This window comes from Aminobacter sp. BE322 (genome assembly GCF_050433525.1).
GTDB lineage: Bacteria > Pseudomonadota > Alphaproteobacteria > Rhizobiales > Rhizobiaceae > Aminobacter.
On record NZ_JBNPXB010000009.1, the window covers coordinates 1 to 56,528 of the forward strand.

51 protein-coding genes and 2 pseudogenes (1 of these 53 running past the window's edge) are annotated in these 56,528 nt (G+C 65.7%); 27 read left to right on the forward strand and 26 right to left on the reverse strand.

Annotated features, from left to right (window positions below; all coding sequences use genetic code 11):
* Positions 1–140: 140 nt before the first annotated feature.
* The 8 genes from J2X50_RS14190 to J2X50_RS14225 all read right to left on the reverse strand — a co-directional run bounded on the left by J2X50_RS14190 (position 141) and on the right by J2X50_RS14225 (position 11,589).
* Positions 141–2,153 (reverse strand): putative 2-aminoethylphosphonate ABC transporter permease subunit, encoded by a 2,013-nt coding sequence (locus J2X50_RS14190; RefSeq protein ID WP_429095913.1) that lies wholly within the window; start codon positions 2,151–2,153, stop codon positions 141–143.
* 1 nt (position 2,154) lies between these two features.
* On the reverse strand, positions 2,155–3,315 hold the full coding sequence (locus J2X50_RS14195) for a putative 2-aminoethylphosphonate ABC transporter ATP-binding protein (RefSeq protein ID WP_429095915.1): 1,161 nt from the start codon (positions 3,313–3,315) through the stop codon (positions 2,155–2,157).
* Positions 3,316–3,390: 75 nt separating this feature from the next.
* Positions 3,391–4,413, reverse strand: coding sequence for a putative 2-aminoethylphosphonate ABC transporter substrate-binding protein (locus tag J2X50_RS14200; protein ID WP_429095917.1), 1,023 nt, complete (start codon positions 4,411–4,413; stop codon positions 3,391–3,393).
* A 265-nt stretch (positions 4,414–4,678) separates the two neighbouring features.
* A complete protein-coding gene (locus tag J2X50_RS14205; protein ID WP_429095919.1) occupies positions 4,679–5,518 on the reverse strand; it encodes an EamA family transporter in 840 nt (279 codons plus the stop codon).
* Between the two features lie 163 nt (positions 5,519–5,681).
* Positions 5,682–7,139: a phosphonoacetaldehyde dehydrogenase gene (gene phnY, locus J2X50_RS14210; protein ID WP_429095921.1), complete on the reverse strand. Its 1,458-nt coding sequence runs from the start codon at positions 7,137–7,139 to the stop codon at positions 5,682–5,684.
* Positions 7,140–7,297: 158 nt separating this feature from the next.
* Entirely contained in the window at positions 7,298–8,554 is a 1,257-nt protein-coding gene (gene phnA / locus J2X50_RS14215) for a phosphonoacetate hydrolase (protein ID WP_429095923.1), read from the reverse strand.
* Between the two features lie 31 nt (positions 8,555–8,585).
* On the reverse strand, positions 8,586–9,788 hold the full coding sequence (locus tag J2X50_RS14220; RefSeq protein ID WP_429095925.1) for a 2-aminoethylphosphonate--pyruvate transaminase: 1,203 nt from the start codon (positions 9,786–9,788) through the stop codon (positions 8,586–8,588).
* Positions 9,789–9,921: 133 nt separating this feature from the next.
* Complete coding sequence (locus tag J2X50_RS14225; protein ID WP_429095927.1) at positions 9,922–11,589, reverse strand: Na/Pi cotransporter family protein; 1,668 nt, start codon at positions 11,587–11,589, stop codon at positions 9,922–9,924.
* 321 nt (positions 11,590–11,910) lie between these two features.
* Between J2X50_RS14225 and J2X50_RS14230 the strand changes: the two genes are divergently transcribed.
* From J2X50_RS14230 to J2X50_RS14240, 3 genes and pseudogenes are all read left to right on the forward strand, one after another.
* On the forward strand, positions 11,911–12,780 hold the full coding sequence (locus J2X50_RS14230; RefSeq protein WP_429095929.1) for a LysR substrate-binding domain-containing protein: 870 nt from the start codon (positions 11,911–11,913) through the stop codon (positions 12,778–12,780).
* A gap of 31 nt (positions 12,781–12,811) precedes the next feature.
* Complete coding sequence (locus J2X50_RS14235; protein ID WP_429095931.1) at positions 12,812–13,237, forward strand: hypothetical protein; 426 nt, start codon at positions 12,812–12,814, stop codon at positions 13,235–13,237.
* Positions 13,238–13,345: pseudogene (locus J2X50_RS14240) on the forward strand (LysR family transcriptional regulator); the annotation flags it as partial.
* A gap of 102 nt (positions 13,346–13,447) precedes the next feature.
* Here J2X50_RS14240 and J2X50_RS14245 read toward each other — a convergent pair.
* On the reverse strand, positions 13,448–14,263 hold the full coding sequence (locus J2X50_RS14245; protein ID WP_429095933.1) for a helix-turn-helix domain-containing protein: 816 nt from the start codon (positions 14,261–14,263) through the stop codon (positions 13,448–13,450).
* Positions 14,264–14,382: 119 nt separating this feature from the next.
* Here J2X50_RS14245 and J2X50_RS14250 point away from each other — a divergent pair, with 119 nt between their 5' ends.
* The 5 genes from J2X50_RS14250 to J2X50_RS14270 all read left to right on the forward strand — a co-directional run bounded on the left by J2X50_RS14250 (position 14,383) and on the right by J2X50_RS14270 (position 19,192).
* Complete coding sequence (locus J2X50_RS14250) at positions 14,383–15,525, forward strand: ABC transporter ATP-binding protein (RefSeq protein ID WP_429095935.1); 1,143 nt, start codon at positions 14,383–14,385, stop codon at positions 15,523–15,525.
* Positions 15,506–16,669 carry an ABC transporter substrate-binding protein gene (locus J2X50_RS14255; protein WP_429095937.1) on the forward strand — a complete coding sequence of 388 codons (1,164 nt, stop codon included), beginning with the start codon at positions 15,506–15,508 and terminating at the stop codon, positions 16,667–16,669. Before J2X50_RS14250 ends, J2X50_RS14255 begins: the two co-directional genes overlap by 20 nt.
* A gap of 75 nt (positions 16,670–16,744) precedes the next feature.
* Positions 16,745–17,608 (forward strand): ABC transporter permease, encoded by an 864-nt coding sequence (locus tag J2X50_RS14260; protein ID WP_429095939.1) that lies wholly within the window; start codon positions 16,745–16,747, stop codon positions 17,606–17,608.
* A complete protein-coding gene (locus J2X50_RS14265; protein WP_429095940.1) occupies positions 17,608–18,420 on the forward strand; it encodes an ABC transporter permease in 813 nt (270 codons plus the stop codon). Before J2X50_RS14260 ends, J2X50_RS14265 begins: the two co-directional genes overlap by 1 nt.
* 10 nt (positions 18,421–18,430) lie before the next feature.
* Positions 18,431–19,192: an SDR family NAD(P)-dependent oxidoreductase gene (locus J2X50_RS14270; RefSeq protein WP_429095942.1), complete on the forward strand. Its 762-nt coding sequence runs from the start codon at positions 18,431–18,433 to the stop codon at positions 19,190–19,192.
* 20 nt (positions 19,193–19,212) lie between these two features.
* Here the strand turns inward: J2X50_RS14270 and J2X50_RS14275 are convergent, their stop codons facing one another.
* From J2X50_RS14275 to J2X50_RS14285, 3 genes are all read right to left on the reverse strand, one after another.
* On the reverse strand, positions 19,213–22,035 hold the full coding sequence (locus J2X50_RS14275) for an amidase family protein (protein WP_429095944.1): 2,823 nt from the start codon (positions 22,033–22,035) through the stop codon (positions 19,213–19,215).
* Between the two features lie 298 nt (positions 22,036–22,333).
* A complete protein-coding gene (locus J2X50_RS14280) occupies positions 22,334–23,125 on the reverse strand; it encodes a hypothetical protein (RefSeq protein WP_429095946.1) in 792 nt (263 codons plus the stop codon).
* A gap of 101 nt (positions 23,126–23,226) precedes the next feature.
* Positions 23,227–23,610 carry a YciI family protein gene (locus J2X50_RS14285; RefSeq protein ID WP_429095947.1) on the reverse strand — a complete coding sequence of 128 codons (384 nt, stop codon included), beginning with the start codon at positions 23,608–23,610 and terminating at the stop codon, positions 23,227–23,229.
* Between the two features lie 185 nt (positions 23,611–23,795).
* Between J2X50_RS14285 and J2X50_RS14290 the strand changes: the two genes are divergently transcribed.
* Entirely contained in the window at positions 23,796–25,418 is a 1,623-nt protein-coding gene (locus tag J2X50_RS14290) for an ABC-F family ATP-binding cassette domain-containing protein (RefSeq protein WP_429095949.1), read from the forward strand.
* Positions 25,419–25,430: 12 nt separating this feature from the next.
* On the opposite strand, the gene J2X50_RS14295 is transcribed toward J2X50_RS14290, so the two are convergent.
* Entirely contained in the window at positions 25,431–26,339 is a 909-nt protein-coding gene (locus J2X50_RS14295; RefSeq protein WP_429095950.1) for a LysR family transcriptional regulator, read from the reverse strand.
* Positions 26,340–26,480: 141 nt separating this feature from the next.
* On the opposite strand from J2X50_RS14295, the gene gstA reads away from it, so the two are divergent.
* The 7 genes from gstA (at position 26,481) to J2X50_RS14330 (ending at position 31,307) form a co-directional block, all read left to right on the forward strand.
* Positions 26,481–27,107, forward strand: coding sequence for a glutathione transferase GstA (gene gstA, locus J2X50_RS14300; protein ID WP_429095952.1), 627 nt, complete (start codon positions 26,481–26,483; stop codon positions 27,105–27,107).
* Position 27,108: 1 nt separating this feature from the next.
* Positions 27,109–27,438, forward strand: a complete 330-nt coding sequence (locus J2X50_RS14305) for a DMT family transporter (protein ID WP_429095953.1) — start codon at positions 27,109–27,111, stop codon at positions 27,436–27,438.
* A 79-nt stretch (positions 27,439–27,517) separates the two neighbouring features.
* Entirely contained in the window at positions 27,518–28,429 is a 912-nt protein-coding gene (locus J2X50_RS14310; protein ID WP_429095955.1) for a LysR family transcriptional regulator, read from the forward strand.
* Between the two features lie 118 nt (positions 28,430–28,547).
* Positions 28,548–29,180, forward strand: coding sequence for an NADPH-dependent F420 reductase (locus J2X50_RS14315; RefSeq protein ID WP_429095957.1), 633 nt, complete (start codon positions 28,548–28,550; stop codon positions 29,178–29,180).
* A gap of 33 nt (positions 29,181–29,213) precedes the next feature.
* Entirely contained in the window at positions 29,214–29,615 is a 402-nt protein-coding gene (locus J2X50_RS14320) for a DoxX family protein (protein WP_429095958.1), read from the forward strand.
* Between the two features lie 70 nt (positions 29,616–29,685).
* Positions 29,686–30,642: a glutathione S-transferase family protein gene (locus J2X50_RS14325; RefSeq protein ID WP_429095960.1), complete on the forward strand. Its 957-nt coding sequence runs from the start codon at positions 29,686–29,688 to the stop codon at positions 30,640–30,642.
* Between the two features lie 32 nt (positions 30,643–30,674).
* Entirely contained in the window at positions 30,675–31,307 is a 633-nt protein-coding gene (locus J2X50_RS14330; protein ID WP_429095962.1) for an alpha/beta hydrolase, read from the forward strand.
* Positions 31,308–31,430: 123 nt separating this feature from the next.
* Here J2X50_RS14330 and J2X50_RS14335 read toward each other — a convergent pair whose 3' ends face one another.
* Complete coding sequence (locus tag J2X50_RS14335) at positions 31,431–33,908, reverse strand: GcvT family protein (RefSeq protein ID WP_429095964.1); 2,478 nt, start codon at positions 33,906–33,908, stop codon at positions 31,431–31,433.
* A gap of 196 nt (positions 33,909–34,104) precedes the next feature.
* On the opposite strand from J2X50_RS14335, the gene J2X50_RS14340 reads away from it, so the two are divergent.
* Entirely contained in the window at positions 34,105–34,764 is a 660-nt protein-coding gene (locus J2X50_RS14340) for a dihydrofolate reductase family protein (protein ID WP_429095965.1), read from the forward strand.
* Between the two features lie 53 nt (positions 34,765–34,817).
* Here the strand turns inward: J2X50_RS14340 and J2X50_RS14345 are convergent, their stop codons facing one another.
* Together J2X50_RS14345 and J2X50_RS14350 are read right to left on the reverse strand one after the other, a co-directional pair.
* On the reverse strand, positions 34,818–35,600 hold the full coding sequence (locus J2X50_RS14345; protein WP_429095967.1) for a DeoR/GlpR family DNA-binding transcription regulator: 783 nt from the start codon (positions 35,598–35,600) through the stop codon (positions 34,818–34,820).
* Between the two features lie 164 nt (positions 35,601–35,764).
* Entirely contained in the window at positions 35,765–35,941 is a 177-nt protein-coding gene (locus tag J2X50_RS14350) for a hypothetical protein (RefSeq protein WP_429095968.1), read from the reverse strand.
* Between the two features lie 49 nt (positions 35,942–35,990).
* Between J2X50_RS14350 and J2X50_RS14355 the strand changes: the two are divergent.
* The 7 genes and pseudogenes from J2X50_RS14355 to J2X50_RS14385 all read left to right on the forward strand — a co-directional run.
* Positions 35,991–36,074: pseudogene (locus tag J2X50_RS14355) on the forward strand (hypothetical protein); the annotation flags it as partial.
* A 138-nt stretch (positions 36,075–36,212) separates the two neighbouring features.
* Positions 36,213–36,464, forward strand: a complete 252-nt coding sequence (locus J2X50_RS14360) for a heavy-metal-associated domain-containing protein (protein ID WP_429096186.1) — start codon at positions 36,213–36,215, stop codon at positions 36,462–36,464.
* A 130-nt stretch (positions 36,465–36,594) separates the two neighbouring features.
* Positions 36,595–37,776 (forward strand): cystathionine beta-lyase, encoded by a 1,182-nt coding sequence (gene metC / locus J2X50_RS14365; protein WP_429095969.1) that lies wholly within the window; start codon positions 36,595–36,597, stop codon positions 37,774–37,776.
* 67 nt (positions 37,777–37,843) lie between these two features.
* A complete protein-coding gene (locus J2X50_RS14370) occupies positions 37,844–38,869 on the forward strand; it encodes an amino acid ABC transporter substrate-binding protein (protein ID WP_429095971.1) in 1,026 nt (341 codons plus the stop codon).
* Positions 38,870–38,878: 9 nt separating this feature from the next.
* Positions 38,879–40,102, forward strand: coding sequence for an amino acid ABC transporter permease (locus tag J2X50_RS14375; protein WP_429095973.1), 1,224 nt, complete (start codon positions 38,879–38,881; stop codon positions 40,100–40,102).
* 3 nt (positions 40,103–40,105) lie between these two features.
* The gene (locus tag J2X50_RS14380; protein WP_429095975.1) at positions 40,106–41,227 is read left to right on the forward strand and encodes an amino acid ABC transporter permease; all 1,122 of its coding nucleotides are present in this window, start codon (positions 40,106–40,108) and stop codon (positions 41,225–41,227) included.
* Positions 41,224–41,967, forward strand: coding sequence for an amino acid ABC transporter ATP-binding protein (locus J2X50_RS14385; protein ID WP_347968069.1), 744 nt, complete (start codon positions 41,224–41,226; stop codon positions 41,965–41,967). The genes J2X50_RS14380 and J2X50_RS14385 overlap by 4 nt, the downstream gene beginning before the upstream one ends.
* A 128-nt stretch (positions 41,968–42,095) precedes the next feature.
* Here J2X50_RS14385 and J2X50_RS14390 read toward each other — a convergent pair whose 3' ends face one another.
* The gene (locus tag J2X50_RS14390; protein ID WP_429095976.1) at positions 42,096–42,347 is read right to left on the reverse strand and encodes a heavy-metal-associated domain-containing protein; all 252 of its coding nucleotides are present in this window, start codon (positions 42,345–42,347) and stop codon (positions 42,096–42,098) included.
* 100 nt (positions 42,348–42,447) lie between these two features.
* Complete coding sequence (locus tag J2X50_RS14395; RefSeq protein WP_429095978.1) at positions 42,448–43,239, reverse strand: DeoR/GlpR family DNA-binding transcription regulator; 792 nt, start codon at positions 43,237–43,239, stop codon at positions 42,448–42,450.
* A gap of 299 nt (positions 43,240–43,538) precedes the next feature.
* Here J2X50_RS14395 and J2X50_RS14400 point away from each other — a divergent pair, with 299 nt between their 5' ends.
* Together J2X50_RS14400 and J2X50_RS14405 are read left to right on the forward strand one after the other, a co-directional pair.
* The gene (locus J2X50_RS14400; RefSeq protein WP_429095980.1) at positions 43,539–46,760 is read left to right on the forward strand and encodes an autotransporter domain-containing protein; all 3,222 of its coding nucleotides are present in this window, start codon (positions 43,539–43,541) and stop codon (positions 46,758–46,760) included.
* 188 nt (positions 46,761–46,948) lie between these two features.
* Complete coding sequence (locus tag J2X50_RS14405; protein ID WP_429095981.1) at positions 46,949–48,328, forward strand: PLP-dependent aminotransferase family protein; 1,380 nt, start codon at positions 46,949–46,951, stop codon at positions 48,326–48,328.
* Here J2X50_RS14405 and J2X50_RS14410 read toward each other — a convergent pair.
* The 4 genes from J2X50_RS14410 to J2X50_RS14425 are packed head-to-tail and all read right to left on the reverse strand — an operon-like array spanning position 48,295 to position 51,832.
* Entirely contained in the window at positions 48,295–49,236 is a 942-nt protein-coding gene (locus tag J2X50_RS14410) for a hypothetical protein (protein ID WP_429095982.1), read from the reverse strand. The genes J2X50_RS14405 and J2X50_RS14410 overlap by 34 nt on opposite strands.
* Before the next feature lie 16 nt (positions 49,237–49,252).
* Positions 49,253–49,396 (reverse strand): DUF2474 domain-containing protein, encoded by a 144-nt coding sequence (locus tag J2X50_RS14415; RefSeq protein WP_429095983.1) that lies wholly within the window; start codon positions 49,394–49,396, stop codon positions 49,253–49,255.
* Positions 49,396–50,403 carry a cytochrome d ubiquinol oxidase subunit II gene (gene cydB / locus J2X50_RS14420; protein WP_429095984.1) on the reverse strand — a complete coding sequence of 336 codons (1,008 nt, stop codon included), beginning with the start codon at positions 50,401–50,403 and terminating at the stop codon, positions 49,396–49,398. Before cydB ends, J2X50_RS14415 begins: the two co-directional genes overlap by 1 nt.
* A 4-nt stretch (positions 50,404–50,407) precedes the next feature.
* Positions 50,408–51,832, reverse strand: a complete 1,425-nt coding sequence (locus tag J2X50_RS14425) for a cytochrome ubiquinol oxidase subunit I (RefSeq protein WP_429095985.1) — start codon at positions 51,830–51,832, stop codon at positions 50,408–50,410.
* A 334-nt stretch (positions 51,833–52,166) separates the two neighbouring features.
* Here J2X50_RS14425 and J2X50_RS14430 point away from each other — a divergent pair, with 334 nt between their 5' ends.
* Positions 52,167–52,619: a DUF983 domain-containing protein gene (locus J2X50_RS14430; RefSeq protein WP_429095987.1), complete on the forward strand. Its 453-nt coding sequence runs from the start codon at positions 52,167–52,169 to the stop codon at positions 52,617–52,619.
* 32 nt (positions 52,620–52,651) lie between these two features.
* On the opposite strand, the gene J2X50_RS14435 is transcribed toward J2X50_RS14430, so the two are convergent.
* The 4 genes in view from J2X50_RS14435 to J2X50_RS14450 are tightly spaced (at most 10 nt apart) and all read right to left on the reverse strand, a layout consistent with a single transcriptional unit that may run on beyond the window.
* On the reverse strand, positions 52,652–54,619 hold the full coding sequence (locus J2X50_RS14435; protein ID WP_429095988.1) for a 3-hydroxyacyl-CoA dehydrogenase NAD-binding domain-containing protein: 1,968 nt from the start codon (positions 54,617–54,619) through the stop codon (positions 52,652–52,654).
* A 3-nt stretch (positions 54,620–54,622) separates the two neighbouring features.
* Entirely contained in the window at positions 54,623–55,018 is a 396-nt protein-coding gene (locus J2X50_RS14440; protein ID WP_340037220.1) for a RidA family protein, read from the reverse strand.
* Positions 55,011–55,427: an acyl-CoA thioesterase gene (locus J2X50_RS14445; protein WP_429095990.1), complete on the reverse strand. Its 417-nt coding sequence runs from the start codon at positions 55,425–55,427 to the stop codon at positions 55,011–55,013. The genes J2X50_RS14440 and J2X50_RS14445 overlap by 8 nt, the downstream gene beginning before the upstream one ends.
* 10 nt (positions 55,428–55,437) lie before the next feature.
* Positions 55,438–56,528, reverse strand: partial view of an acyl-CoA dehydrogenase family protein gene (locus J2X50_RS14450; RefSeq protein WP_429095991.1) — the 3' portion only. 103 nt of this gene lie beyond the right edge of the window; only the last 1,091 of its 1,194 coding nucleotides appear in the window; the start codon falls outside the window, past its right edge — the gene reads right to left on this strand; it ends in the stop codon at positions 55,438–55,440.

Genomic DNA, 56,528 nt, shown 5'->3' on the forward strand with positions numbered 1-56,528 from the left:
CCCACAAGGGGGAGGGGGATCTTTTGGCACCGCCGTTGCGCTCCATTTTGCGACGAGCTGGTTGGCAGCATTGGCGAGGTCGTCCCCCTCCCCCTTGTGGGGAGGGGTTAGGGGTGGGGGTAACCTCACACAATCCCGTCCTACCTCGCCCGCCAGGCCTGGGTGCGCTTGATCAGCACCCGCGACAGGAACAGGTGGATCAGGCGGGCGGCGGCGTTGGTGTAGAAGATCATCATCGCCATGGCCGCGGCCGGGGCCACGTCGCCGGCGTCGTCCATGTTGAGCACCGCGACCGACGCCAGGGTCGTGTCCTTGGAATAGAGGAACACCACCGCCGACACCGTCGTCATGGCGTTGACGAACATGTAGATCGAGATGTCGAGGATTGCCGGCAGGCAGACCGGCACGGTAACGCGCGCGAACAGCTTGTAGAAGGGCTGCTTGAGCGAGGCGGCCACCGGCTCGAACTCCTGGTCGATCTGCTTCAGCGCCGTCAGCGCCGTCAGGTGCCCCACCGTGTAGAAGTGAGTGATAGTGCAGACCACCAGGATGGTCATGGTGCCGTAAATGGCGTGCAGCGGATTGGCAGGGTCGTTGAAGAAGAAGATGTAGGCGAGGCCCAGCACCATGCCGGGCACCGCCATGGGCAGCATGGCCAGGAACTGGAACGCCGTGCGGCCGCTGCGGAAGCCCTCGGTCTTCTCGACCATATAGGCGCCGACGAAGATGATGGCCGTGCCGATGACCGCCGTCAGCGCCGCCAGCCTGATCGAGTTGTAGTAGGAACCCCAGCCGCCGCCGTCCATGCGGTCGAAGGCGTAGTGCTTGAGGCTTAGGCTGAGGTCGTAGGGCCAGAGCTTGACCAGCGCGGCGAACTGGCTGGTGACCATGATGCCGAGGATGAACACGGCGATCAGCGAGCACCAGGCCAGGCACAGCGTGTCGAAGCCGCGGTTGGGCTTGGGCTGGTAGGGCACCGAGCGCGCCGACAACAGCGCCACCTGCTTCTTGGTCACCATGCGGTCGACGAAGAAGGCGGCGATGGCCGGGACGAGCAGGATGACCGAGACGACCGCGCCCATCTCGAAATTCTGCTGGCCGATGACCTGCTTGTAGATGTCGACGGCAAGCACGTCGTACTGGCCGCCGATCACCTTGGGCAGGCCGAAATCGGTGATGACCAGGGTGAAGACGACGAAGGCCGCCGAGATCAGGCCATAGCGCGCGCCCGGAATGGTGACCGTCCAGAAGGTGCGCCAGCGGTTGGCGCGCAGCGAGGCGGCTGCCTCGTAGTGGCGCTGGTCGGAGATGGCAAGGGCGGTCGAGATGATGATCATCGCATGCGGGAAGGCAAAGAAGATCGAGCCGACGACGATGCCGAGCGGGCCGTAGATCGACGCCCCCATCAGAAGGTCCCTGAGCATGCCCTGGTTGCCGAACAGGTAGATCAGCGCGATTCCAGGCAAAAGCGACGGCACCAGGATCGGCACCATGGCGACGAGCTTGAAAGCGTCCTTGAAACGCATGCAGCTGCGGTTCAGCGCATAGGCGAAGCCGAAGGCGAGACCCACCGTGACGACTGTGCTGATCAGGGCGATGAAGACGGAATTCTCGATCGACCGGAACAGCGTCGGCGTCGAGAAATAGGCGGCGTAATTTTCAAGGCCGAGCGCGCGCGACGGCCGCAGCATTACCCGGCGGAAGTCGTTCGAGGTCAGCTCCTGCCATTCGGTGCCGGACTGCGGCTTGAGGCCGATCAGGTAGGTGGCGTCGGACGTGGTGCCGCGGATCCTGTATTTCACCGGGCTGCGGAAGCTGAAGTCCGGGAAGAGCGCTGTCGCCTGCAGGCGCCCGTCCGCATTGGTGGCGAGCTTGGCCGGCAGCAGCGCGCCGAGCCTCTCGTTCAGCGCGGCGGCCGTAACCGGCTCGCCCCAGTTGCCGTCCTTGTCGCTGACCTGGAACTCGAAATTGGCGAGGTTGAAGCTGTAGGTCGAAAACGACTTGGACAGCATGATCGCCAGCGGTGCCGCCAGCGCCACCACGAGGTAGAGCGCGATGACGACCATCAGGCCGCGCTTGATCAGTTCGTCACGGTCGAGCTTGAGCCGCAGCGTACGGCCGACGGGCAGGGCGGTGTCGAGGGCCATCGCCATGTCACGCGCCGCTGGGATAGATCAGCAGCCGTTCGGCCGGCAGCTCGACGGTCAGTGCCCCGCCCCGCACCAGCGACAGGCGACGCGCGGCGTTGATGGAGAAGTCGGCGATCAGCGTCTCGTTGCCGAGCGCGTGGCCGTTGAGCCGCGTGCGCCAGAAGGAGCCGAGGAACTCCATCTCGCCGATGGTGACGTCGATGGCGTTGGCGGTGGCACCGTTGGCGAAGGAACCCGCGGCATGTGGAATGACGTCCTCCGGCCGGATCGCCGCGATGACCGGCGCACCGTCGTCAAAGCCGTGGGGTGCAGAGTGGAAGGTCGCGGCGCCGAAGCCGACGGCGCCCTTGGCGGCCTTCGCCTCAAACTTGTTGGCCTCGCCGATGAAGTCGGCAACAAACAGCGTTGCCGGGTGGCGGTAGATCTCGGTCGGCGTGCCGATCTGCTCGATGACGCCGTGGTTCATCACCACGATGCGGTCGGCCATCGACAGCGCCTCTTCCTGGTCGTGGGTGACCATGATGGTGGTGACGCCGAGCTTGCGCTGCAGCTCCTTGATCTCGTGGCGCAGATGGGTTCGCACCTTGGCGTCGAGCGCCGACAGCGGCTCGTCCAGCAGCAGCAGGCCCGGCGAAATGGCGATGGCGCGGGCAAGCGCGATGCGCTGCTGCTGTCCGCCGGACAGCTGGGCCGGATACTTGTTGCCCTGGTCGGGCAGGCCGACGAGCTTGAGCAGCTCGGCGACGCGGGCCTCGATCTCGGCGCGCGGGCGCCTGGTGTTTTCGAGGCCGAAGGCGATGTTCCTTTTGATCGTCAGGTTGGGGAACAGCGCATAGGACTGGAAGACGATGCCATAGTCGCGCTGCGACGGCGGCAGGGTCGAGACGTCGCGGCCGCCCTGGTGGATCGAACCGCGCGTCTGCAAGTCGAGGCCGGCAACGGCGCGCAACAGCGTGGTCTTGCCGCAACCCGACGGGCCGAGGAAGCAGATGAATTCGCCCTCGCTGATGTCGCGCGATATGTCCTTCAGCGCGTGGAAATCGCCGAAGGCTTTCCAGACGTTTGCGATTCTGAGATAGGCTGGCTTCACGTTCAGGCTGGCGGCGGTCATGGCGCTCACTTCAGTCGGAATTCGCGGCTGCCCGGCAAGGGTTTCGTGTCTCATCGTAACCATCCGGCTTGGGGGCAAGGGTGCGGGCGCAGCACGAGGCGGCGCCCGCTCGTCGGGGGTGGCTGAAGGTCAGCTCTTCGGCTCGGACTTCGAGTCGTAGCGCTTGGTCCATTCCTCGAGGATGGCGTTGCGGTGGTTGGCCGCCCATTCAAAGTCGTTCTTGATCATCTTGGATTCGATGTCGGCGGGCAGGTGCTCAACCGGCTTGGCGACGCCGGGCATGGCGACGACCGCATAGCCGACATTGTACATCTCGTTGGCCTTCTTCGAGACCGACCAGTCGAGCAGCGTCTTGGCGGCTTCCTCCTTCGACGTGCCGGCGACGATTGCCGACGCTTCCATGTCCCAGCCGATACCTTCCTCAGGAATGATGATGTCGATGGGCGCGCCGTCTGCCTTCGACTTGGCGGCGCGGAACTCGAAGGAGATGCCGATCGCGGTCTCGCCAGCGGCCGCCATCTTGCACGGCTTGGAGCCGGAATGCGTGTAGGCGGCGACGTTCTGGTGAAGGCCGTCCATGTAGGACCAGCCGTCCTTCTCGCCGAACAGCTGGAGCCAGCTCGACACGTCGAGATAGCCGGTGCCCGACGAGGCCGGGTTCGGCATCACGACATGGCCCTTGTATTCAGGCTTGGTCAGGTCCTTCCAGCTCTTCGGCGCGGTCAGGCCGAGCTTCTGGCCCTCGACGGTGTTGAAGCAGATCGAGGCGGCCCAGGCATCCATGCCGACCCAGCTGGGCGGGCTGTCGCTGTCGACGAAATTGGGCTTCAGCTGGTCGGCGCCCTTGGGCGCATAGGCTTCCAGCATGCCCTCGGCCTTGAGAACCAGAAGCGAGGTTGCGGCGAGGCCCCAGACCACGTCGGCCTGCGGATTGTCCTTCTCGGCGAGCAGCTTGGCGGTGATGACGCCGGTGGAGTCGCGGATGAAGTTGAGCTTGATGTCGGGATGGTCCTGGTTGAACGTCTCGGCATAACGCTTGAGGTCTTCGGCCTCGATCGCCGTGTAGACGGTCAGCTCGGTCTCCGCCCAGGCCGCCGATGACATCAGCACCGTCGCAAAGGCGGCAAGTGCGAAGGTCTTCTTCTGGTTCATTGAAATGGCTCCCATTTGAATCGCTTAGGCACGTTCTGATTGGGAGAGGTCCTGCCGGGTCGCGTTGTCAGCTTGTGCCCGTTTGCGCCTCGTCCATGGTCGATAGTGGGAACGAGGGGTCAATAAGTAAAATCTATTCTTTTTATGATCTGGTAGGCTGAGCTTATGTGATGCACATGCTTGCGACAGGCATGTGACAAGCCTGCCGAAAGCATGTGCATCGGCAGCGAAATCGACCCGGAAAAGCCAGAAATTGTCGCCGGTTTCAGCCCGAGAAGGCGAGCGCAATGACACCGCAGGCGACTATGACCGCGGAGACGATCCGCGCCGGCCAGGGCCTTTCGCCGAATATGAACAGGCCGATGAGGGCGGCGATGATCACGCTCGATTCACGCACCGCCGACACCGCGCCCAGCGGCGCGATGGTCTTGGCGTAGATGACGAGCCCATAGGCCGAGACGGCGCCAAGACCCCCGACGAGGCCGAGCACGACGGTCTTGCGGTCGATGGTGTGGATCGCTCTGCGGCGCCGGATAAGCACGAACAGCGTCACCGGGAATTCGAGCAGGAACAGCCAGCCCATATAGCCAAACGGGCTGTCGGACAGGCGCACGCCGATGCCGTCGATGACCGAATAGGAGGCGATCAGCACGCCGTTGATCGCCGCCGCACCCACGGCGCGCGGGTCGGCATGCGCCGCGCCGCGCTGGAAGGCGAGGAAGGCAATGCCGAAGGTGATGGCGCCGAGGCCGACCCAGCCCAGCGGCGGCAGGGTCTCGCCGATCATCACATAGGCGCCGAAGGCGACCAGCGCCGGGGCCAGGCCTCGAGCGATCGGATAGACCTGGCTCAGGTCGCCGAGCCGGTAGGACTGGAACAGGAAGACGTAGTAGCCGTAGTGGATGACCGTCGACAGGAAGATGTAGGTCCAGCTCGCATGCGACGGCGGAGTGGCGAAGAACACCAACACGAAACCGAGCGTTGCATGGGTTGCCGACACTGCAGCCAGAACGACGGCGCGGTCCGTCGCTGCCTTGACGACCGCGTTCCAGCTCGCATGCAGGAAGGCCGCCACCAAAACGATGGTGAGTGCGAAACTGGACATGCGTTCAGGCTTTTGAAGCTGGCATGCGATCGAGGGGAGTCGGGAATGTTCCGGTCGAGCACGCGCCTGATATCGGCAACAGCATTTCCCCTCCAAGCAAATGAGGGAGCACTGGGGCTCCCTCATCGACACTCATCTGATTTGCCGGCTCAAGACAAGTGGCTCAGGCCCAGGGCAAAGAGAAGGTCTTGACGTTGGTGAAGCTCTTCATCGCTTCGATGACGCCTTCCTTGTAGCCGTTGCCCGAGTCCTTGATCCCGCCAAATGGCGACATCTCGATGCGATATCCGGGGACTTCCCAGATATTCACCGTGCCGACCTGCAGGCCGGCGATATACTTCTGCATGCGGCGGAAGTCGTTGGTGCAGACGCCCGAAGACAGGCCGAAGGCGGTGGAGTTGGACAGCGCGATCAGCTCGTCGTCATTGTCGGGCGCGCGCACGATCGGGATGATCGGGCCGAAGGTCTCTTCCATGACCAGTTCCGAGGTGTGCGGCACGCGGTCGACGACGATCGGCGGCAACAGCGCGCCCTTGCGGCCGGGGTCGTAGAGCACTTCGGCACCCTGCTCGGCCGCCATGTAGACGCGGCTTTCGAAGAGGGTGGCGGCCTTTTCGTGCACCACGGTGCCGAGGTCGGTCGACCGGTCCATCGGGTCGCCGAACCTGAGCTTCTTCGCCCGCTCCAGCACCATCGGCACGAAGCGGTCGGCGACGCTTTCCTGGCACAGGATGCGCTTCACCGCCGTGCAGCGCTGACCGGAGTTCTTGGTGGCGCCGGCCACCGCGAGATCTGCCGCCCTGGCGAGATCGTCGTCGGAAAGGTCGTTGAGGATGATCAGCGGGTCGTTGCCGCCGAGCTCCAGCACCTGGCGCTTGTAGCCGGCGGTGCGGGCGATCAGCTTGCCGACAGGCACGCCGCCGGTAAACGTGATCAGCTCGATGTTTTCGTTGGTGATCATCTCGGCGCCGATGTCGGCGGGCATGCCGGTCACGACTGACAACATCTCTGGCGGCAGGCCGGCCTCGTAGAGGATGTCGGCGAGGATCAACGCCGTCATCGGCGTCAGTTCCGTCGGCTTCACCACCACGCAATTGTTGGTGGCGATCGCGGGTGCCACCTTATGCGCCACCATGTTGAGCGGGTGGTTGAAGGGCGTGATCGCCGAGATTGCCCTGAGCGGCTCGCGCGTGGTGAAGATCTTCCGCGCTTTTCCGTGCGGAGTGAGGTCGCAGGAGAAGATCTGGCCGTCGTCCTGGATGCACATCTGCGCCGACAGCGTGAACACGTCATAGGCGCGGCCGACCTCATAGAGCGAGTCCGCCTTGGAGATGCCGAGCTCCAGCGTGATGATGTCGGAGATCTCTTCCTTGCGCGCGGCTAGCGCCTCGGCGGTGCGGAACAGGATCTGCTGGCGCTCGTAGCGGGTCAGCTTGGGCTTGTAGTTGGCCGCGATCTCGAAGGCCTGGCGGGCGTGCTCGGCACGCCCTGCCGGCACCGTGCCGATAACGGCATCGGTGTAGGGGTAGTGGACGTTGACGACGCCGTCGGCATCGACCTTGCGTCCGGCGATGCGCATCGGCTCGTGGCGCACCTTTATCGAAGTTTCGATCTTGGTCATGTCGGCTCCTTCACCCTCCCCCTTGTGGGGAGGGTCGGCGCGAAGCGCCGGGGCGGGGGTCCATTCATGTCGAGCCAGGGACCCCCACCCCGTCTCGCGAACTTCACTTCGTTCCGTTCACTCGTCGACCCTCCCCACAAGGGGGAGGGTGAAGATGGTCAGGCCAGCGCTGCCGCCATGGCGGCGTAGAAGAACGCATCGAAATTGCGCAGCACCGGCTCGTTGGGCAGCGTCGGCAGCTTGCGGTTGACGATGAACGGCACCGCCTGCTCGGTCAGCCCGCCATGCGAGCGCAGCGGCTCGTTCAGCGCCGCGAGGTCGTGGCGATGCTCGCTGGTGCCGATTGTCTTGTTCTCCGAAGAGACCAGGACGATGTCGCCGATGCGGTCGGACGGCAGCTCGAAGCGCTCGCAGGCGGTGGCGTTGTCGATGACGACGTCGATGCCTTCGATGGCGGCGAGGCGCTTCATGATATCGGCCTGGTCGGCACCTTCGGGCAGGTAGGCGGTGGCGAACGAGCCGAGCGCGCCGTGATGGACGACATAGGGGTCGGTGATCGGCAGGATGACGCGGGCGGCATCCTTGCCGAGCCACTGGTCGAGCACATCCTGGACATAGACCACGTCGGGCGAGCCATCGGCCTTGTGCTTGGGCTTCATGCCATGGTCGGCGGTGATGACGATTGCCGCACCGAGCGCGTCGAGTTCGCCGAGATACTTGTCGAACATCTCGTAGAAGGCGTTGGCCTGGGGCACGCCGGGCGCATATTTGTGCTGCACGTAGTCGGTGGTGGTCAGGTACATCACGTCGGGACGGAATTCCTTGAGCAGCTTGACGCCGGCGGCAAAGACGAACTCCGACAGTTCGGCCGAGTAGACTTCCGGCACCGGCTTGCCGAGCCAGGCGGAGGCGTTGTCGATGCCGTGCTCGGCCTTGGTCGAGACATCGGACTTCTCCGACGAGAAGCAGATGGCGCGGCCTTCATCAAATTTTAGGCCGCTGCCGAGAAGCGCCCGCAGCTTGTCCTTGGCGGTGACGACGGCAACGCGGGCGCCGGCATCGTAGAAGGCCTGGAAGACGGTCGGCGCGCGTAGGAAGCGCGGGTCGTTCATCATCACTTCCTTGCCGGCCTCGCGCTCGTAGAGATAGTTGCCGCAGATGCCGTGGACAGCAGGCGGACGGCCGGTGGCGATCGACAGGTTGTTGGGGTTGGTGAAGCTCGGGATGACCGAATGCGCGGTGCGCTCGGTGCCCTTGGCGCGAACCTTCACGAGGTTCGGCATCAGGCCTGCCTTGATCGCCTCGTCGAGATAGGCCGGCTCGCAGCCGTCGAGGCAGATGGCAATCGCCGGCACGCGCGGCCATTCGTAGGTGCGGCCGTTGGCGCTGACATTGATCGTGGTCATCTTGTTCATGGGAGGAAGGTCCTTTGTAATCTTCTTGTTGTCAGGCGGCGAGCTTGGCGCGCTCGGCGATTGCAGCAGCGGGGGGAGCAGCCGTATCGACGCCCATTTCGCGCAGCGACTGGCCGGCGGCCTCGACCACCTTGCGCATGACGTGCTCGTCCATCCGACCGATGCAGCCGATGCGGAAGCTGTCCACCACCGTCAGCTTGCCCGGATAGATGATGAAGCCCTTTTCCTTCATCAGATCGTAGAAGCGGTCGAAGGCGAAGTCGGGATGGGCCGGGCAGAAGAAGGTGACGATGATCGGCGACAGCCAGCGGTCCTTGAGCAGCGTCTCGAAGCCGAGCTCGCGCATGCCTGCCACCATCACGTCGCGGTTGCGGGTGTAGCGGGCGCCGCGGCCGGCGACGCCGCCTTCGGCCTCATGCTGGCGCAGCGCCTCGAGGAAGGCGGCGACCACATGCGTTGGCGGGGTGTAGCGCCACTGGCCGGTCTTGTTCATGTGCGCCCACTGGGCGTGAACGTCGAGGCTGAGCGAATGGCTGCGACCCTTGGCGGCTTCCAACGCGCTCTTGCGCGCAATGATGAAGCCGAAGCCGGGCACGCCCTCGATGCACTTGTTGGCCGAGGATACCATCGCCTCGTAGCGGATCTCGCCGACAATCAGCGGGATGGCGCCGAAGGCGCTCATCGAGTCGACCAGGAACTTGCGACCCTTGGCGTAGACGACCTCGGAAATCTCGGCGACCGGGTTGAGGATGCCGGAGCTGGTCTCGCAGTGGACCAGGATGACGTGGGTGATGGCCGGGTCGGCATCGAGGGCCTTGGCAACCTCGTCGCCGCGCGGCGGCATGTAGTCGCCCTTGTCGATGGCGACGTGGTCGCGGCCGAGATAGCCGAGCGTCTGGACGATGCGCTGACCGTAGGCGCCGTTGACCAGCACCAGCGCCTTGCCGTCACGCGGCACGAAAGAGCCGAGCATGGCTTCCACGGCGAAGCTGCCCGAACCCTGCATCGGCACGCAGTCGAACTCGTTGTTCCCGTCGCCGAGCATGGCGAGCAGCCGCTGGCGCATCTCTGCCGTCATCGCCCGGAAGTCACCGTCCCACGAGCCCCAGTCGCGCAGCATCGCCTGCTTGACGGCATAAGACGTGGTCAGCGGCCCGGGAGTGAGCAGGTAGGGCTCGCCCAGTGCCGGAGCAGGGAAGGGGGCCTGAGCCGCAAGCTTATGTTCGGACAGCATTTTCGTCTCCTCGCCGTCATCCGGAATTTGCCTATGGCCCACCTTGGAATCCCCCGATCCATATGTACAATCGTTATTTCGTATACAATGATAAGTTCAACTGATGATAATCAAGTGACAACGGCGAAGCCGCTCAGGCCGTCTTCGCCAGCCGGCTTTCGAGCAGGTCGCCGCTCTGGGTCAGGATTGGATAGGCGACCGAGACCAGCAGCGAGTTGAACTCCTTCAGCGCCCGCACCGCTTCCAAGTGGATGTCGCTGGTCTCGATGCTCAGCACGGTGCCCGATTGCAGGCGCTTGAGGTGGCGTTCGTGGCTGTCGCGCTCCAACTTGCGCATGCGCTCCTTCTCCACCACCAGCTGGCGCGCCGCCTCGAGGCCGCCCGACACCAGCACGTTCATGGCGATCTGCATGTTGGCCAGCACGCGGTCGTGCAGGGCGGTCAGCTCCGACCAGCCCTCGCGCGAGAAGCTCAGCCGCTTGTCGCTCTTCTCCTCGGCCAGCACCAAGAGGTTCTTGGCGATGATGTCGCCGGCATGTTCGAGATTGATGGCGAGGTCGGTGAGTTCGATCCCGCGCCGCGCCTCGTCCTGGCTCATGGTGCCGCGGTTGACCTCGGCAATGTAGAGCTTGATGTCGGTGTGGGCGCGGTTGACCTCCTCGTCGAGCCGGCGCAGCTGCGCCACGCGCTGCTTGTCGCCGCTCTCGAAGAGCTCCATGACCGGCCGCAGCATGATCTCCACCGTCTCGGCCATGCGCAGCACCTCGCGGGTGGCGCTCGCCAGCGCTACGCCCGGCCTCTTGATGACGGTGCGGTCCAGCGCGCTCTTGCGACGCGACATCAGGTCGAAGGTTTCTTCGCCAACCGGGACGTCGGGCAGGATCCGCCGCGCCAGCCTCTCCATCGCCACAGTGAAGGGCAGGCAGGCGACCAGCAGGGCGAGGTTGAAGGCGAGGTGCAAGTTGACCACCTGCCGGGCGGCATTCTCGCCGAACCAGGACATCGGCAGGGTAGCCGCCTGCAGGCCGAGCAGGATGATGACGCCCGCCGTTGCCCGGAAGATCAGGTTGCCGAGCGGGATGCAGCGCGCCTCGATGGCCTGGCCGCGGGTCAGCCCGACGGCAACCAGTCCGGCGCCGAGATTGACGCCGAGGATCATCGGCAACGCCACCTCGGCCGGCAGCACGCCCTGTGCCGCCATCGACATGAACAACAGCACCGAGGCGACGCTGGAGTGGATCAGCCAGGTGAACAGGGCGGCAGCACCAAAGGCCGTCACCGGGTCGCCGCGCAAATAGTCGATCGCCATCGGCAAGAGCGCGCTGTGGCGCATCGGTGCCGTGGCCTCGCCCACCATGCGCAGCGAGATCAGGATGAAGGCGATGCCGAGAAGCGTGCGCCCGGTCTGCTTGACGATGCGCGCCTCGACCTTGAGGAACATCGTGGCACCCGCAAAAAGCAGCAGCGGCACCAGCCAGGAAAGGTCGAAGGACAGCGCCTGCACAACCAGCGCCGAGCCGACATCGGCGCCAAGCATGACGGCGAGCCCGCCTGAGACCGTCATCACGCCTGTCGCAGCGAAACCGGCGGCGAGCACGGCAACGGCGGTGGCGCTCTGGAGCATGACGGCGAGCACCGTGCCGGCCGCGGCTGCCCGCACCCGGCCCCTGGCTGCGCCGCGCAGCGCCTCGCGCAGCAATGCGCCATGCGCCCGCTCGACCCCGGTGCGCACCATGCGCACGGCCCAAAGCAGCAGCATGATGGCGCCGGCCAACTGCAGCAGGATGTAAAGAAGATGCATTGTGCCGTGCCTCCCGACGCGCGGCGCGCAAGGGTGGCGCCTGCTCTATCCTTGGCACGGAAAATCATAAATCAAATCGTTAGTTTCGATATTTCTATCGGTCCTGTTTATTGTTATCCTGACGCTGCGTCGTGGGTCGTACCCCCACCCCTAACCCCTCCCCACAAGGGGGAGGGGGACTTCCTTCCACCCGCATCGCCAATGTCCTCGACTTCAGGCGCTGGGCGGCAGCGAGATTCCCCTCCCCCTTGTGGGGAGGGGTTAGGGGTGGGGGTGCCCACAGTCGGGATAGGCGCCATCTGTCCACGTCAAGGAGCAGGCATGCGCTACGTACAGCTCAGGGCTTTTCACTATGTCGCGGTGTGCGGCGGCTTTTCGCGCGCCGCCGAAATGCTTTTCCTCACCCAGCCGGCGATTTCCGACCAGGTGCGCAAGCTGGAGGAAGAGTATGACGTGCTCTTGTTCAACCGCCACAAGAAGCAGGTGACGCCGACAGAGGCCGGCAACAAGCTGCTCGAGATCACCCGCCGCATGTTCGACACCGAGCAGCAGGCGCTGGAACTGCTGTCCGAATCGCGCGCCCTGCGCTCGGGCACGCTGCGCATCGTGGCGGATGCCGCCCACCACCTGCTGCATATCCTCGGCCAGTTCCGGCAGAAATATCCGGGCATCCAGGTCTCGGTGCGCGCCGGCAACACCGAGACGGTCATTTCCAGTCTCTACAGCTACGAGGCCGACATCGGCGTGCTCGGCGAGATCCCCACCGGCCGCGACTTCGAGGTGGTGAAGCTGAATTCGACGCCGGTCGTCGCCTTCGTCTCGACCGACCATCCGATGGCCAGAGCCAAGTCGCTGTCGCTGCACGAACTGTCGCTGCTGCCGCTGGTGATGCGCGAGCGTGGCTCGAAGACACGCGCCAAGCTGGAGGATCTTGCGTCCAAGGAAGGCTTCCAGTTCAAGCCGGCGATCGAGGCCGAGGGCCGCGAAGCCGTGCGCGAGATCGTGGCGTCGGGCGCCGGCGTCGGCTTCGTCTCGGCCGCCGAATTCGGCCAGGACGCCCGGCTGGTGCAGATCCCGATCGCCGCGCCCGAGATGCTGATGGACGAGGCGCTGATCTGCCTGCGCGAGCGCAGCGGCGGCAAGCTGGTGCGGGTGTTCCTCGACATCGCCAGGGCGATGGCGGCGGGGTAGGCGCAGAACGTAATTGAATGGGATTGCTGAAATGACCGTCGTCGCTGTTGTCTTGATCTGGCTAGGTGCGTCGAACGCTTTTTTGGCGATGACCGTTGAAACCTGCACTGGCGGGTCTGCCGATAGCTTGATGGGCGGCATCTACACACTGGTTCTCTATGCCGTCGGGCTGATCTTATTGTTCTACCGGCGCCCAGGGCGGCTGGTTTATCTTAGCTTGGTCCCACCCCTCTTGGTCGCGGCCTGGCATACCAAATATGCTGTACTTTTTGGCGTGGGGTATTGGCTATTTGACATGTCCGCCTGCTCGGTCATGCCAGTAGGGTTCCCCAATCCGGGAATGGATGGTCGTGAGCCTTTCATGACGGTGTTGTGGGGCGGACTAAGCTTGCTGATTTGGATCGGCGTGGCTGCATGTCTTTACCGTGCAAGAGGTACTGGAAACGCCAGAGCATAGCTGGTGCAGATCCCGATAGCTGCGCCCGAGATGCTGATGGACGAGGCGCTGATCTGCCTGCGCGAGCGCAGCGGCGGCAAGCTGGTGCGGGTGTTCCTCGACATCGCAGGGCGATGGCGGCGGGTTGAGGATGCAAGGGCCGGCGGGCAGGCATCGCTTTCCGCCCGTGTCGACCGGCATCGCGAACAACCTATTTTCGGCTGCCGCCGCTCAACGACGCTTCTCGATGATCTGGATGAAACGCGCGAAAAGCTCGGCCTGCGAATTGATGCCGAGCTTGCGATGGATGTTGCGGCGGTGGACCTTGACGGTGCCCGGGGCAACGCCGAGCGAGCGGGCGATGGATTCGGTCGAATGGCCCTGCAGCACCATGTCGACGACATGCATCTCGCGCACGGTGAGCGAAAGGCTCTCCCAGATACGGGTGCGGTCGAACTCGTTGACCGGCGCCGATGCGTTCTTTTCCGTCGATGCAGGCTGCTCCGTTCCCGGCAGTTCCGGCCAGCGCTGACGGCAGAGTTCGATGACCAGGGGAGCCATGTCACGCAGCTTGCGCGCGTCGGCCGTGCCGAACGGCCCCGATGCCTTCAGCCGCATCAGCGACAGCACCACGGCATCCTTGCCGGGCAGCGGCACGAAGAATCCCACCTCCTCCGAGAGTTTCGTCTGGCTGTAGTATGAGCGGAAATATTCGCTCGCATAGAACCGGTCGGGCGCCAGCTCCCGCATCCGCCAGAAGCCTTCCTTGCGCTCGATCGCCGCGTGATGGAACGGGTCGAGCAGGTAGGGACCCTCCTGGTAGAGCGCCACGAAGACATGACTTTCGCTGGGCGAAAATGTCTCGAACAGCATCGGCGGGCGCGCCGCCCCGCGATAGCCGAAAACCACGCAATGGTCGAAGGACACATGCCGGCTGAGCCACGCGACCAGCGCATCGCCGAAGCGATAGCCGCTGGTCTCCCGGGCCGCGGCAACAACCGCCGCCAGGTCGCCGAAATCGTCGCCGCGGGAAGTTTGCCCTTTCAAAATGATACCACTCCAATCCAACAAATAGAATCGATATACCACCTGTGAGGTATATCCTAGGCAGGATTTTCTGCTAGCGTTCGGGGCAGTGACGCCGTTTGCGCCCTGGAGGCAGCCGATTGACCGCAGCGCCCGTTCCCGACATCGAGTTTCGCGGAGTCGCCAAGCGCTATGGTGCCGTCACCGCCGTCAGCGGTGTCGACCTATCGATCCCGCCGGCAGCCTTCGTGGCCTTGCTCGGCCCCTCCGGCTGCGGCAAGACGACCTGCCTGCGCATGATCGGCGGTTTCGAGCAGCCGAGCGAGGGTCAGGTTCTCATCCGCGGCCAGGACATGGCAGGCACGCCTCCCTACCGGCGTCCGGTCAACATGGTCTTCCAGCAATATGCGCTGTTTCCGCATCTCGACGTGGAGGACAACGTCTCCTACGGCCTGCGCCAGCAGCGCCCGCGCCTGTCGGCGCGCGAGATAAGCCAGCGGGCCGGCGACGCGCTGGCGATGGTCCAGCTCGCCGGCTACGGCCGCCGCAAGATCCACGAGCTCTCCGGCGGACAGCAGCAGCGCGTGGCGCTGGCGCGCGCACTGGTCAACAAGCCGGCCGTGCTGCTGCTCGACGAGCCCCTGGCCGCTCTCGACAAGAAGCTGCGCACCAACATGCAGATCGAGCTGCAGAACCTGCAGCGCGAGCTGGGCATCACCTTCGTGCTGGTCACCCACGACCAGGAGGAAGCGCTTTCGATGAGCGATTTCGTCTGCGTGATGAACCGTGGCGGCATCGTCCAGGTCGGTACGCCGAGCGAGATCTACCATGAGCCGGCGGACCTCTTCGTCGCCGATTTCGTGGGCAAGACCAATCTCCTGCGTGGCCACGCCGCGGGGCGCTCCGGCGACCTCTACGAGATCAGACTTGCCGACGGGTCTGTAATCTCGGCGCGCAGCCCCCATGGCCTCGCGCGCGGCGAAGCCGCCTCGATCAGCCTGCGGCCCGAGGCGGTGCGCCTCAGCACGCCGGGACAGGGCGGCATCACGGGTATCGTACGCAACCGTATCTTCCTCGGTTCCGTCGCCGAATACGCCATCGAGGTTCCGGCGATCGGCACGCTGCTCGCCACCGCCGATCAGCAGTTCGGACAAGTCGACCTATTCGAGCCGGGCGAGCCCGTCGCCATCGGCTTTGCACAGGGAGCGCCACTGGCGTTCGCGGGCGCAAGAGACAACGGGCCAAAACAGAGGGAAACGAAAAATGTCGAAATCGTATCGTGACGGCCAGCCCGTCACCTCGGAGGAATTTGTCCATCAGCTGATGCGCCTGAAGCGTGGCTCGATCGGCCGGCGCGATTTCCTGGGCCTGACCGGGCTCGGTATCGCCACCGCCGTTATAGGTCGCGAACTCGGGCTGTCGCCGACGCCGGCGCGCGCCGCCGAAAACCTCGGCGACCGCATGTCCATCGCCACCTGGCCCAATTACCACGACCCGGCAACCTTCGAGAACTTCACCAAGGAGACGGGTGTCGCCGTCGAGGTCAACGTGTTCGGCTCGAACGAGGAGATGCTTGCCAAGCTGCAGGCCGGCGGCTCGGGCTGGAGCCTGTTCGTCCCGACCAACTACACCATCTCGACCTACAAGAAGCTCGACCTCATCGATCAGCTCGACATGTCCAAGCTCGCCAATTTCGACGCCAAGTCGGAGGACGCGCGCTTCACCGCCGAAGGCGCGATCGACGGCGTCGTCTATGCCGTGCCGAAGAACTGGGGCACGACCGGTTTCGCCGTCAACACCAAGAAGCTGACGAAGCCGATGACCACCTGGAAGGAATTCTGGGACACGGCCATGGCCGAAGGCGAAGGCCGCACCATGGTGCACGACTACCAGCTCACCACTATCGGCAATGCACTCAAATACTTCGGCTTCTCGTTCAACTCGCTGAAGCCGGACGAACTCGCCAAGGCAGAAGAGCTGCTCATCAAGGTCAAGCCGCACCTGTTCGCGGTCTCCAGCGACTACCAGCCGCCGATGCGCGCGAACGACGCATGGATGACCATGTGCTGGACCAATGACGGCGCCCAGCTCAACCGCGACATCCCCGAAATCGCCTATGTGCTCGGCAAGGAAGGCGGCGAGATCTGGACCGACTTCTACGCAATCCCCAAGGATGCTCCGAACAAGCCCGCCGGCTACGCGCTGCTCAACCACCTGATGAACCCGCAGGTCGCGGTCAAGGAGCATCTCGCCAATGGCGCGCCGTTCACCGACGCCCGCGTCAACGCGCTGCTGCCCAAGGAAGTGCTGGACAATCCGATCCTCTACCCGGCCGCCGATCTGCTGACGCCGCTCGAGTTCGGCGCCGCGGCGACGCTGACCGACCCGGCGCGCGCCGAACTGATGGCCCGCTTCAAGTCGGCCTGAGCCGGCGAGATCGAAAAACCAACTCCGCCGACGGCCGCGCCCGAGTGCGTGCCGTCGGACCCTGGAGCCGTCCGGATGCAGCCGAGCGCCTTTCGCCATAAATTTCTGACCGCCCTGCTGCTCGCGCCGGCGACGGCGTGGCTGGTCGTGTTCCTGGTGCTGCCCTTCGTCGCTATCGTCGTCTTCAGCGTCGGCGAGAGGGCGCCGGAAGGCGGCTACCAGGCGGCCCTGACCTTGGCGCAATACGCAAACCTGCCGGCTCGTGCCACCGCCTTCTGGAATACGCTGATCCTCGCCCCGGTGGGAGCCTTCGCCTGCCTGCTCGTCGCCTATCCGGTGGCCTACTACATTGCCTTGCGAGTGCCGGAACGCTGGCGCCTCGTCCTGCTTGCGCTGATCGTCATCCCGTTCTGGACGAGCCTTCTGATCCGCACCTATGCCTGGATGTACATACTGGGCGGCCGCGGCATTCCGGCGCTTCTCTCCTATGTCGGCATCGAGGATCTGCGGCTCATCAACACGCCGGGCGCCGTGCTGCTCGGCATCGTCTACGGCTACCTGCCGCTGATGATCCTGCCGATCTATGTCAGCCTTGAACGGCTCGACCGAAGGTTGCTGGAGGCTTCGGCCGACCTCGGTGCCACCCCTTTGTCGACCTTCTTCGGGGTCACGCTCCGGCTGTCGCTGCCGGGCGTGATGACCGGCTTCTCGCTCGTCATGATCCTGCTCCTCGGCGAATATCTCATCCCGACGCTGCTGGGCGGCGGCAAGGTCTTCTTCATCGGCAATGCGCTGGTGGACCTGTTCCTGCAGTCGCGCAACTGGCCGTTCGGCTCGGCCATCGCGGTAACGCTGGTGCTCGTCTCGGTGGTCGTGCTGGTCATTGCAAACCGCGTTTCGGCCCGCTACTCGGGCGCCCGCCAGGTGGACCTGATCTGATGCGCGCCTTCATCGTTGCGGTCTTCGCATTCCTCTATCTGCCGATCGCGCTGGTCGTGCTGTTTTCCTTCAACGCAGGCCGCCACGCGAGCGAACTCACCGGGCTTTCGACGCAATGGTATGGCAAGGCGCTTGCCAATCCGTTCCTGATGGAAGCGCTCAAGAACAGCCTGTTCATTGCCACCACCAGTGCCTCGCTCGCGGCCGTGTTCGGCACCGCCGCCGCGCTCGGCCTTGCCCGTGTCGGCATCAGGACGCGCACCGTGTTCGACGTGCTCTTGGGCGCCGCCATCGTCGTGCCGGGCGTGGTCATCGGCATTTCCACGCTCGTCGCGCTGGTGCAATTGTTCGCGGTGGTCAATCCGTTTCTCACCTCGGTCTGGCCCGGTAACGAGCCACCGCGGCTCGCGCTCGGCTACGGCTCGATCATCGCCGCGCACGGCCTGTTCTCTATGGCGCTGGTGACGATGATCGTGCGCACGCGGCTGGGCGGCCTCGACCGCAATCTGGTGGAAGCCTCGAGCGACCTCTACGCCACGCCGCTGACCACCTTCCGGTCGATCGTCCTGCCGCAGACCATGCCGGCGATCCTGGCCGGCTTTCTGCTCGCCTTCACCTTCTCCTTCGACGATTTCATCATCGCCTTCTTCGTCGCGGGCGCCCAGACGACGCTGCCCATCTATGTCTTCGCCTCCATCCGCCGCGGCGTGACCCCCGAAATCAATGCCATCGCCACCATCGTGCTCTGCGCCTCGGTGCTGATCGTGGCGCTTGCGCAGCTCCTGCTGCGCAAGCGCAAACCCTCCCACTGAAAGGCCCATCATGCTGCTCAAGGATCGTATTGCCGTCGTCACGGGCGCAGGCTCCGGCATCGGCCGGGCCGGCGCGCTGATGATGGGGAGGGAGGGCGCGGTGGTGGTGGTCGCCGACCGCGATGCGACATCCGGCGATGCAGCTGCGGAAGCAATCCGCGCAGCGGGAGGACGCGCCGAGGCGATCTGCACCGACGTGTCCGACGACGGCCAGATCGAGCGCATGATCGGCACCACGCTCGAACGCCACGGCCGCATCGACATCCTGCACAACCACGCCGGCATCCAGGTCGGCGGGCCGCTGACGGAAGTCGCCAGCGAAGGCATGGACGCCTCCTGGCGCATCAACGTGCGGGCGCATTTCCTAGCCTCGAAGCTCGCCATGCCGGCGATGATCGCGCAGGGCAACGGCGTGATCGTCAACACGGCGTCGAATTCCGGCGTGTTCTACGACCACGAGATGATCGCCTATGCCACTTCCAAGCATGCGGTGGTGGCGATGACGCGGCAGATGTCGATCGACTACGCCAAGTACAACGTGCGGGTGAATGCCCTTTGCCCGGGCTGGGTCGACACCCCCTTCAACGATCCCTTCATCGCCCAGATGGGCGGACGCCAGGCGATCGAAGACTACGTGAGGACCAAGATTCCCATGCAGCGCTGGGCAATGGCGGATGAGATCGCCGAGGCGATCCTGTTCCTGGTCTCCGACCGCTCGTCGTTCATGACCGGCCAGGCGCTGGTGATCGACGGTGGCGAGAGCATCGCCTAGGACGAAGCATCCCGCCTCGGTCAGTACCCCGGCGGTCTGACAAAGCCATCGGTCAGGCGCGCCAGGGCCTTTGCGACGGCCAGCAGCCGCAAGTCGGAATGCCTGCGCCCGACGAGCTGGGCTCCGATGGGCAAGCCTTCCCGGTCGAAACCGACCGGGATCACGACAGCCGGATGCCCGGTCATGTTGAACCTGCAGGCGTGGCCCAGCGCCGACCAGTACGGCTCCTCCCTGCCATCGACAAGGATAGGCACCCCCGGTTCGCAATGCTTGAAGGCGGTGCACATCATGGCTGGGCAGATGAGCACGTCCCAGTCCTCGAAGAACCGCTCCCAGGACAGGATGAATTCGTCTCGCCTGTTGAGGGCTGCGAGATAGGTGGCAAGACCGACCTGCTCGCGCGCGGCCGGCTGGAATACCTGCGAATACCAGGTGATGAAATCGGAAAACAAAGCCCGTTCGGCGCCGAAGTCGTGCCGCGGAAGGGTTTCCGACACCGTTGCCCCGGATTCTCCGATGTCGTCAGCAAGGCGGCCGAGCGCATCCTTGATGTCGCGGGACGTCGGCACCCCGGGGAACTCAGCCGCCCACGCGACCCTCAATTGACTGGCGGCAGGCTCCGCCTCGTGGCTGAACGCGACCGGCGGGACTTCGGTGTCGTAACCATCGGCTCCCGCGACGATGCGATAGGAGAGCGCGAGATCATCGACATCCCGCGCCATCGGCCCCGCGGCGAGAAGCAGGCGGAAGCTGCGCGGCAGATCGGGCGGATCGGCGAAGCTGCCGGTCACCGGGACCGTCGCTTCCGTGGGCTTGAAGCCGTAGACCCCGCAAAGATGCGCCGGCAGGCGTACCGAGCCTCCCGCGTCGCTTCCCAGCTCAAGGGGCACCAGGCCGGCGGCCAGTGCCGCCGCGGCGCCGCCGCTGGAGCCGCCCGGAGTACGGTCGAGGTTCCACGGATTGTTCGTTCGCCCGAACATGGGGTTCGACGTCTGGATGTCGCGAAGCCGCGGCGGAACGTTGGTCTTGCCGATGATGATGGCACCGGCCTTGCGCAGCCGCGCCGCGACCGTGCTGTCGACCGGGGGAACGTAGTCCGCCCAGTCCTTGAGGCCCACCGTGGTGCGCATGCCCGCAGTCGCATGGCCGTCCTTCAACGTCATCGGCACGCCATGCAGCGGGCCGCAGGCAGCGCCCCGTACCCGCGCCAGGTCGGCGGCCTTCGCCTGGGCGCGCGCGCCTTCCTCGTCCAGCGTGATGATCGCGTTGAGGCGCGGATTGAACTCGGCGATCCGCGCGAACTGAACCTCCAAAGCCTCGAGGGCGCTCAGGCGCTTGGCCGCGATCGCCGACGCCATCTCGATCGCGGACATGAATGCGGTACCGATCACATCAATCCCCTCCCTACACGCAATCTTCCGAACCGGGCCCGGCCTGGAGACGGTTTCTCCGCCGCATGCGTCGCGGTGGGCCGACGGCACCGCGCAATGCCGGCGGCGGCTAGCCGGCCGGATATTGTGGTTCGAGCGGAAGACATTGTCGGGATCATATCGCGTCTTGACCGCGACCAGCCTCGCGTAGTTCTCGCGCCCGAACCCTGCCAGCACCCTGTCCTCGCCCTCGTCGCCGATGAAATTGAGGTAGACGGCGCCCATCGCCCAGGGCTGCAAGTCGGCCCTGATGTCACGGGTCCAGCGCTTCGCCCGATCATCGTCTTCGGGGGCCGACCAAAGCCCGAAAGGATGCACGGTCCAGGCCGCGCGCCGCCACGGAACAGGGTAGTGATCGCCGCTGCGTCCGGCGGCTCCGCCTTGCGGGAACAGCACATGCTGCGAAGGCGAGGGCACGACCATGTCGCCCGCGCGGGCGCAGAACAGGTCGATGGCTTCGTCGGGCAGCCGTCCGAGATGCTCGGCGGACCAATAGTTGCGATAGCCGGGCGGGTCGTCGATCAGGCACTGGAGATCGGCATAGGGCATTTCGGCGACCATCGCGCCCGCGGGCTCGAGCGCGAGCACGGGCGCAAGTACCCTGCGGGCCTCGTTCTCCGGCCCGGCATAGATGAGCACCACGAGGCAGCTGAGCTTGCCCACGAGATGCTGCGGTACGAACTCCTCATTTGGGGCCGTCACATAAAGGAAGCCGCCGCTGACTTCGTCGGGCGCGGCATCCATGAAGTCGCGATAGTGGCGCAGGATGTCCGGTCCGGCCGCTGGCGGCCAGAACAGCAAGGCCGCAGTCACCACCGAAAGCGGATGCAGCCGGAAGGTGAAGGAGGTGGCGACGCCGAAATTGCCGCCGCCATGCAGTGCCCAGAACAGGTCTGAGTTCTCGGTCTCGCTCGCGCGCACCACGCTGCCGTCCGCGCAGACGACCTCGGCGGAAACGAGGTTGTCGCAGGCAAGGCCGAACTTGCGGTCGAGCCAGCCCGAGCCGCCTCCGAGCGTGAAGCCGCCCACGCCGGTCGTCGAGACGCGCCCGCCGGTCGTCGCGAGCCCATGCGGCTGTGTGGCCCGGTCGAGATGGCTCATCGTCGCTCCGCCCGCAACGGTCGCCAGGCGCCTTTCAGCGTCGACGGCCACCTGGTTCATGTGGCGGAGGTCTATCACCTGCCCGCCGTCGTTCAGCGCCTTGCCGGCCACCCCATGCCCGCCGCCTCGGACTGAAATCTCAAGGCCGGCGTCTCGTCCAAAGCGGACGGCACGCGTCACGTCCTCGACATCGAGGCATTGCGCGATCGCCGCCGGGCGGCGGTCGATCATGGCGTTGAAGATGGTTCTTGCCTCGTCGTAGCTCGCGTCGCCGGCCTGGATGATCTGTCCCTTGAAGCCGCTGCGCCGCATTTGCTGCACGAGATTGTCGGTCCGAGCTTCCATGTCGCCCTCCTTCAGGAAAAGCCAATGTGCTCTGCTTGCGCCCAAGCCAGTGCGGAGACCAGCGTGCCGGCTGATGGCCGTCGGTATCTCATGGCGAACACCCCCAGTTTCGGGCCTGGCCCCGCTCGCACAATCTGCCCACCCTGCCGTCTGGCGGTCTATGCATGATACTCCCTGAGGGGACGGCTGGCGAATGACCGCAACGCGGGGCTCGCGCCGGTTCCTTGATCGCACGATGGACGGCTGCTGAGGCTGGAGGTCCTGCCTACCTTGTCATGTCGGCCAATGCCCCGCGCATCGCCGAACTCGTGATCCCGAACATTCCACCATAGGGGATGTGGAGGTCGATGATGACGAACATGACGCTGGTGACGGCGATGACGCCGATGGACAAGACGACCGCGCCCAGCACGCGGCGCGGGATCTGAAGCCCGAAGCTCAGGAACACGAGCGCCAGCCAGAAACTGACGATGCCGACGAACGAGCCTCGGGCAACGCCGGTCGCGTCTTCGATGACCGCCCAGCGGCTTTCCTGAACCATGGTGTAGTCGCTACGGCATCTGGCGGCCATGTTGGCGCGAACCGCATCGGCAGGCGCCAGCGCGTCGACGATCAATCCGACCTCGTTCATGAGGGCATTCAGGCCCGGATCTTCGCCGCTTGCCGCCATGTTGCGGACATCCGGCATGCCTTCGACGACGGGCGCTTTCTCCTTCGTCCAAGTGCTGGCAACGACGGCTGCGGTGTATTGGCGAAGGATGCGCCTCGCCGGCTCCGTCTCGCTGCCGAGATTGCGCAGGCACTGGTCGAGGCGGGCCAGCCGCGCCGCATAGAGGGAACGGTCCTTGTTGGCCGCGTCGAAGGCCTGCTTCGCCGTGGACAGCTGCAGGCTCAGGACCAGCGCCGCAAAGGTGACGAGCAGCCCCGTCACCAGCCGCAAGGCATCCATGTTGGCCTGCGACAGGTGGTCCTCATGAAGGCGGGCTCGCAGCGCCACCCCACCGATGGCGGACGCGCTGAAAAGGAGCAGGAACCCGAACCCGAAGAGAAATTCCATGGCGCTGGACGGCGTGGGATCGTTGGTCGGCCGAGGCTAGCGCAGGCAGTCGGGCGGCACAATGCCTCGCCGGCTGCCCAACGCCTCCGGCAGATATGCCCCTATCGCTCCTCCTGGCCCGCCACCGGGGCGCCGGGGACATACAGCAGGATCGGCCGGATCTCGTACACGGCTGTTGGGTTGGCGGAGCGTAGTTCGCGCGCCGCGGCGACTGCCGCGTCCATCGTCGGGTAGTCGACGACGTAGAAGCCAAGCAGCTGCTCCTTGGTCTCGGCAAAGGGTCCGTCGGTGACGAGGCCGAGCCCTTTTCCCCTGAGGGTGACCGCGCTGTCAGTTGGCCCGAGGCGGGCCGCCGGGCCCAGGTGCTTCTCGCGGACGAGGCGGTCATTGACCTCGAGCAGGTCCTTCATCAGGGCCGCATCCTCTTCCTCGGTCCAGGATTCGACCACGCCCTCGGCATGATAAGCCAGGATTGCGTATAACATGACTGCCTCTCCCTTGTTCGTCCCAGGTTCCGCCGCAGGGGAGACTATTGGTTTCGACCGTGAACGTGCAAGCCACCCCACATTCCGGCGTCGTGCGCCGCCATGCCCGCCCGAGACCACTCGCCATGGGCGCCCGCGCATGCCATAAGCCGCCGCAACTCCTCCCCTCCCTAGTCTTGGTTTCCATGATCCGTATCGAGAATATCAGCAAGCAGAACAGCCATCGGCTGCTCTTCGTCGAGGCTTCGGCCACCCTGCAGAAGCAAGAGAAGATCGGCCTCGTCGGCCCCAACGGCGCCGGCAAGACGACGCTTTTCCGCATGATCACCGGCTCGGAACTGCCCGACGAAGGCCAGGTGTCGAGCGAGCGCGGCATCACCATCGGCTATTTCAACCAGGACGTCGGCGAGATGTCCGGCCGCAGCGCGGTCGCCGAGGTGATGGAAGGGGCAGGCCCCGTAAGCGAGGTCGCGGCCGAACTGCGCGAACTGGAAGCGGCGATGGTCGACCCCGACCGCGCCGACGAAATGGACGCCATCATCGAGCGCTACGGCGAAGTGCAGGCCCGCTACGAGGAGCTGGACGGCTATTCGCTCGACGGCCGCGCCCGCGAGGTGCTCGACGGCCTGAGCTTCACCCAGGAAATGATGGACGGCGACGTCGGCAAGCTGTCCGGCGGCTGGAAGATGCGCGTGGCGCTCGCCCGCATCCTGCTTATGCGGCCCGACGTCATGCTGCTTGACGAACCGTCGAACCATCTCGACATCGAAAGCCTGATCTGGCTCGAGGACTTCCTCAAGGGCTACGACGGCGCCCTGTTGATGACCTCGCACGACCGCGCCTTCATGAACCGCATCGTCAACAAGATCATCGAGATCGACGGCGGCTCGCTGACGACCTATTCCGGCGACTACGAGTTCTACGAACAGCAGCGCCAGCTGGCCGACAAGCAGCAGCAGGCGCAGTTCGAGCGCCAGCAGGCGATGCTGGCCAAGGAGATCAAGTTCATCGAGCGCTTCAAGGCGCGCGCCTCGCATGCCGCCCAGGTGCAGAGCCGGGTCAAGAAGCTCGACAAGATCGACCGCGTCGAGCCGCCCAAGCGCCGCCAGACGGTGGCCTTCGAGTTCCAGCAGGCGCCGCGCTCGGGCGAGGACGTGGTCACGATCAAGAACGTGCACAAGAGCTATGGCAGCAAGACCATCTACGAGGGCCTCGACTTCCAGGTCCGCCGCCGCGAGCGCTGGTGCATCATGGGCGTCAACGGCGCCGGCAAGTCGACGCTGCTCAAGCTGGTCGCCGGCGCTTCCGAGCCCGACCAGGGCACGGTGGCGCGCGGGCCGAGCGTCAAGATGGGCTATTTCGCCCAGCACGCCATGGACCTGCTCGACGGCGACCTCACCGTGTTCGAGCAGCTGGAGCATTCCTTCCCGCAGGCAGGACAGGCGCCGCTGCGCGCGCTGGCCGGCTGCTTCGGCTTCTCCGGCGACGAGATCGAGAAGAAGTGCCGCGTGCTCTCGGGCGGCGAGAAGGCACGCCTGGTAATGGCGATCATGCTGTTCGATCCGCCGAACCTGCTCGTGCTCGACGAGCCGACCAACCACCTGGATATCGCCACCAAGGAAATGCTGATCGCAGCGCTTGCCCAGTATGAGGGCACGATGCTGTTCGTCTCGCACGACCGCCATTTCCTCGCGGCCCTTTCCAACCGCGTGCTGGAACTGACGCCCGACGGCATCCACACCTATGGCGGCGGCTATGTCGAATACGTCGAGCGCACCGGCCAGGAAGCGCCGGGCCTGAGGCACTGAGCTCAGGCTGAGCTAGCGGGCACGGCCTTCGAACAGGTCGCGCTCGTGCGCCAGCCCTTCGCCGACGACGTCGAAGAAGGCCCGGACCCGGGCTGTGCCTTTCAGGTCCTGGTGGGTGACGATCCACAGCTCGCCGGCGAGTTCTTCGATGGGCTCGGCCAGCGCACGCACCAGGCCCGGCTCGTTGTCGCCGAGATAGCAGGGCAGGAGCGCCAGCCCGATGCCGGCGCGCGCGGCCACCGATTGGTTGACCAGGCTGTTGGTGCGGTAGACGAAGCCGTCGGGCGGGACGTTCCGGTCCAGCCAGTCGGCGGCCATGATGCCGCCGGCGGTCTCCTCCCAGCCGACCAGAGAATGGGCGCCCAGCGCATTGGCTCCCGGAATCGGACCGCCATGGGCGTCGAGATAAGCTCGCGCTGCGAAGAACGTCCACGCGACGCCGGCCAGCTTGCGCCCCCAGAGATCGCCCTCCTTCGGCCGGATCGGCCGGAGCGCCACGTCCGCCTCGCGGCGCGACAGCGACAGCACCCGGTTTTCGATGGCGAGTTCCACGACGATGCCGGGATGGACGCCGCGGAACTCGGCCAGATGCCTCGTCAGCCTGCTATAGGCGAGCGTTTCCGACGAGGTGACGCGCAGCCGCCCCGAGAGCCGGCCATCGGCGCCGGCGATGTCGCGCGCCAGCGCCAGCGCCTCGTCTTCCATGCGCTCGGCCGCCGCCGCCATGCGCTCGCCCGCCAGTGTCAGTTGGTAGACGCCGCCGGGCAGGCGCTCGAACAGGCGGACCGCCAGCCGCTGCTCGAACGCATTGAGCCGGCGAAACACCGTCGAATGGTCGATGCCAAGCAATCCCGCCGCCGCCGTGAGACTGCCGGCGCGGCCGACTGCAAGCACGAGCCTGAGTTCGTTCCAGTCTTCCATGCGTGGCTTCTTAGCATGATTGGTACTTGCAGTCATGCAAGCGTGACTGGCAAACTCCCAATAAGCATTGCAGCAACGCAACGACTAGCTTTGTCCCTGGACGCAACGACCACACGGGTCGACAACCCAAGAGGACAGATCATGAAACTCTACTACGCCACCGGCACCTGCTCGCTTTCGCCGCATATCGTGGCGCTCGAAGCCGGCATTGCGCCCGATATCGAACGCGTCGACATCTTCAAGCAGCCGCATGTCACCGGCGCCGGCCGCGATTTCACCAAGGTCAACCCGAACGGCTACGTGCCGGCGCTCGAACTCGACGACGGCTCGCTGCTGTTCGAGGGAGCGGCGATCGTCCAGTATCTCGCCGACCTCCGGCCGGCCTCGAAGCTGGCGCCGGCGGCCGGCACGCGTGAACGCTACCAGTTGCAGTCCTGGCTCAACTTCATCGCCACAGAACTGCACAAGATGTACAGCCCGTGGCTGTTCCATCCCGAATACGGCGCCCAGGCGCAGGAGGTGGCGCGCGGCAAGATCGCCGAGCGCCTCGCTTATGTCGAACGGCACCTGGAGCGCAGCGGCCCCTGGCTGATGGGCGCGACCTTCACCGTCGCCGACGCCTATCTCTTCACCATCGTCGGCTGGTCCGGCTACGCCAAGGTCGATCTCTCCGCCTTCCCGCACCTGCGCACCTATATGGACCGGGTCGGCGCGCGGCCGAAGGTGCGCGAGGCGATGTCGGCCGAAGGCATGAAGCTCGCGGCTTGACATGAGCCAGGGCCTTGCCTGGAGCCTGCTCGTGATCGCCGGGTTTCTCGACATCGCCTGGGCGGTGTCGATGAAATATGCCGAGGGCTACACTCGGCCCGGCTGGTCGGTCGTCTCGGTGTTGCTGCTCGCAGCCTTCGTCTACCTGCTCGGCAAGGTGCTGGAGGCGTTGCCCGTCGGCACAGCCTATGCCGTGTGGACCGGGATCGGTGCTGCAGGCACCGTCATCATGGGCGCAGTCCTGTTCGGCGAACAGCTTACGCCGCTCCGGCTCGGCGGCATCGCCGCCGTGCTTGCCGGCATAACCATGCTCAAGCTCACGCCGGGCTAGAAAACAGTCCCCTCCCGAAAGGGAGGGGCAGGCTGTCTGCCAGCTTGGATAGCGAGCCGTCTGCCGCTAGAAGTTGCGCATGGACAGGCTCGAATGCGACAGGATGTTTGTGGCGGTTATGGAGACGGGCAGCTTTGCCAGGGCCGCCTCACGGCTGCGCACCAGCGCCGGACAGGCCTCCAAGCTGGTGTCGCGGCTCGAAGCCGATCTCGGCGTCCGCCTGCTCAACCGCACCACCAGGGCGCTCGCGGCGACCGAGGCCGGGCAGGCCTATTTCGAGCGCGTGAGGGTTCTGCTCGCCGAGTTCGATACCCTGGACGATGCGGTCCGCAATGTTTCCGGCACGCCTAGGGGTCGCCTCAGGGTCACCGCGCCGGTGTCCTTCGGCGCGCGCCAGCTCGCGCCGGTCTTCGTCGCATTCGCCCGGCAGTTTCCGCAGATCGAACTTGACGTCAGTTTCTCCGACCGGGTGGTCAACGTGGTGGACGAGGGATTCGACGTCGCCATACGCATCGGCAACCCTGCCGATACCAGCCTGGTCGCCCGCCGGCTCTGCGAAGCGCGCATCGTGTTGTGCGCATCGCAAGACTATCTCGCGCAGCACGGAGCGCCGGCCGACCCCGCCGGACTGGCATCGCACGAGTGCATCATCGACACCAATTTCCGCGAACCGGGCAGTTGGGCCTTTCGCAATCCTGACGGCAGCGACGCCTCTGTAGGGGTGTCGGGCCGGTTGCGTTTCTCCAATGCCGATGTTGCGCTCTCCGCAGCCGAGGCCGGTCTCGGCATAGCACGCGCTCCCAGCTTCATGGCCGGACCGCGCCTGCGCGACCGGCTGCTGGTGCCGCTGCTTGCCAGCTTCGAGCCGGCGCCGCTCACCATCTACGCGCTCTACCCGCCGGGTCGCCACCTCGCCATCAAGGTCAGGATATTCGTCGACTTCCTGGTGGAGCAGTTCCGCGGCGTCCCCGAGTGGGACCAGGGCTGGTAGCCTTTATTTCCATTTTGGAAACAATAAAATGCTCCCTGCGCGGATAATATCCGCGAGAGAAATCCTCTATCTCCTTGCCATCGGCGCTGACCAGCGCGTTGCACCAGGAGACAGGATCATGACCATTGCGATCATCGGAACCGGCAACATGGCCAAGGGCCTCGCCGGCGTATTTTCCAAGGCGGGCTACTCGGTCGCGCTTGGTTCGCGCGACGCTTCCAAGGCTGAAGAAACCGCCCGTTCGGCGGGCGTCAATGTGACGGGCACCGACATCCCGTCCGCGGTCGGCAGCGCCGACATCGTCGTCCTCGCCATTCCGTTCGACGCGGCCGGCGAAACGATCGCCGCCGCCGGCGGCCTCGACGGCAAGATCGTCATCGACATCACCAATCCCCTGACCGCCGACTATGCCGGCCTGACCATCGGCCACTCCACCAGCGCCGGCGAGGAGATCCAGAAGCTCGCTCCCAAGGCCAGGGTGGTGAAGGCATTCAACACGATCTTCGCCTCGGTGCTCCAGTCCGGCGGCAATATCGGCGGCAAGCCTGCCACAGTGTTCATCGCCGGTGACGACAAGGACGCGACCGATGCGGTCGAGGCGCTGGTCGCCAAGTCTGGCTTCGTGCCCCTCCAGGTCGGCGGCCTCGGCGTTGCCCGCTACATCGAGCCGGTCGCTGGCCTCAACATCGTGCTCGGCTACATGCGCGGCCTCGGCACCGATATCGCGCCTGCCTGGCAGACCGCCGCCTGACATCTCAATCAACCAAAATAGAGGACCCGAACCATGACCGAGACCAACAACGCCAATCTCGCCGCCCTCCTGCTGCGCGTCAGCATGGGCATCCTGTTCCTGGCCCATGCCGGCCTGAAGATCTTCGTCTTCACCCCGGCGGGCACCGCCGGCTTCTTCGAGAGCATCGGCTTTCCCGGCCCGCTTGCCTATCTGGTCATTGCAGCCGAGCTGCTCGGCGGCCTTGCCCTCATTGCCGGCGTCTGGACCCGCTGGGTCTCGGTCGCGCTGATCCCGATCCTGCTCGGATCGATCTATGCCCCGCACGGCGCGGCCGGCTTCTTCTTCAGCAATCCGAATGGCGGCTGGGAATTCCCGGCGTTCTGGGCCGTCGCCCTCGCTTCGCTGGCGCTGCTCGGCAACGGCGCCTACGCCCTGCAGAAGGCGCGGGTCTGACCTAACCCGGCGGCGGCCCCTGCCGGGCAGGAGTGCCGCCGCCCGACCAATTCGCGAACGGAGCCCCATCATGCTTGTGAACGGCAAGTGGACCGAAGACTGGCAACCGGTCCAGGCGAAGGACGCCGAGGGCGGTTTCGTCCGCCAGATTTCCAGTTTCCGCAACTGGATCACGCCCGACGGCAGCGCCGGCCCGACCGGCGCGGCTGGCTTTGCCGCCGAGCCGGGACGCTACCACCTCTACGTCGCATTGATCTGCCCATGGGCATCGCGCACGCTGATCGCCCGCAAGCTCAAGAAACTCGAAGACATCATTTCGGTGTCGGTTGTGGAGCCGGCATTGACCGACCAGGGCTGGCGCTTCGGCGAGCATCCCGGCGCCGACCGCGATGAACTCAACGGCGCCACCTACCTGCACGAACTCTACAGCCTGGCCGACGACGACTTCACCGGTCGTGCGACGGTGCCCGTCCTCTGGGACAAGAAGCTGGGGACGATCGTCAACAACGAGTCCGCCGATATCGTCCGCATGTTCAATGCCGGGTTCGGAGCGCTGGCCGACGAGAGTTTCGACCTCTACCCCGCCCCCTTGCGCGACGACATCGACGCGCTGAACGAGCGCATCTATCCGGCCCTCAACAACGGCGTCTACCGGGCCGGCTTCGCCACCACGCAACTGGCCTATCAGGAGGCTTATCGCGGCGTGTTCGCCATGCTGGACGAACTGGAGGCGCGGCTGGCCAATGGTCCTTTCCTGTTCGGTGCACCATTCACGGAGGCCGATATCCGCCTCTTCGTCACGTTGGTGCGCTTTGACGCGGCCTATCACGGCCTGTTCAAGTGCAACCTGCGCCGCCTCTCCGAATATCGAAACCTGACGGCCTACATGAAGCGCGTGCTCGCCATTCCCGGCGTCCGCTCCACTGTCAACATCGGCCACATCAAGACAGGCTACTATTCCATCAAGTCGCTCAACCCGAACGGCATCGTTCCGGACGGGCCCGACCTGGCCGATCTGAGCCTTTGACCTACGAAGCCGAAAGCAGCAGGAAACCTCCCATGACCTCGTCGCCCGCCAACAGTCTCGTCATCTTCCTGCACGGCGTCGGCAGCCGCGGCGCCGACCTCATGCCCCTTGCCCAGAGCTGGCAGCACGTCCTGCTCGCGGACTTCGCGGCGCCGGACGGCCCGTCCGCCTTCGACGGCGGCGGCCAGGGCCGGCAATGGTTCAGCGTCGCCGGCGTTACGGAGGCCAACCGACCGCAGCGCATCGCTGCCGCAAGGCCGGCCTTCGACGATGTCCTCGCCAACATCATCGACCGGCACGGGCTGTCGAAACGGCTCGACCGCGTCGCCCTCGTAGGCTTTTCGCAAGGCTCCATCATGGCGCTCGACGCGGTGGCTTCGGGGCGTTGGCCGGTTGCCGCGGTCGTGGCCTATTCAGGCAGGCTCGCGTCGCCGCGTCCGTTGGCACCAACCGGCTCGACGCGCGCGCTCCTGGTGCATGGCGCGGCCGATGCGGTGATCCCCGCGGCAAGCTCGACCGAAGCTGCGGCAACGTTGCGCGAACATGGGCTCGAAGCGCAAAGCGTCATTCTGCCGGGCGTCGGGCACACCATCACGGCGCAAGGCGCGGAGCTCGGCGCCGACTTCATAGCCAAGGTACTGGCCGCGCCTTCGTCACCGGCCTGACCTGCAACGCAGCCGGTGCCATGCCTGGCCCTATCCGCGGCACGGTCGCCGACTCCCGCATCTAAGAGAGCCCCCCCTCCTGCGAGGGAGGGGCAACTCGGGGGAGGGTTCCAATTCGCCGTTTCAGGCCGCTTCGCGCAACTCGGTGCCGTCGGCCTTCACCCGCTCCGACTTGGGGGCGTAGGGCGCCTTGAGATGGGCGGTCGCCGTGTGCCGCTCGCCCGCCAGATCGATCTCGAAGCGGCCGCGTTCGATGAAGTCCTTGTCGACGCCGGCCTCGTTGTGGATGAGGCCGAGCGCCACCGAAAGGCCGAGCGTGTGGCCGTACGCCGCCGAGCGAACCTCACCAACCGGCTTGCCGTCGCGCAGGATCAGTTCGCCGCCCCAGAGCATCGGGGCTGCGTCGTCGAGCGTGAACTGCACGATGCGGCGGGTGAGCTTGCCCGCGGCCTTGGCGGCGGCCAGCGCTTCCTTGCCGATGAAGCCGCCAGGCTTGTCCATCGACACGGCGAAGGCGAGGCCGGCCTCGTAGGGATTGATGTCGGGCGTCAGCTCCCGGCTCCAGGCGCGGAAGCCCTTTTCGATGCGCAGCGCCTCGAGCGCGTAGTAGCCGCAGTCGGTGAGGCCATGCTCGCGACCAGCCTCGTGCAGCGCCTCATAGACGCCAGCGGCAAATTCGGTCGGCACGATCAGCTCCCAGCCAAGCTCGCCGACATAGGTCATGCGGTTGGCATAGGCGGTGGCGTAGCCGATGTCGATCTCGCGGATGGTGGCGAACGGGAAGCCGGCGTTGGAGAGATCGGCCGAGGTCAGCTTGGCGAGGATGTCGCGCGAGCGCGGCCCCATCAGTGCCAGCACGGCATAGGACGAGGTGACGTCGGTCAGCGTCACATGCGCATCCTCGGGGATGTTCTTCGATATCCAGTCGGCGTCGTGCACGGCCTGGGCCGAACCGGTGACGATGAGGAACTTGTCGCGGCCGAGGCGCATGACTGTCAGGTCGCTCTCGTAGCCGCCGCGCTCGTTGAGCAGGCCGGTGTAGATCGAGCGGCCGACCTCGACGTCGATGTCGGCAGCGCAGACGTGGTTGAGCACGGACGCCGCGTCACGGCCCTGCACCATGATCTTGGCGAACGAGGTCTGGTCGAAGATGCCGGCGGCCTCACGGGTGGCCTTCATCTCGCGCTGCACGGCACCATGCCAGTTCTGGCGGCCGAAGGAATATTCGGTCTCGGGCTCCTCGCCCGGCGCGGCAAACCAGTTGGCGCGCTCCCAGCCCATCTTGGAGCCGAAGCAGGCGCCCCTGGCGGCCAGCCGGTCATAGAGCGCCGAGCGGCGGAAGGGACGCGCCGTGTCGAGTTCGCGGTTCGGCCATGGCATCGCGTAATGCAGGCCGAGCGTTTCCTTGACGCGGTCGTGCAGCCAGCGCGGGTTGTTGTTGAAGCCGGCAAAGCGCCTGATGTCGACCGGCCACAGGTCCATGGTCGCGGCACCATTGACGATCCACTCGGCCAAGGCCCGGCCGGCCCCGCCGGCACTGGCGATGCCCATCGAGTTGAAGCCGGCGCCGACGTAGAAGTTCTTGAGTTCCGGCGCCTCGCCGAGGATGAAGTTGTTGTCGGCGGTGAAGCTCTCGGGGCCGTTGTAGAATTTCTTGACCTCGGAGGTCTCCAGCTGCGGCACGCGCACCAGCGCGTTCTGCATCAGAATCTCGAACTGGTCCCAGTCGTCGGGCAGGAGCGCGAACTCGAAGTCGTCGGGGATGCCTTTCATGCCCCACGGCTTGGCCTCGGGCTCGAAGCCGCCCATGACCAGGCCGCCGACTTCTTCCTTGAAATAGATGTAGCCGTCGGGATCGCGCAGCACCGGCAGGTCCGGGTGCACGCCCTCGATCTTGCCGGTAACGATATACATGTGCTCGGCCGAATGCAGCGGCACCGTCACCCCACACATCGCGCCGACCTTGCGTGCCCACTGGCCGGCGCAGTTGACCACGATCTCGGCGGCGATGTCGCCCTTGTCGGTGGAAACGCCCGTTGCCCGGCCGTCCTTGGTCTTGATGCCGGTGACGCGGACGCGCTCGATGACCCGCGCCCCGCGGTTGCGCGCGCCCTTGGCCAGCGACTGGGTGAGGTCGGTCGGGTTGGCCTTGCCGTCGCCGGGCAGCCAGACCGCGCCGACGAGGTCGTCGATCGCCATGACCGGCCACTTCTCCTGTGCTTCTTTCGCCGAGATCACCTCGATGTCGACACCCTGCGCGCGGGCGGACGCGGCGGTGCGCTTCAGCACCGTCATGCGGTCGGCGCTGCGGGCCACCGACAGCGAGCCGCAGTTCTTCCAGCCGGTGGCAAGGCCGGTTTCGGCCTCCAGCTCGCTGTAGAGCTGGGTCGAGTATTTGATCAGGCTCGTCATGTTGGCGTGGCTGCGCAGCTGGCCGACGAGGCCGGCGGCATGCCAGGTGGTGCCGCCGCTGAGCTGGCCCTGCTCGAGCAGAACGACGTCGGTCCAGCCGAGCTTTGTCAGGTGATAGGCGGCCGAGCAGCCGATGATGCCGCCGCCGACGATGACGACGCGAGCCTGCGTCGGGAATTCCTGCGCCATGATGATGAAACCTCCTACAGGTGATGGTCACTACCATATCGCTGTTGCCACAAAATGCAACATTATATGCAACAAATAATCACATTCGACACATCGCCTGTGCCAGAACCCAGAAATTTTCACTAGTCTGTCGGAACGGCCCGCGGTCGAACGTCTTCAAGACGTAGAGCCGGCTGGGCCGACGAAGGAGAATGGCATGAGAAAGATCGTGGTGGGTGCATTCATGAGCCTCGACGGTGTCATGCAGGCGCCGGGCGGACCGGACGAGGACCCGATCGGCGGCTTCAGATATGGCGGCTGGGTCGCCCCCTATTTCGACAAGACGCTGGAAGAGGCAGTGGGCGAGATGTTCGCCAGACCCTTCGACCTGTTGCTCGGTCGCAAGACCTGGGACATCTTCGCCGCGCACTGGCCTTATGTCGACGCCGACGACCCCATCGGCCCGCTGTTCGACCGTATCAACAAATATGTCGCGACCCGCAATCCCGACCTGAAGCTCGGGTGGCAAAACAGCCATTCGCTCGGCCCGGACGCCGTTGCCGCCCTGCGCAAGCTGAAGGACGAGGACGGTCCCGACCTGTTAACCCAGGGCTCGACCGACTTCCTCAAGACCCTGCTCGCCAGCGACCTGGTCGACGAGCTCAGCATCTCGATCTTCCCGCTGGTGCTGGGCAAGGGCAAGCGCCTGTTCGGCGAAGCTGCCCTGCCGTCGGCGCTGAAGCTGGTGTCGTCCAAGGTTTCCGGCACGGGCGTGACGGTCAACAAATACGTCCGCGACGGCGAGATCGTCACCGGTTCGTTCGAGTTCGAAACGCCGACGGAAGCGGAGCTGGAACGGCGGCGGAAGCTGACCTGACCCTGGGCAAACAGGCGTGGGCGGCAGCGTTGCCGCCTCGCCGATCCCTCCAGTTACTCCCCGACGATCACCTTTGGCCCCTTGCGCTCCAGGGCCTCGACCATGGTTGCGGGGGGAGGGGCGTCGACGATAACGCCGGCGGCGAGTTCGAAACGCTGGATGCGCAGCGGCGTCAGCCGGCCGAACTTGGAGCTGTCGAGCACGAAATAGGCGCGGGCGGCGGTGGCGGCCATGCGTGAGCGCTGCTCGGAGCCGTTGCGGGTGAAGTCGGTGACCTCGCCGTCGGGCGACAGCGCGCCGCCGCCGAGAAAGGCGACGTCGATGCGGAAACGGCCGATGGCGTCGAGCGCGTCGATGCCGACCGCGGCCTCATCCGACGGATCGATCTCGCCGCCCAGCATGTGCACGCGCACATGCGGCTGGCGGCACATGTGCAGCGCGATCGTCAGGCTGGTGGTGCAGATGGTCAGGTTCTGCTTGCCTGTGAGCGCATGGGCCACGGCAAGCGTGGTGGTGCCGGAATCGAGGAACACCACCATGCCGTCCTCGACGAGCGCTGCCGCGGCGCGGCCGATCGCCGCCTTGCCGCCGGCATTTTCCTGGCTGCGCAGGGTCAGCGCCGGCTCGGTCGCCTCGAACAGCGTCGCCCCGCCATGGACGAGGTCGAGCTGGCCGCGCTCGGCCAGGAATTTCATGTCGCGGCGGATGGTCTCCCGCGACACGTCGAAGAAGGCGGCAAGCTCGGTGATCCCGACCGAGCCGTCGGCGGCCAGGCGCCTCAGAATTTCATCGTGGCGGCGCGGCGCGAGCGCCTTGTGGTTCTGCGAGTCGGACATGGGGCCAATGTGGCGGCATTGCCGTCACATTGGCAAGCAGATGTTGCAATATGTGGCATGCGCAGACTGCCGCCACATCGGGACGCCGCGCCTCCTGTCGGACGCGCGGCATGCTGGTTGCTTGAATCAGAGCCGCCTTGAACAGCCCGGATTGACGTTCGATGCTAGAGCCGGACGCGTTCGCCCGATGAGTCGTAGGCGCAACGCTCCCCCACTCGCACGGGAGCGTCTGCCGAAGGCCTCGTCAGGTCGACGACGCGGCCGTCCACCGACATCGCCTCGCCGCCATAGACCGCCAGCGGGCTCATCGAGCCGGAAGCAGGCGCGCTTGCGGCTGACACCGCGCTCCTTCTGGGCGGCGAGCGCGTCGCTGCCGTAGCCATGCCGATCATGGACGTCGCCGTCGCCTGCGGCTTCGTCTCGTCCTCGCATTTTTCGAAGAGTTTCCGAGATCATTTCCGAGTGCTGCCGAGCAAACTCCGCGCCGCCGCCCGGCAGCCAGCAACCGACGCCGGAGAGGCCTTTAATTTTCCCCCGAAATGGCGCTTGACCTTCCAGTGCTGGAAGGGTGCAAGGTCCAGATCACGGAAGAGTTACTCGGGGGAGGATCGAATGTGCTCTAGCCACCAGCATCACGACGGCGTCGTCGCAGACGCCGCGGTCAAGGGCGTGACCTTCAAAGTCGAGGACATGACCTGCGGCCATTGCGCCGGCACGATCAGCAAGGCGATCGAGCACACGCTGCCCGGCGCTGCCTTCTCGATCGACCTGGAAAGCAGGCAGGTGACCGTCGCCGGCGACGCGGCAATTGCCGAAAAGGCGATCCTGACGGCCGGCTATCAGCCGGAGCGTCTCGCCCGCTGACCCAAACCGCCGGGGAACCGGCAGCAAGATTGCTCGAAAGGGGCACGTCCGCGCACAGCCGCGCGGCGAGTGCCTTCGGCTGCGAGACAGCAGCGGCAAGCCACGGACTGAATTCCACCAAGAGGCTCGAATGCACGACGAAACCCGTCTTCTTCACACCGCCGTCGACGCCCTGCCCTTCAATGCGTTGACGCCGGCGGTCCATCGCGCTTCGACGATCGTGTTTCCGACGGTGGAGAGCTTCCTTTCGCGCCACACTCAGTTCTACGACGGCTATTCCTACGGCCTCTACGGTCATCCGGCGTCGCGAAACCTGGCCACCCAGATCGCCGCACTCGAAGGCGGCGCCCGCAGCCTGATCGTGCCGTCCGGCATGGCGGCGATCATGGTCACCAACCTTGCCTTGCTGCGCGCCGGCGACCATGTCCTGCTGCCGGATCCCGTCTACGGGCCATCGCGCTCGTCGGCCGAGAAATTCATGTCGGGCCTCGGTATCGAAGCGACGTTCTACGATGCGCTCGCCGGTGCCGGCATCGCCGCTCTCATGCGCCCGAACACCCGCCTGGTCTGGGTGGAATCGCCCGCCTCGTTCACCATGGAAGTCCAGGACCTTCCGGCGATCGCAAAAGCCGCCCATGCTCACGGCGCGCTCGTCGCGGTCGACGGCACCTGGGCCTCGCCGCTTGGCTTCAAGGCACTGAGCCACGGCGCCGATATCGCCGTGCAGGCGCTGTCGAAACATGTCGGCGGCCATTCGGACCTTCTGCTCGGCAGCGTCACCGTGGCCACGGAGGAGCTTTTCCGGCGCATCAAGGACGCCGCCCGTTTCCTCGGCCTCGGTGTCTCGCCGGAGGATTGCTACCTGGCACTACGCGGTCTCGGCACGCTCGCCGCTCGCCTGGAGCGCCAGAGCGCCTCGGCGCTGAAGATCGCCACCCGCCTGGCCGAGCATCCCAGCGTCGACCGCGTCCTCTATCCGCCGCTGCCCGGCGACGCCGGCCATGCCATCTGGCGGCGCGATTTCCAGGGCGCCTGCGGCGTCTTCTCGGTGATACTGCAACCACGGGACATGCGCAGGCTGTCGAGCTTCATCGAGGAACTCAGGCTGTTCCGCATCGGCGCAAGCTGGGGCGGCCTGCACAGTCTCGTGGCACCGGTGCAACTCGAGGGAGCCCGCACCGTTGCCCCGTGGCGCGAGAAGGGGGCCCTGCTGCGCTTCAGCATCGGCCTCGAACATGCCGACGACCTTCTGGAGGACATCGAGATCGGGCTCGACCGCTACGGTTTCGATCGGGAAGCAGCGGCAGAATAACCGGTTGCCGGGAAGCCCCGGCGACAGGACACAATCCAAAAGACCAAACGGCAGGAGGAGATTTGCCATGAAGAAAACCATGCTTTGGGGGATCGTCGGATTGAGCGTGATGGCCACCTCGGCGCTCGCCGGCGAAGGCGACAGGGTCAAGGCCATCAAGGACCGCGGCGAGCTCATCTGCGGCACGAGCACCGGCACGACCATCGGGCTGAGCACGCTCGACGCCTCGGGCAAGTGGGCCGGCCTGGAGGTCGACTATTGCCGCGCGGTGGCCGCCGCCATGTTCGGCGATCCCGAAAAGGTCAAATTCGCGCCGCTGGAATTCAAGAATGCATTCGCCGCCCTGCAGTCGGGCAGCGTCGACATGCTGGCCCGCGCCGCCGCCTGGACCTACACCCGCGACACCGAGATGAAGTTCGACTATGCCGGCGTCTACATGTATGACGGCCAGGGCTTCCTGGTGAAGAAGAGCCTCGGCGTCACCAAGCTCGCCGACCTTAACGGCGCATCGATCTGCGTTTCCGCCGGCACCACGACCGAACTCAACCTCTCCGACTATTTCCGCACCAACAAGCTCGAATACACGCCCATCGTCACCAACAGCCGCGAGCAGAACCTCGCCAATCTCGAGGCCGGGCGCTGCGACGCCTACACCAACGAGCGCGGCGGGCTGGCGGCAAGCCGCCTCGGACTGTCGGCGCCCGATGATTACGTGATCCTGGACGAGATCATCGCCAAGGAGCCGCTCGGCCCGATCGTGCAGCAGGACGACCCGGCCTTCCGCGACGTCGCGGCCTGGACCCTGTTCACGCTGATCAACTCCGAGGAGAAGGGCATTACCTCCAAGAACGTGGCGGAGCTGGCCTCCAGTTCCGAGAACCCGGAAATCCAGCGCATGCTGGGCAAGACCGGCGATTTCGGCGCCAAGCTCGGCCTCGCCAACGACTGGGTGGTGAAGGTGATCTCGTCGGTCGGCAATTACGGCGAGATCTTCGACCGCAACCTCGGCGCCGGCAGCCCGGTCAAGCTGGCGCGCGGCCAGAACGAGCTGTGGTCGAAGGGCGGCCTGCTCTACGCTCCCCCGGTACGCTGAGGTCGACCCATGGCTGTCTCGGACCAGAACATGGCCACCGGCATCTGGAGCGGCGCGGAAAGCGACGAGGCTGACGCCCAGCCGCATCTCGGTCCGAGGCAAAGGTGGGCACGACGCAAGGCGATCCTGCAGCAGGCGGCAGTCCTGCTGCTCGTCGCGGCATTGGCGGTGTTCGTCGTACGCAACACCGTCGTCAACCTGCAGGCGCGTGGGCTCGCCTCCGGCTTCGACTTCCTTTGGCAGGAAGCCGGCTTCCAGATGGCCTTCAGCCTGATCTCCATAGACCCGACCTCTACCTATGGCCGGGTCTTCCTCGCAGGCCTTTTGAACTCCCTGCTCGTGGCGGCCCTGGCAATTACCGCCGCCACGATCCTGGGATTCGCGGTCGGGCTTGCGCGGGTGTCGCCCAGCGCCCCGGTCAGGTACGTGGCCCGCGGCTACGTCGAAATCGTCCGCAACCTGCCGCTTCTGCTGCATCTTCTGCTTTGGCAGGCGGTAGTGCTGCGTTCGCTGCCCACGGTGCGCGAGGCGATCGGCCTCGGCAGTTTCGGCTTCCTTAGCAACCGCGGCCTCTATCTGCCGGCGCCGGTCGCCGGCGACGCCATGGCGATCGCCGTCGCCATGGTCGTCGCGGCCGGCATCGCCGCAATCGTTGCGGGATGGGTGACCCGCGGCCGTGCCCAGGCGCGCGGCGAATCTGCCCCGCGCTTCGGCCTTGTGCTCATCGCCGGCGGGCTTGTCGCAAATGCCGTCGCAATCGCCACGCTCGACTGGCAAATCCCCGTGCTCGCGGGCTTCGACTACAAGGGCGGCCTCAAGCTGATGCCCGAGTTCGTCTCGCTGGTCGCTGCGCTCACCATCTACAACTCCGCCTTCGTCGCAGAGATCGTCCGCGCCGGCGTGCAGTCGGTGGGACGCGGGCAGCGGGAGGCGGCGCTCGCCCTCGGGCTGCCGCCGAAGCTGATCCTGCGGCTGGTCATCGTTCCCCAGGCGATGCGGGTGATCATTCCGCCGCTGGCGAACCAGTACACGCATCTCATCAAGGCCTCCGCGCTCGCGACCGTGGTCGGCTTCCCCGATCTCGTGAACGTCTTCCTCGGAACCTCGCTCAACCAGACGGGCAGGGCGGTCGAGATCGTGGTCATCACCGCATGCGTCTATCTGGCCCTCAGCACGACGGTGGCGCTGGCGACCAGCGCCTATGGGCGTCGCGTCAAACTGGTGGAGCGTTGAGCCATGGCCCATTCTTCCGTTTCCGGAACTTCGAGCCCGCTCGTGCCCACTACCGCCGTGCGCAGGTTGCTGGCCACCGTGGTCGCCAATCCCTTCGGCACGGCGGTCAGCCTCGGCCTGGCCTATCTCGCCTGGACGCTCGGCCTTCGGATCATCGACTGGGCATTCGTCAACGCCACCTGGGTGGCTACGGACCGCGCCGGCTGCAATCCCGACGGGGCCTGCTGGGCCTTCATCGTCAACCGCCTGCCGCAATTCGCCTTCGGCTTCTACCCCGAGGCCGAACGTTGGCGCGCATGGATGGTGCTGGTCACCCCGCCGCTGCTGCTGCTCCTGGCGATGGCACCGGACTTTCCGGGCCGGAGCAAGGTCCTGGTCGGCGGCTTCTGCGCCTACCCGGTCTTGGCCTTCGCGCTGCTCGCGGGCGGCGTGCTCGGTCTTGCGGCCGTCCCATCGGAGAAGTGGGGCGGCCTGCTGCTGACGATGGTGGTCGGCATCGGCGCCTTCGTGTTCTCCTTCCCCATCGCCATTTTGCTGGCGCTCGGCCGCGCCTCGAAGCTGCCGGCCATCCGGCTGATCGCCACCGGCTTCATCGAGTTCTGGCGCGGCATGCCGCTCATCGCCATCCTGTTCATGTCGGTGATCATGCTGCCGCTATTCCTGCCGCCGGGCGTTGAGTTCCCGCGCCTGACGCTCGCCATGACCGGCATCACGCTCTATTCGGCGGCCTATCTCGCCGAGGTTGCCCGCGGCGGCCTGCAAAGCGTCGGCCGAGGCCAGAGCGAGGCGGCCAATGCGCTCGGCTTCGGCTTCTGGGCGATGCAGGGCTACATCATCATGCCGCAGGCGCTGCGCGCGGTTCTGCCGGGCATTGTCAACTCGGCGATCTCGCTGCTCAAGGACACCACATATGTGATGGTGGTGGGCCTGTTCGACCTGCTCAACATCGTCACCGCTGCCCTGTCGGACCCCGCCTGGCTGGGGCTCGCAACCGAAGGCTACGTCTTCGTCGGACTGGTGTTCTGGAGCCTCTGTTTCGGCCTGTCCCAGGTAAGCGCCCGAATGGAGCGCGATTCCGAGCGGGCCCAATCGCGTGCGCCGAATGGCGGAAGGAAAGCACAATGACAGCCAACGCATCCATCGCCGTCCGCTCGCTGTCCAAATGGTACGGTTCCTGGCGGGCGCTTCGCGACGTGTCGCTGGACATCGACGGCGGCACCTGCACGGTGCTTTGCGGCCCGTCTGGTTCGGGCAAGTCGACCCTGCTCAGGTGCCTGAACGGTCTCGAGGAGTGGCAGGAGGGCGACGTCGCGATCGGCGGGGTCGCGGTCGGCTACAAGGCGCGGGAATTGCGCAGGTTGCGCCGCGACGTGGGCATGGTGTTCCAGAGCTTCAACCTGTTCCCGCACCTGTCGGTGCTGGACAACGTCACGCTCGCGCCGCGCATCGTTCGCCGCCGTAGCCGGCGGGAGACCGAAGAGCACGCGATGCAGTTGCTGGAGCGCGTCGGCGTTGCCCAGCACGCCGCCAAGCTACCGTCGGCGCTGTCCGGCGGCCAGCAGCAGCGCGTCGCGATCGCGCGTGCGCTGGCGATGCGACCGAACGTGTTGCTATTCGACGAGCCTACATCGGCGCTGGATCCGGAGTCGGTTAAGGAGGTGCTCGACGTCATGATCGACCTCGCGCGCTCCGGCACAACCATGGTGGTCGTGACCCACGAAATGGGCTTCGCCCGACGCGTCGCCGGCCGCGTCGTGTTCATGGACAAGGGAAGCATCATCGAGACGGGCGAGCCGGGCGAATTCTTCGATTGCCCCTGCACCGACCGGGCCAAGGCGTTCCTGGGCAACATCACCAGAAACTGACGGGCAGGGGAACAAGCGACGCAACCCATCGCGTCGGCCTGCTGCATGCGGGTCCAACGGATGGCAAAGGTGGATACCGTAGCCAGGAAAAAGGCTGCGCCGGCCCCAAAAAGACCGGCGCAGTTTAGTTAGTGAGCGAGGCGCTCGGGCTGGTAGCCGGCCGTCTGGATCGCCTTCTCGGCGAGCGCCGCATCGCCGGCCACCGTCACCTGCCTGCTCGCCAGGTCGATCGAGAACGCAGCACCGGGCAGCGTGTGCTCGATCGCCTTCTTGATCGTGCCGGCGCAGTGGCCGCAGGTCATGTCGTCGACCTTGAAGGTAACGCCCTTGACCGAAGCGTCGGCAGCGACGTCATCGTGATGCTGGTGACTAGAGCACATAGTGGACCTCCTGGTTGCCCTTAAACACGAGGCGGACCATGCGGCCTTCCCGCACGGGAAGGTCAAGGGCCTTTCTCTACCAGAACCCGGCTAAACGGGACTATGTGCGGACCTGCACGCTGCTCTCGTGCAGGCGCCCGAGCAGCGGCTCGGGTGGCAGCGTTTCGGTGACGAGCGTATGGATGTCGCGAAGCGACGCGAGCCGCACCAGCGCACGCCGGCCGAACTTGGAACTGTCGACGGCCAGGATCACCCGGCCCGCCTGCGCCATGGCCGCCGAAACGGCAGCGACCTCGGCGTGGTCGTCGTCGCCAATGTCGCCTTCGTGGTCGATGCCGCTGACCGAGATGATGGCGACGTCGAACTTGAAGCGCCGGATGTAATCGGCGGTCTCCTCGCGGAAGACGCCGCCGTCGACCTGGCGCACGAAGCCGCCGGGCACCGCAATGGCGAAGTCGGTGCTTTCGCTGAGCGTGGTCGCGACCCTGAGGCTGTAGGTGACGACGCGCAGGTCGCGCCGCTTGACCAGTGCGCGCGCCACCGCCTCGCAGGTGGTGCCGGTGTCGATGAAGACGGCCGAGCCGTCGGGAATGAGTTCGGCTGTAAGCAGCCCGATGCGTTCCTTGGCGGTGGCGTTGTCGACGCGCCTCTGGCGCAGCACCGACGGCTCGACGGGCGTCGAGATCGTCGCACCGCCGTGCAGGCGGCGTACCTTGCCCTGCTCCTCGAGGGCCATGATGTCACGCCGCGCCGTCTGCGTCGTCACCCCGTAAAGCGTAGTGATCTCCTCGATCGAAACGTAGTGGTTCTGCTCCAGATGGCTGAGCAGGTGCGCCTGCCGGCCCGACTTCCTGCTGTCCCTCGCCATGTCGAGCCTGCCCGCAGTCGCCATTGATTTCCTGTCCCTCTGACCCTGCTAGCAAATTCACGCGCCGGTTTCATCCCGTCCATGCGCGAGCGGCAAACCGCCCTGGGGAAAATGTTGTAAAAGTGACATCTAACGTCACTAATGTCCGATTCCGTACTTTTCGACGACAACAACATGTCATTCGCACGTCTGCCTTGGCAGTTTCGTGACAGTTGCTGTCGCATCGCACACAAAGGAGTTACGCGATGACGACCCCCAAAGGCTGCGCGGCAGGAGCCCCGCCCTCGATTAGCCGCCAACCGCGCAGTCGCTTGTGCAACGCCATGGCCGGCCTTCTGTGCGGCACCGCGCTTGCCATCTCGGCGACAGCAGCGCACGCGGCCGAAGATTCGCTGAGGATTCTCACGCTCAACACCTGGGTGGACAGGTTCAAGGCCAATCCGAGCGTGATGTCGGACTTCTTCATCAAGGGCAATTACGACATCCTGACCTTTCAGGAGCTTGGGGCCAACAGCACCTATGTCCGTGACATTCCCGGCATCCTGAGCGGAGCCGGGCTCGGCACCTATGGGACCCGACAGGACGGCGACGTCGGCCTGTTCTCGCGCCTGCCCGGTACAAATGGCGCCAACAGGCTGGGCGACGCCGCGAGCTATGTGCTGCTGGACGCCACGAAAAGCCGGCCGCAGAGCTATGTCGCCACGACCCACCTCAACTACTACGATCCGTCCACCAATCGCATCAACGAGGCCAAGGGTTTGAACCAGTGGGCGGCGTCCGCCTCGGCGCCGATCATCCTGACCGGCGACTTCAATGCCGGTGACGTGTCCGAGCGCGGCCTGCATTCGATCAGCCAGCAGCAGCTGCTGCTGAGGACCTACGTCAGGACCGCGAGCAACAGTTTCTATCTCAGCCTGCTGCGCCAGTACGCCAAGGACCAGGCTGCACTCGATGCCTATATCGCCCAGTGGAAGGGCAAGACTGCTGCCGAGATCGCCGCGGCGCCAATTCCGCCGGATCTGTTCGCCGACGAGACGTATCCCGTGGCTGGCAATCTGCCGCAGACCATGAACATCCTGAAGAAGCAGTACCAGTTGCTGCAGCTGCCGAGCGAACGCGAGCAGTTCTCGCCGCACGCGCTGAACGACGGCAGCGTGACCTGGCCCTCGCATGGCGAGGATGCCACCAACACCTGGGCCTCCTGGCACCGCGTCAAGATCGACCATTTCCTGGCCTCGCGGCCCTTCGGCAAGTGGTGGCAGATCAACGACGACGAGAACGATCCCTATCTCGGCGTCATCACCGACGTGAGCTACGTCACCTTGCCCGACGGGACCAGGAAGCCGCTCTCCGACCACGAACCGGTGGCGCACACAGTGCGCTGGGTCGGGCCGCAGCTCGAAACCTATGACGACAACGGGACGCAGAAGACGCGCGTCGTCTGGGGCAAGGATGCCTCGACCTTTGCCGAAAAAGGCAAGGAGTTCTTCCTCACCCGCAACAACATGCGCGACGACATCTATCTCGGCCAGATCTCCGACGAAAATGGCCTGCCGATCCTGGCCGGCCTCACCGACGCCGAGAAGAAGACCCTGCTCGACTGCAAGGGCACGGACCCGCGATTCCAGCAGGCGATCCGCGACTATTGCGTCGACGACCACAGCTTCATCGGCGAGCTCAAGGTGGCCGATGGCGGCACCGTCGTCGTCGAGGAGGATGCGGCCCTCGGCGGCGAACAGGCGAAGCTCCGGCTCGATGGCGCCAGCCTGCGCATCGTCGGCAAGGACATGACGAGCCTCAACCGCAACGTCATGCTCGAAGCGGGCGGCGGCTCGCTCGACATTGCCGATGCGGGCAATGTCGTCGGCATCGGCAAGGAGATCTCCGGCACCGGCAGTCTCACCAAGATCGGCCTCGGCGGCCTCGTGCTCGACGGCACCCACAGCTACACCGGCGAGACGACCGTCAATGCCGGCACTCTGGCCGTGAACGGCTCGATCGCCTCGTCGAAGCTGACGACGATCGGCTCGGGCGCAGTACTCGGCGGGTCCGGCACGCTCGGCAACACGGTCGTCGCCTCCGGTGGCATACTGAAGCCGGGCAACTCGATCGGCACCATCAACGTCGCCGGCGACATCACCTTCGAGGCGGGCTCACGCTTCGAGGTGGAAGCCAACGACAAGGGCGAGAGCGACAAGGTCGCGGCAACCGGCAAGGCCATGCTCGCAGGCGGTTCGGTGCTGACGCTGGCGAGCGGCAACAACTATGTGCCGCAGACCAGCTACAGGATCGTCACCGCAGACGGCGGCGTGAACGGCACCTTCGCGGATGTGAGCTCCAGCCTCGCCTTCCTCGACCCGACGCTCGCCTATGGCACCAACGACGTGACGCTGACGCTCAGCCGCAACGACATCAGCTTCGCCGACGTCGGAGCGACGCCGAACCAGGCGGCCACGGCTGCGGCGCTCGAAGGCCTGGGCTTCGGCAATGCGGCCTACGCAGCGGTGGTCAATCTCGACGAGGCCGGTGCGCAGCAAGCCTTCGAGCAAATGTCGGGCGAGGTGCATTCCTCGGCCAAGGGCATGATGATCCAGGACGGCAACATCATGCTGGATGTTGCGGCAAGCCGCATCGGCCAAGCCTTCGGCGAGGCGAGTGCGGCAAGCATGCCGGTCATGGCCTATGGCGACGACGGCCTCGAGCTTGCGCCGGCCGACACCGACCGCTTCGCACTGTGGACCCGCGCCTTCGGCTCATGGAGCGACAGCAATGCGGATGCCAGCAATCTCGGCTTCGACCGCAGCACCGGCGGCCTCCTGGTCGGCGGCGATGCGCTGGTGGGCAATGCCTGGCGCATCGGCGTGATCGGCGGCTACAGCCGTTCGTCCTTCGAGACGTCCAATGGCGGCTCCAGCGGCGACAGCGACAACTATCATGTCGGCATCCATGCCGGCACGAGAGCCGGACCTTTCGGCCTGACGGTCGGGGCGGGCTATGTCTGGCACCGTTTCGACACGTCTCGTGCGGTCGACTTTGCCGGCTTCAGCGACGCGCTGTCGGCCAAATATGACGGCGGCACCGCCCAGGTCTTCGGCGAAGCCAGCTATAAGCTGGATGCCGGACGCTTCACCGTCGAGGGCTTCTCGAACCTAACTTATGTGAACCTGCGCACCGACGCCTTCACTGAAGCGGGAGGCGCTGCCGCGCTGTCCAGCGAGGCGACGAGCAGCGACTTAACCTTCACCACGCTCGGCGTGCGCGGCTCGACCGATCTTGCACTGGGCTCTGCCAGCGCCACTATCCACGGAACGCTTGGGTGGCGGCACGCCTTCGGCGACGTCGCGCCGACCTCGTCCTTCGCCTTCGACGGCAGTGGCGGGTTCGACATCACCGGCGCGCCGATCGCAAGGGATGCTGCGGTCCTGGGCGCCGGCATCGACTTCGACATCGCCTCGAAGACTACGCTCGGCATCAGCTATACCGGGCAGCTCGCCTCGGGCGTGTCCGACCACGGTATCGACGCCAAGCTCGCCGTGAGCTTCTAGGTGTCAAAAAGCATCCGCGGCCAGGGGCCACGGCCGCGGATGCTCCCTTCTCGATCCAAATTGCTGGCATTCCGGGATTTGGTCTCGCAAAGCCGTATGGCGCTGCCCAACCGGCCATTGTGGGCTTGAATTTGCCGCAATGAGCATACATTATCCATATATATGGAAAACTGTATCGCGATAGGCTCATGACCTGGTCACCCTCGATCTCCAAGGCATCGGGACCGCTCTACCTCACCATTGCCGATGCGCTGGCGGTCGACATCGCGTCCGGGCGCCTGCCGGCCGGGACGCGCCTGCCACCGCAAAGAACCCTGGCCGAACAGCTCGGCATCGACTTCACCACCGTGAGCCGTGCCTACACCGAAGCGCGCCGGCGTGGCCTGATCGAAGGCCGGGTCGGGCAGGGGACCTATGTCCGTTCCCGGCGGCCTGCCGGTACGGTGTCGACCCCGAGCGGCCTGGTCGACATGAGCATGAACCTGCCGCCCCGGTTCGACGAGTTCGACCTGGCTACCCGAATGTGGGACGAGATCAGCGACCTCAGGGGCGACAACGGGCTGGAACTCCTGATGCGCTACCAGGAGGCCGGAGGCACCTCGCGCGACCGGGCGGCCGGTGCCACCTGGCTGGCGCCGCGCCTCGGCGAGATCGCCACCGGCCGACTGCTCGTCTGCCCTGGCGCGCAGGGCGCGCTGCTCGCCCTGCTCGGCGCGCTGGCCGGACCGGGCGAGACGATCTGCGCCGAAGCCCTGACCTATCCCGGCCTGCTTGCCGCCGCCGAGCATCTGCGCATCCGCGTCAGCGCGGTCGCGATGGACTCGGCCGGAATCATCCCCGAAGCCTTCGCCGAGATCTGCCGCAAGGCGCCGCCCAAGGCGCTCTACAGCAATCCCACGCTTCACAACCCGACGACGGCGACGCTGCCGCTGGAACGCCGGGAAGCGATCGTCGCGATCGCCCGCAAACACAATGTGCCGATCATCGAGGACGACGCCTACGGCGCCTTGCCGGCCAAGCCCGTGGCGCCGTTCGCCGCGCTTGCGCCCGACATCGTCTATCACGTGGCGGGTCTCGCCAAGTGCGTGGCTCCATCGCTGAGAGTTGCCTATCTGGTCACCCCGGAGACGCGCCGCACAGCACAGCTGACGGCAGCCGTCCGCGCCACATCGGGCATGGCGTCGCCGCTCACCGCTGCGATCGCGACCCGCTGGATCGAGACCGGTATCGCGCAGGCGGTGCTCGCCGCGATCCGCACCGACGCGCGGCAGCGGCAGGCGATGGTGGCCGACCTCCTCCCGGCCGATCTGGTCCAGGCCGACCCCGAAGGGTTCCACGCCTGGTTGCGACTGCCCGGTCACTGGAACCGCGGCGAATTCGCCGCGCGCCTGCGCTCGGCCGGCGTCGGCGTGGTCACCAGCGATGCCTTTTCGCGTGCCGATCAGGTTCCCGAGGCTGTCCGACTCGGGCTCGGCGCCGCCCCCGACCACGCTGCGCTGGAGGCCAGCCTTCAGGCCATCGCCAGCCTCATCAATCAGCGGTCGGCATTGTCGGCGATGGTGGTCTGAGACGCCGGCGCGAAGGGGCCGGCAAAGGGCTCCAGGCGCTTCAGCCCGAGCAGGTCGTTGAGTGGAGCCTCGTCGCTGACGCGCCGGAACATGCCGGGCGACATCCACTTTGCAAATCCGTCGACATTGGGAGCGCCGCGCCCCGAGCGCAGGTCGTCGATCCATAGCGTGCGCGTCTCGAGCGAGATGCGCGTCAGGCCCGTCGAATTGGGGACGCCGGCATGAGCATGCGCGCTCGAGAACGCGATCAGTTCGCCGGGGGCGATGACCACCGGCGTGGCATCGGCAACATCGAGCTGTTCGGTCAGATGCGGGATCGCCGCATCGGCATCGTTGGCGTTGCGTCCGCCTGCCCTGGATCGATCGAGAACGGCGGCCAGGTCGAAGTCGGCGCTGCTGTTGGCCACGGGTTGATCCCACAGCGACGGATAGATGGCGAAGGTGCGACCTTCGGTGATGTCGTAGATGGGCGCCCACCAATTGGTCTGGGCGTAGAGGTTCGAGCCCCAGGTGTCGCGGTGGAAGGCGATGGTTGCGGTGGTGCGGGCGCGCGGAACGAGGGTGCCCGGGTCCTGGTGCGGCTGGAAGCGCAGATAGAGGCTGTCGCGTGCCAGACCCTCCGCGTCGAGCCCTATCGCCTCGAACACGGCACGCCACAGGCGCCGGACCTCCGGCAGGCCCGCGAAATCGCGCTGCCGCTGCGCAAAGCTCTCGGTCTGCTCTTGGTGGCTGAGGTGGCGGTGGATCTCGACCGGCTTGAAGGGGGCAAATGCATCCTCCAGGAACCCGCGCGTGAATTCGACCAGTTCCTGCACGGATCGAAGCGCGGCGAAACGGAGCACCTCGCCGACATAGACCCGGTCATGGAAATCGCGCGGCGCAAGCGCCGGCTGGACGTTCGTGTACATGAGGCCTTCCCTGGTATCAGACGGTCAGTCCCGCGAGGTTCATCAGCAGGCGGAACGCGAGCGCCACCGCGCCGAGGGCGAGCACGCTCGCGGTCCAGATGAGGGCCAGCCAGCCGACCCGTTTCGGCCAGGAGGCCGGCGCCTGAGACGAAACCGCCATCAGTGATATCCCTCTCCGGCCTTCACCTTGCCGCGGAAGACGTAATAGGACCACGCCGTGTAGCCAAGGATGAAGGGAATGATCAAAAGCGCCCCGACGAGCGTGAAGCCCATGCTCTGGACGGGGGCTGCCGCCTCGCGGATGGTGATGTCCGGCGGGATGATGTTGGGCCACAGGCTGATGCCGAGCCCGCTGTAGCCGAGGAACAGCAGGAACAGCGTCAGCATGAAAGGCCCGGCATGCGGCGCGCCCTGCAGGCTGCGCAGGATCAGCCAGCCGCTGACCAGGACCAGGACCGGGACCGGCGAGAAGAAGACGATGTTCGGGAAGCTGAACCAGCGCCCGGCGATGTCCGGATGGGCGAACGGCGTCCACAGGCTGACGATGCCGATGACGCCGAGCAGGGTCAGCGTAACCGGGCGCGCGAGGGCGACCATACGCTGGTAGAGCGCGCCTTCCGTCTTGATGATGAGCCAAGTGCTGCCGAGCAGCGCATAGGCGACGATGAGGCCGGCCCCGGTGAACAGGCTGAATGGGGTGATCCAGTCCAGCGCACCGCCCGCATAGGCACCATTGACGACCGGGAAGCCGTCGAGAAATGCGCCCAGCGACACCCCCTGGAAGAAGGTGGCGACGTAGGATCCGCCCGCGAAGGCGCGATCCCAGAACGGCTTGTGGTGCTCGTCTGCCTTGAAGCGGAACTCGAAGGCGACGCCGCGCCAGATCAGGCCGAGCAGCATGAGCACGAGTGGCAGGTAGAGCGCGCTGAGCACGACCGCGTAGGCCAGCGGAAAGGCCGCCATCAGCGCCGCACCGCCCAGCACCAGCCAGGTCTCGTTGCCGTCCCACACCGGGGCCACGGTGTTGACCATGACGTCGCGGTCCTCGCGATCGCGCACGAAGGGGAACAGGATGCCGATGCCAAGATCGAAACCGTCCATCACGACATACATCATGAGGCCGAAGGCGATGATGACGGCCCAGACTACGGGAAGATCGATGCCCATCGTGTCAGCCTCTCTTGTCCTGATGCGCGGCCGCGAACATGTCCATCTGATCCGGCGCCGCCGACAGCGGCCGGGCCGGGCGGCCGGTATCGTCCGGCGACTCCTGCTCGTGGTCCTCCGGACCCTTGCCGACCAGCTTCAGCATGTAGCGGACGCCGGTCCCGAAGACGATGAAGTAGACCACGATGAAGACGATCAGCGTGACGCTCATCGACAGGGCGGACTGATTCGAGACCGCGTCGGCGGTGCGCATGACGCCGTAGACGATCCAGGGCTGGCGGCCGATCTCGGTCGTGTACCAGCCGGCAAGGATGGCGATCAGCCCCGCCGGTCCCATCCAGATGGCGAAGCGCAGGAAGAACCTAGCCTCGTACATGCGGCTGCGCCAGCGCAGCCACGCGCCCCAGACGCCGAGCAAAAGCATCAGCATGCCGAGGCCGACCATGACGCGGAAGCTCCAGAAGACGACGGTCGAATTCGGCCGGTCCTCCGGAGCGAACTCTTTCAGGCCGGGGAACTGGCCGTCCCACTTCCGGGTGAGGATGAGACTGCCGAGATTGGGGACCTCCAGGGCAAACCGGGTGGTCTCGTTCTTCATGTCGGGCCAGCCGAACAGGATCAGCGGCACGCCCTCGCCGGGCTTGTTTTCCCAATGTCCCTCGATCGCGGCGATCTTGGCCGGCTGGTACTTGAGCGTGTTCAGCCCATGGAGGTCGCCGATGAATATCTGCACCGGCGCTGTGAAGAGCAGCATCCACATGGCCATGGACAGCATGGTGCGCACGCGGCTGTTGTCGTTGCCGCGCAACAGGTGCCAGGCGCCCGAGGCGCCGACGAAAAGCGCAGTTGCCAGGAACGCCGCCACCGTCATGTGCGCCAAGCGGTAGGGGAAGGAGGGATTGAAGATCACCTCGAACCAGTTCACCGGCACGACGACATTGTTGACGATCTCGAAGCCCTGGGGGGTCTGCATCCAACTGTTGGAGGCGAGGATCCAGGTGGCCGAGATCAGCGTGCCGATGGCCACCATGACGGTCGAGAAGAAGTGCAGGCCCGGACCGACCTTATTCCAGCCGAACAGCATGACGCCCAGGAAGCCGGCCTCGAGGAAGAAGGCCGTCAGCACTTCATAAGCGAGCAGCGGCCCGGTGATGCTGCCGGCGAAGGCCGAGTAATAACTCCAGTTGGTGCCGAACTGGTAGGCCATCACCAGCCCGGAGACGACGCCCATGGCAAAGTTGACGGCGAATATCTTGGACCAGAAATGGTAGAGGTCGCGATAGACGGTATCGCGCTTCCAGAGCCACAGCCCTTCCAGCACCGCAAGGTAACTCGCGAGTCCGATGGTGATGGCCGGAAAGATGATGTGGAAGGAAATGGTGAAGCCGAACTGAATGCGAGCCAGTTCCAGCGCTGTCAGGCCAAACATCTAGGACCTCTCTGCAAGCACAACACGATGCTCGCCACGGTTGGACGGCGCCGAAAGAGCCGCAGCCTTCCAGCGAATAGTATGCATCCTCCCACAATTGCGCCATCCTGATCGCGACGGCACAAAAAGTCGACGCGGACATATTGACCCATGGAGGCGCCGGCATACCGGCGCATCCATACAATCCACTCAGTTGATCAATATTGAATGGAGTGTATGCTAATTATATGCATATTGCTTCTTGCGCGCAAGTGCGTTGCGCCCTATGTATGCAGCAGGCAGAAGCCCGTCCGGGCAACGGCAACAATTCGAGATCCCTGCACAGGAGGCGAGGATGTCAAAATCGCAATTTTCCGCGGAGGGCTTCACGCCCACCGACAATCCGATGAAGACCGGCATCAGGGGCCTTTGCCCCCGCTGCCAGATGGGGCACCTGTTCTCGGGATTCCTGAAGCTTGCGCCGCGATGCGAAGTCTGCGGCCTCGACTATTCCTTCGCCGATCCCGCCGATGGACCGGCCTTCTTCGCCATGACCATCGCCGCAGTGCCCGCGCTAGGCTTCGGCGTCTGGTTCCAGATGACCTTCGGCCTGCCGCTGTGGGTGCACGTGTTCACCACCTTGCCGCTGACCATACTGAGCTGCATGGCGCTGTTGCGGCCGCTGAAGGGCTGGCTGGTCTGCTCGCAGTATTTCCACAAGGCCGAGGAAGGGTCGATCGACTTCGACTGGCACGCCAAGGCCAGCCAGCGGCAGCAGCCGGGCGGAGACGCGGCACCGCGCACCTGATCTCAAGACGGGAGGAAGCGCGTACGAAGTGGTTACGCGTTGCCTTCCGCGGCAAACATCGGCCCACCCTTGTGGGCCGGAAAGCCGTAGCCGTTGATCATCACCAGGTCGATGTCGCTCGACCGCGCGGCGATGCTCTCGGCGAGCAAGGTCTTGCCTTCCTCGGCCATGGCGTGCAGCAGGCGGCGGACGATCTCTTCAGGCGTGAAGCCGCGGGGGACAATTGCCTTTGCCGTCCGCGCCTCCGCAATCAGCCCCGTCACCTCGGGGTCGACGGCTTTTTCGCCCGACGAATAGTCGTACCAGCCTTTGCCCGTCTTGCGGCCGAAGCGGCCAGCCTCGCACAGCCGGTCAGCAATCTCGACATAACGCGCGCTGGGATTGCGCGTCGCTGCCTGGCGTTTGCGTCGCGCCCAGGCGATCTCAAGCCCGGCCATGTCGTAGACGGTGAAGATGCCCATCGGGAAGCCGTAGGCCTCGAGCGCTGCGTCGACTTCCGCGGGTGCGGCGCCGTCCTCGACCATGAACTCCGCCTCGCGGCGGTAGGCCGAGAAGATGCGGTTGCCGATGAAGCCCTCTGTCACGCCGCAGACAACAGGCAGCTTGCCGAGCTTCCTGGCGAAGGCAAGCGCGGTTGCCAGCACGTCGGGTGACGTTGCCTTGCAGTCGACGACCTCGACCAGCCGCATGATGTTGGCCGGCGAGAAGAAGTGCAGGCCGACGACGCGGTCGGGATGCGCGGTCGCAGCCGCAATCTCGTCGGGGTTCAGATAGCTGGTGTTGGTGGCGAGGATCGCATCTGGACGGATAATGCCGTCGAGCCGCTGGAACAGCTCGGTCTTGACCGCGAGATCGTCGAACACGGCCTCGATGACCAGATCGGCCGATGCCAGCCGATCGGCGTCCGAAGTGACGTCGAGCCGGGCCAGGCAGTCGTTGCTGGCTGCGTCGGCGAGGCGGCCCGACTGCACCGCCTTGTCGAGGATACTCGAGATGCGCTCGCGCCCCTTGGCAGCGGCTTCCTCGGTCTGCTCGACGCCGACGACACGGTAGCCAGCTGTCAACGCCGCCACCGCGATGCCGGCGCCCATCAGGCCGGTGCCGACGATGCCGATCGTTTCCAACTTGCGCGGGGCGACGCTGTCGAGCTTGTCGACCTTTCCGGCCTGTCGCTCGGCGAAAAAGACGTGGCGAAGGGCTGCGGCCTCGCGGGAATCGCGTAGCCGGATGAAGGTGGAGCGCTCATCGGCGAGGCCATCCGCGAGCCTAGCCTCGGATGCTTTCATAACAAGGCGCACCGCCTCGGCAGGTGCCGCCTGACCGCGCGCCTTGGCCAGCACCTTCTTCGCGGCAGCCTCGACCGCCGCGGCATCGGCCACAGCGATCTGGATGCCGCCTGTGCGCCGCAACGGTGCGGAGGCCATGTCGTTTGCCAGCGCGATGGCGGTTACCAGGTGGTCGGCGGCGATGCCGTCGACGAGGCCGAGCTTGAGGGCCTCTTCCGGCCGGACCGTGCGGCCGCTGCCGATCAGGTCGATGGCTGCAACGAGGCCGACCAGGCGCGGCAGGCGCTGGGTGCCGCCGGCGCCGGGCACGATGCCGAGCTTGACCTCGGGCAAGCCGAAGCTCGCGGCCTCGCCGGCGATGCGGCCATGGCAGGCGAGTGCGATCTCGCAGCCGCCGCCGAGAGCAGCGCCGTTGACGGCTGCAACCACCGGCTTGCTGGAAGTCTCGATGCGCCGCATGACCTCGGGCAGCGTCGGCTCGACCGGCGGCTTGCCGAATTCCTTGATGTCTGCGCCGCCGACGAAGGTGCGGCCGGCGCCGGTGATGACGACGCCCGCCACCGTGCCGACCGCCGTCGCGTGGTCCAGCGCCTTCACAAGCCCCTGCCGGACATGTGCCGAGGTCGCATTGACGGGCGCATTGTCGATGGTGACGACGAGCACGCCCTCACGGATACTGCCCGAAACGCTCTCGGAAAATCGCGTCGCGCTCATCGCTTATTCCGGAACGACGGCGGTGGCCTGGATCTCGATCTTGGCGCGGTCCTCGACCAGCGCCACCACCTGCATGGCGGCCATGGCCGGGAAGTGGCGGCCGATCACGTCGCGATAGGCCTGGCCGAGGCCGCGCAGGTTTTCGGTGTATTCCTTCTTGTCGGTGAAGTACCAGGTCATGGTGGTGATGTGGTGCGGCTCGGCGCCGCCGGCCTTCAGCACGGCGACGACGTTCTCCAGCGTCTGGCGTACCTGGCCGACGAAGTCGTCGGTCTCGAACTGGCATTGCGCGTTCCAGCCGATCTGGCCACCGACGAAGATGGTGCGCCCGGTCGCGGCGACGCCGTTGGCATAGCCGATCGGCTTGGCCCAGCCTTCGGGTTGCAGGATCTCATGCATCTGATGTCTCCAGGCGGCTTTCGAGCGCGGCGCGGAGGTCGTCCGGCCAGGCGAGAGATTTGTGGGTGTCGAGCGAGGTGGCGACCACGCTGTGGCGGGCGCTCCAGAGCAGCGTGCCGGCGGCCGAGACCTTGTGCTCGAGGTCGAGCGACGAGCGGCCGACGCGCCGGACGAACAGCTCGAAGCCGAGTATGTCGCCGTGGAAGCCGGGATGGACGAAGGTGAGGTCGAGCCGCACCGTCGGCGTTCCGATGCGGCGTTCGCCGACGAGCTCTTTCCACGGCGCGCCGACCGTGCCGAAAAACTCATCGAGAACACCGACGAGGATGTTCAGGTAGGACGGGAAATAGGCGATGCCCGAGGGGTCGCAGTCCCCGAAACGCAGCGGCCGTGAGGTGCGGAAGGGCACGGCAGCGCTCCTATTTCGCGGACTTCATCAGCTCGCGGCCGATGATCAGCTTCTGCACTTCAGTTGCGCCCTCATAGATGCGCAGCGCGCGGATCTCGCGATAGAGCCGCTCGGTGATCTCGCCGACGCGCACGCCGCGGCCACCGAACATCTGCAGCGCCTGGTCGATGACCCATTGCGCATTCTCCGTCGCCGTCATCTTGGCCATGGCGGCCTCGCGGGTGATCGGCAGCTTTTGCACGTCGCGGCGCCAGGCGGTGCGCACGGTCAGCAGTGAGGCCGCGTCGATGGCCGTCGCCATCTCGCCGAGCGTGCTCTGCGCCGTCGGCAGGTCGGCCAGCGTCGCCCCGAACATCTTGCGCGACTTGGCGTGGGCAACCGCCTCGTCGAGCGCGCGGCGGGCAAAGCCCAGCGCTGCCGCTGCCACCGAGGGGCGGAAGATGTCGAGGGTGCGCATGGCTATTTTAAAACCTTCGCCGGGCTCGCCCAGCAGCTGGGACGCCGGGATGCGGCAACGGTCGAAACGGATACGCGCCAGAGGATGCGGCGCAATCGTCTCGATGCGCTCGGCAATCGAGAAGCCGGGCGTGTCGGCATAGACGACGAAGGCCGAGATGCCACGTGTGCCCGGCGCTTCGCCGGTGCGGGCAAAGACGGTGTAGACGTCGGCAATGCCGCCGTTGGAGATGAAGATCTTCTCGCCGTCGAGCACGTAAGAGTCGCCGTCGCGGCGGGCGGCGGTCGCCATCGCGGCGACGTCGGACCCGGCCTCCGGTTCGGTCAGCGCGAAGCCAGAGATCAGCTGACCTCGGGCGATCCTAGGAAGGATCGCCTGCTTCAGCGCGTCCGAGCCCGACAGGCTGATCGCGCCGGTGCCGAGGCCCTGCATGGCGAAGGCGAAGTCGGCGAGGCCGTCGGCATAGGCCAGCGTTTCGCGGATCAGGCACAGCGAACGGCTGTCGATGGTCTCCGACACGCCGCCGTAAGCCGCCGGCACGCAGTTGCGCAGGAAGCCGGCGGCACCCAGTGCCTTGACCAGCTTCTTGCAGGCGGCATCAGTGTCGGCATGGTCGATCTCGCCCAGCCCGCCCTTGGCGATGA

Coding starts and splice junctions, on each gene's coding strand:
- J2X50_RS14205 (WP_429095919.1), bottom strand. CDS start 5,518: ATGTCCAGTTTCGCACTCACCATCGTTTTGGTGGCGGCCTTCCTGCAT.
- J2X50_RS14360 (WP_429096186.1), top strand. CDS start 36,213: ATGTGCTCTAGCCACCAGCATCACGACGGCGTCGTCGCAGACGCCGCG.
- cydB (WP_429095984.1), bottom strand. CDS start 50,403: ATGGGCATCGATCTTCCCGTAGTCTGGGCCGTCATCATCGCCTTCGGC.
- J2X50_RS14195 (WP_429095915.1), bottom strand. CDS start 3,315: ATGAGACACGAAACCCTTGCCGGGCAGCCGCGAATTCCGACTGAAGTG.
- J2X50_RS14375 (WP_429095973.1), top strand. CDS start 38,879: ATGGCTGTCTCGGACCAGAACATGGCCACCGGCATCTGGAGCGGCGCG.
- J2X50_RS14425 (WP_429095985.1), bottom strand. CDS start 51,832: ATGTTTGGCCTGACAGCGCTGGAACTGGCTCGCATTCAGTTCGGCTTC.
- J2X50_RS14265 (WP_429095940.1), top strand. CDS start 17,608: ATGCGCGCCTTCATCGTTGCGGTCTTCGCATTCCTCTATCTGCCGATC.
- J2X50_RS14380 (WP_429095975.1), top strand. CDS start 40,106: ATGGCCCATTCTTCCGTTTCCGGAACTTCGAGCCCGCTCGTGCCCACT.
- J2X50_RS14280 (WP_429095946.1), bottom strand. CDS start 23,125: ATGGAATTTCTCTTCGGGTTCGGGTTCCTGCTCCTTTTCAGCGCGTCC.
- J2X50_RS14430 (WP_429095987.1), top strand. CDS start 52,167: ATGTCAAAATCGCAATTTTCCGCGGAGGGCTTCACGCCCACCGACAAT.
- J2X50_RS14370 (WP_429095971.1), top strand. CDS start 37,844: ATGAAGAAAACCATGCTTTGGGGGATCGTCGGATTGAGCGTGATGGCC.
- J2X50_RS14415 (WP_429095983.1), bottom strand. CDS start 49,396: ATGGCGGTTTCGTCTCAGGCGCCGGCCTCCTGGCCGAAACGGGTCGGC.
- J2X50_RS14390 (WP_429095976.1), bottom strand. CDS start 42,347: ATGTGCTCTAGTCACCAGCATCACGATGACGTCGCTGCCGACGCTTCG.
- J2X50_RS14435 (WP_429095988.1), bottom strand. CDS start 54,619: ATGAGCGCGACGCGATTTTCCGAGAGCGTTTCGGGCAGTATCCGTGAG.
- J2X50_RS14235 (WP_429095931.1), top strand. CDS start 12,812: ATGACCGTCGTCGCTGTTGTCTTGATCTGGCTAGGTGCGTCGAACGCT.
- J2X50_RS14225 (WP_429095927.1), bottom strand. CDS start 11,589: ATGCATCTTCTTTACATCCTGCTGCAGTTGGCCGGCGCCATCATGCTG.
- J2X50_RS14285 (WP_429095947.1), bottom strand. CDS start 23,610: ATGTTATACGCAATCCTGGCTTATCATGCCGAGGGCGTGGTCGAATCC.
- J2X50_RS14310 (WP_429095955.1), top strand. CDS start 27,518: ATGGACAGGCTCGAATGCGACAGGATGTTTGTGGCGGTTATGGAGACG.
- phnA (WP_429095923.1), bottom strand. CDS start 8,554: ATGAACAAGATGACCACGATCAATGTCAGCGCCAACGGCCGCACCTAC.
- J2X50_RS14305 (WP_429095953.1), top strand. CDS start 27,109: ATGAGCCAGGGCCTTGCCTGGAGCCTGCTCGTGATCGCCGGGTTTCTC.
- J2X50_RS14325 (WP_429095960.1), top strand. CDS start 29,686: ATGCTTGTGAACGGCAAGTGGACCGAAGACTGGCAACCGGTCCAGGCG.
- J2X50_RS14410 (WP_429095982.1), bottom strand. CDS start 49,236: ATGTACACGAACGTCCAGCCGGCGCTTGCGCCGCGCGATTTCCATGAC.
- J2X50_RS14255 (WP_429095937.1), top strand. CDS start 15,506: ATGTCGAAATCGTATCGTGACGGCCAGCCCGTCACCTCGGAGGAATTT.
- J2X50_RS14295 (WP_429095950.1), bottom strand. CDS start 26,339: ATGGAAGACTGGAACGAACTCAGGCTCGTGCTTGCAGTCGGCCGCGCC.
- J2X50_RS14290 (WP_429095949.1), top strand. CDS start 23,796: ATGATCCGTATCGAGAATATCAGCAAGCAGAACAGCCATCGGCTGCTC.
- J2X50_RS14320 (WP_429095958.1), top strand. CDS start 29,214: ATGACCGAGACCAACAACGCCAATCTCGCCGCCCTCCTGCTGCGCGTC.
- J2X50_RS14230 (WP_429095929.1), top strand. CDS start 11,911: ATGCGCTACGTACAGCTCAGGGCTTTTCACTATGTCGCGGTGTGCGGC.
- gstA (WP_429095952.1), top strand. CDS start 26,481: ATGAAACTCTACTACGCCACCGGCACCTGCTCGCTTTCGCCGCATATC.
- J2X50_RS14385 (WP_347968069.1), top strand. CDS start 41,224: ATGACAGCCAACGCATCCATCGCCGTCCGCTCGCTGTCCAAATGGTAC.
- phnY (WP_429095921.1), bottom strand. CDS start 7,139: ATGACCAAGATCGAAACTTCGATAAAGGTGCGCCACGAGCCGATGCGC.
- J2X50_RS14190 (WP_429095913.1), bottom strand. CDS start 2,153: ATGGCGATGGCCCTCGACACCGCCCTGCCCGTCGGCCGTACGCTGCGG.
- J2X50_RS14440 (WP_340037220.1), bottom strand. CDS start 55,018: ATGCATGAGATCCTGCAACCCGAAGGCTGGGCCAAGCCGATCGGCTAT.
- J2X50_RS14400 (WP_429095980.1), top strand. CDS start 43,539: ATGGCCGGCCTTCTGTGCGGCACCGCGCTTGCCATCTCGGCGACAGCA.
- J2X50_RS14395 (WP_429095978.1), bottom strand. CDS start 43,239: ATGGCGACTGCGGGCAGGCTCGACATGGCGAGGGACAGCAGGAAGTCG.
- J2X50_RS14270 (WP_429095942.1), top strand. CDS start 18,431: ATGCTGCTCAAGGATCGTATTGCCGTCGTCACGGGCGCAGGCTCCGGC.
- J2X50_RS14340 (WP_429095965.1), top strand. CDS start 34,105: ATGAGAAAGATCGTGGTGGGTGCATTCATGAGCCTCGACGGTGTCATG.
- J2X50_RS14260 (WP_429095939.1), top strand. CDS start 16,745: ATGCAGCCGAGCGCCTTTCGCCATAAATTTCTGACCGCCCTGCTGCTC.
- J2X50_RS14200 (WP_429095917.1), bottom strand. CDS start 4,413: ATGAACCAGAAGAAGACCTTCGCACTTGCCGCCTTTGCGACGGTGCTG.
- metC (WP_429095969.1), top strand. CDS start 36,595: ATGCACGACGAAACCCGTCTTCTTCACACCGCCGTCGACGCCCTGCCC.
- J2X50_RS14315 (WP_429095957.1), top strand. CDS start 28,548: ATGACCATTGCGATCATCGGAACCGGCAACATGGCCAAGGGCCTCGCC.
- J2X50_RS14220 (WP_429095925.1), bottom strand. CDS start 9,788: ATGCTGTCCGAACATAAGCTTGCGGCTCAGGCCCCCTTCCCTGCTCCG.
- J2X50_RS14330 (WP_429095962.1), top strand. CDS start 30,675: ATGACCTCGTCGCCCGCCAACAGTCTCGTCATCTTCCTGCACGGCGTC.
- J2X50_RS14405 (WP_429095981.1), top strand. CDS start 46,949: ATGACCTGGTCACCCTCGATCTCCAAGGCATCGGGACCGCTCTACCTC.
- J2X50_RS14345 (WP_429095967.1), bottom strand. CDS start 35,600: ATGTCCGACTCGCAGAACCACAAGGCGCTCGCGCCGCGCCGCCACGAT.
- J2X50_RS14275 (WP_429095944.1), bottom strand. CDS start 22,035: ATGCGGCGCAGCGGCTTCAAGGGACAGATCATCCAGGCCGGCGACGCG.
- J2X50_RS14335 (WP_429095964.1), bottom strand. CDS start 33,908: ATGGCGCAGGAATTCCCGACGCAGGCTCGCGTCGTCATCGTCGGCGGC.